Below are 56583 nucleotides of genomic sequence, written 5' to 3' on the forward strand. Positions count from 1 at the left end.
TCAAGCGATTCAGCCACTTCATCAACAGCGACAAGCGCGACCCGGACGTGCAGTTCGTCGCCGAACGCGACCAGCACAGACCCGCCACTCCGGCCGAGCGCATCCCCGTCTACCAGATCGAGGTGGAAACCAAATGATGAAACTTGCCTGCCAACTCAACGACATCCTGCCGGGCACCGGTGTCTGCGCCCTCATTGAAGGTCGCCAGATCGCCCTGTTCCGCCCGAGCGCGGCCGCCGAGGTGTTCGCCATCGACAACCGGGATCCCTTCTTCGCCGCCAACGTGCTGTCGCGGGGCCTGATCTGCGAACACGACGGCGAGCTCTGGGTGGCCAGCCCGCTCAAGAAGCAGCGCTTTCGCCTGAGCGATGGCCACTGCTTCGACTACCCTGCGATGTCGGTGCAGAGCTACCCCGTTGAAGTACGCGACCAGCAGGTCTGGGTCGCCGTCTAACACCAGACCCCACCCCGGCCCTCCCCTTCACAGGGGAGGGAGCAAAAAGCCCCTCCCCCTTGACAAGGGGGAGGCAGGGAGGGGGTTAAAAAACAGTCAGGGCTGCCCGCGGGCGGCCCTCTTGAAGGAAACAAAGATGTATACCGAAACCATCAACAAGTGCGCCGCCAACGCGGCCCGCATCAACCGCTTCGAGCGCAGCGACAAGCTCGGCTTCTGGCTCAGCTCTGCCATGGCGGGGGCCTATGTGGGCCTTGGCATCATCCTCATCTTCACCCTGGGCAACCTGGTGGACCCGAGCATCCGTCCGCTGGTGATGGGGGCCACCTTCGGCATCGCCCTGACCCTGGTCATCATCGCCGGCTCCGAGCTGTTTACCGGCCACACCATGTTCCTCACCTTCGGGGTGAAGACCGGCAAGATTTCCATGGGGGATCTGCTGCGCATCCTGCCGCAGACCTGGGCTGGCAACCTGCTCGGCTCCATCGCGGTGGCGCTCATCTACTCATACGGCGGCAGCCTGCTGCCGGATGCGGGCAGCCTGGCCCACAAGGTGGCGCTGGCCAAAACCCAGGCACCGGCACTGACCCTGTTTATGAAGGGGATCCTCTGCAACTGGCTGGTCTGCCTCGCCATCTGGATGGCGCTGCGCACCGAAGGGGCTGCCCGCTTCATCGCCATCTGGTGGTGTCTGCTGGCCTTCATCGCCTCCGGCTACGAGCACTCGGTCGCCAACATGACCCTGTTCGCCCTCTCCTGGTTTGGCGCCCACTCGGAGGCCTACACCCTGAGCGGCATCGCCCACAACCTGCTGTGGGTGACCCTGGGCAACACCGTCTCCGGCGCCCTCTTCATGGGCCTCGGCTACTGGTATGCCACCCCCAAGGCTGAGCGCCCGGTCGCTGTGAGCGAGACCGCCACCACTGCCAGCCAGACCCAAACCGCCTGATCAGGAGGCCCCATGGACTACTTGCCCATCTTTTGCCGACTCGACAACAAACCCGTGCTGCTGGTCGGCGGCGGCGAGGTAGCGGAGCGCAAGGCGCGCCTGCTGCTGGATGCCGGTGCCCAGCTCACAGTAGTAGCGCCCGAGCTCGACCCCGAGCTGGCAGAGCTGGCTGCCAACGGCAGCATCGAGTGGCTGGCCGGTGAATTCGCGCCGGCACAACTGACGGGCAAGTGGCTGGTGGTGGCCGCCACCGATCGGCGCGAGGTGAACGCCCTGGTCTACCAGAGCGCCAATCAGACGCGGATCTTTGCCAACGTGGTGGATGACCCGAAACGCTCCAGCTTCATCATGCCGTCGATCATCGACCGCTCGCCGCTGATGGTGGCCATCTCCTCCGGCGGCAAGGCACCGGTGCTGGCCCGGCTGCTGCGGGAAAAACTCGAAGCCCTGCTGCCGCAACATCTGGGCGCCGTCGCGGCCTTCGCCGGCAGCCTGCGGGAGCGGGTCAAGGCCCGCTTCGCCAGCATGGGCGAGCGGCGCCGCTTCTGGGAACGGCTGCTCGGGGCGGACCGGCTCGGGCAGGCACTGGCACGGGGCGATAGCGCCTCTGCCAATCAGCTGGCCGACAATCTGTTTGCCGACGAAAGCCACACCGCTGGCGAAGTAGTGCTGGTGGGAGCCGGCCCCGGCGATCCGGGTCTGCTCACCCTGCACGCCCTGCGCCAGATGCAGCAGGCGGACGTGGTGGTCTATGACCGGCTGGTCTCCGACGAGGTGATGGCACTGGTGCGCCGCGACGCCAAGCGCATCTTCGTCGGCAAGCAGGCGGGCAACCACTGCGTACCGCAGGAGGGGATCAACCAGCTGTTGCTGGAGGAGGCGAAGAAGGGGCAGCGGGTGGTGCGGCTGAAGGGGGGTGACCCCTTTATCTTCGGCCGTGGTGGCGAGGAGCTGGAGACGCTGGTCGGCACAGGCATCGGTTTTCAGGTGGTGCCGGGGATCACCGCTGCCAGCGGCTGCGCGGCCTACGCCGGTATTCCGCTGACCCACCGCGATCACGCCCAGAGCGTGCGTTTCGTCACCGCCCACGGCAAGGGGGGCACCCAGGATCTCGACTGGCCATTGCTGGCCAAGGACAAGCAGACACTGGTGTTCTATATGGGGCTCTCATCCTGCGCCACCATCCGCGAGCAATTGCTGGCCCACGGCAAGGCGAGCAACACCCCGGTGGCGCTCATCGAGCGCGGCACCCAGCCAAGCCAGCGGGTCATTCGCGGCACCCTGGATCGGCTCCCCGAGCTGGCGCTGGGGGTCGAGAGCCCGGCCCTCATCATGGTGGGTTCGGTGGTGACCCTGGCCGACCAGCTTGCCTGGTTCGGGCAAGGATGCACCGCCAACGCGGCCCTGGCCTCGGCCTGATCGCGGCATCCATTCCAACGCCACCCTCGGGTGGCGTTTCTTTTTCTGCATTTACTGTCATAACCTGTTGTTTTAAGTCTGGTATCCTATGGGGACTGTCCGCCGGATCACCGAATTCAGGAATTCTGCTTCATGTCCCTCCCCCCCAAGAACAGCGCCAAACAGCGTGAACACGACAGAGCCCGCATCCTCACGCTGCTGCTGGCCGATGACGCCCTCACCGAGAGCCTGCTCGACCCGCAAGGGGAGCAGGACGCAGCGCTTCGGGACCAGACCAGCGAGCTGACCCGGCTGGTCAACAGCCTGCCCGCCGCCGATATCGCCGATGCGCTGGAGTCCCTGCCGCCGGACGAGCGCCACGTGCTGTGGCAGCAGGTGGATGCAGACAAGCACGGCCAGATCCTGGTGGAAGCGTCGGAGACGGTGTGGGACAGCCTCATCAGCGGCATGAGCGACAAGGAGCTGCTGCACGCCCTGAGCACCCTCGACATCGACGACCAGATCTACCTGGGCCAGCACCTGCCCCGCAACCTGATGGGGCGGCTGCTCACCTCCATGGCGCCGGTGGACAGGGACAAGGTGCGGGAGGTGATCCGCTACGGCAAGCACACGGTCGGCGCCATGATGGACTTCGAGCTCATCACGGTGCGGCCCGACGTGACCCTGGCCACCGTCCAGCGCTATCTGCGCCTGCGCGGCAAGATCCCCGCCAACACCGACAAGCTGTTTGTCACCGATCGGCGCAACCGGCTGCAGGGGGAGCTGCCCCTCACCGCCGTGCTGCTGCACAAGCCCGAAACCCTGGTGAGCGACGCGATGGAGAAGGATCCGGTCACCTTCGATCCGGAAGACAACGACGAAGCCGCCGCCCGCACCTTCGAGCGGGACGACCTGGTCTCCGCCGCCGTGGTGGATGCCAGGGGCAAGCTGATGGGCCGGCTCACCGTCGCCGAGGTGGTGGATCTGGTCTATGAAGAGAGCGACACCGATCTGCGCCGGATGGGGGGGATCAGCGAGGAAGAAGACGTGTTCGCCCCCGTCTCCAAGGCGGTCAAGACCCGCTGGGCCTGGCTCGCCATCAACCTCTGCACCGCCTTCGTGGCGTCGCGGGTGATCGGCCTGTTCGAGCACACCATCTCCCAGCTGGTGGCGCTGGCGGCCCTGATGCCCATCGTCGCCGGGATCGGCGGCAACACCGGCAACCAGACCATCACCATGATAGTGCGGGCGCTGGCGCTGCAGCACATCCAGACAGGCAACGTCTCCTTCCTGCTGTGGCGCGAGCTGGGGGTGGCCCTGATCAACGGCCTGGTGTGGGGCGGCATCATGGGCATCGCCACCTTCCTGCTCTATCAGGATGCGGCGCTGGGGGGCGTGATGACGCTCGCCATGATCCTCAACCTGCTGGTGGCGGCCCTGATGGGGGTCATCATCCCCATGACCATGAGCCGGCTGGGGCGCGACCCGGCGGTGGGGGCCAGCGTGATGATCACCGCCATCACCGACACCGGCGGCTTCTTCATCTTCCTGGGGCTGGCGACCCTGTTCCTGCTCTAGGGCCCGAGGCTGACCGTCTGCGGCGCCTGCCATGACGCGGGGCCGCTTTCGCGCAAAAACGGCATTTCCCGCCACTGGGCAAGGAATAGTCGTTGAAATGCCAACCCCACTCCTTATACTGGATCCACCTGTTTCCAGCGGTGGATCTGACACAATGGAATACAACACTTCAGAACTGTGCGACATCTATCAGGACATGGTGGATGTGCTCGAACCCATGCTCTGCTCCTTCGGCGGCCGCGCCTCCTTCGGCGGCGTCATCACCACAGTCAAATGCTTCGAATCGAATGGCCTGATCCGTGAACTCGTCAAAGAGAACGGCGTTGGTCGGGTACTGCTGATCGATGGCGGCGGCTCCATGCGCCGTGCCCTGATCGACAGCGAGATCGCCACCACGGCGGCGGAGAACGAGTGGGAAGGGATCGTCTGTTACGGCTGCGTGCGCGAGGTCGACATTCTGGAAGATCTGGATATCGGCATTCAGGCGCTGGCGGCCATTCCGGTGGGTGCCGACAGCAAGGACGTAGGCGAGACCGATCTGCCGGTCAACTTCGGCGGTGTCACCTTCCTGCCGGACGACCATCTCTACGCCGATACCACAGGGGTGATCCTCTCCCCCGATGCGCTCGACATCGAGTAAGCAGAGCAGAGTGAAAATGGGAGCCAAGGCTCCCATTTTTTATGCCCGCGTGCTGCCGGACGCGGACAAAAAAAGAGGGCCAGTAAAAACTGGCCCCTTAACTGGAAGCAATGTGAGCAATGTCGTGCCTTCACAAGAAGTCCATCACGTTGGAACGAATGAAGTCTTTCCCGGAAAACAAGGTAACAATAATCATTCTCATTTAACTAAGCAACCCTTATTTGCCATAAATGCAAAAAAATTGACCACCCCGAGGGGTGGTCAATGTCGTCAGGCTTGCCGTGTGGCCGTTTGCAGGCCGCTCAAACCGGCCTCGCCCACCAGCTTGCGGCTGAGATAACGCAGCAGCACGCCGTAGAGCGGCACAAACAATCCCAGGCTTATCAGCAGCTTGAACACGTAGTCCACGGTTGCGATCTCGACCCAGTGCTCGGACATGAAGGGATCCGTGCTGCGCCAGAAGGCGATGGTGAAGAAGGTGATGGTATCCACCAGATTGCCGAACAGGGTGGAGGCCGCCGGTGCCACCCACCAGGCTTTCAGCAGCCGCAGCCGGTTGAATACCACCACATCCATGAACTGGCCCACCAGATAGGCCATAAAGCTGGCCAGGGCGATACGTGCCACGAACAGGTTGAACTCGGCCAGATTGCCAACGCCCTGGAAGCTGCCCTCAAAGAACAGTACCGACAGCGCATAGGAGATGGCCAGCGCCGGCAACATCACGGTCTGGATGATCTTGCGCGCCAGACCGGCACCGAAGATCCGCACCGTCAGATCGGTGGCCAGAAAGATGAACGGGAAGCTGAAGGCGCCCCAGGTGGTATGGAAGCCGAAAATGGTGATCGGCAGCTGCACTAGGTAGTTGCTGCTGGCAATGATCAGGATGTGGAACAACGAGAGGCGCACCAGCGCCGTCTGGTGCTGAGCAGGGGTCAGATTCATATTGTGACCTTTTTGGTTAATGGGGTTAGGGAACCCATACCGCCACCATTGGCGATAATTGAGGGGCGAGATTATACGCCCCCAAATTGATAGTTCAATCTTTATACGGTGGGTTGAGGCTGCGGCGCCTGCTCAGCCCTGATGCTGGCGGGCCAGCCAGAGCAACACCTCGGCATCGGCAAGCTGCTCCGCCGCCAGCCAGCAGCCGCTGTAGTGTTCGTACTCGAGCCGAAAGCGGCTCCCCTCGAATTCCAGCAGCCAGCTGTGACGATCGGCGCCACACTCACGCTCGAGCGCCACCAGCTCCCACCCCTGCAACAGGGCATCGGCCAGGGTTGGAAAACTGTCCCAGTCGAGCGCGGGGTGCTCCAGCGTCACCACCCCGGCCTCCCTGTTTATCTGCGTGATACGCCAGTTCATCGGCTGCTCCTCAACTGCTGCAAGAGAGCTCGCCACCGCAATACCATGCGGGGGACGGAGTGGCGAGATCCTCGTACTCGGGTTGTTCATCATAGGGATGCTGCAGGGCCGCAAACAACCGCTCGAACGGCGCCATGTCTCCTCGCTCGGCAGCCTCGATCACCCGCTGGGCCAGCGCGTTGCGCAGCACATACTTGGGATTGACCGCATCCATCTGCCCCTTGCGTACAGCATCCTCGCTCCCCTCTCGGGCGAGGCGCGCCCGATAGGCCTCAAGCCACCCTTGCCAGGCGGCAGGCTCCGGCAGCAGAGCCAGCAGGCTGGCGGGCCAGTCGCCCTGAGCGGTCAGCGCCCCCAGCCGACGCAGGAACAGGTGGTAATCCACCCCGTGTGCCGCCAGCAGCCTGAACAGCTCGCGAAACAGCGCCGGATCGTCGTCTTCCCACACCGCCAGCCCCAGCTTGGCGCGCATCAGCTCGGAGTAGTGCAGCATCAGCTGGTGCTCGTACTGAGCCAGGGCCGCAGCCAGCGCGTCGCCGTCGACGTAGCCGGCCAGCGCCTGGGCCAACTTCTGCAGGTTCCAGTAGCCGACTGCCGGCTGCTGATCCAGCGCATAACGACCGCCCGGATCCGAGTGATTGCAGACAAAGTCCGGCACATAGGCATCGATGAAGCCGTAGGGGCCGTAATCCAGGGTCAGCCCGAGCAGCGACATGTTGTCGGTGTTCATCACCCCGTGGCAGAAACCTGCCGCCTGCCACTTGGCGATGAGCCGCGCGGTGCGGCGCACCACCTCGGCAAACAGCTCGGCCCCGTTCGCAAGCTCCTGGAAATGATGACGCAGCGCATAGTCGATAAGGGCCGGGATCTTCTCCCCCTGCCCACTCCAGGCGAAATACTCGACATGGCCGAAGCGCAGATGACTCGGGGCAGTGCGCAGCACGGTCGCGCCTGTCTCCACCTGTTCGCGGTAAACCGGCTCCTGACTGCCCACCAGCACCAGTGCCCGGGTGGTGGGGATGCCGAGGGCATGCAGCGCCTCGGAGGCGAGATACTCGCGAATGCTGGAACGCAGCACGGCACGGCCATCGCCGAAGCGGGAGAAGGGGGTCTTGCCCGCCCCTTTCAGGTGCAGGTCCCAGCGGCTGTCATCCGGCGCCAGCAGCTCCCCCAGCAACAGGGCACGGCCATCACCGAGACGCGGGCTGTAGCCGCCGAACTGATGGCCCGCATAGACCTGAGCCACCGGCTGCATGCCGGGCAAAGGCTGGCCATAACCACAGCAGGCCAGCCAGTCGGCCTCGCTCACCGCCCCCAGCCCCAGCTCGCCGAGCAGCGCACGGTTGAGGTGCAGCAGGCTGGGGGCATGCAGTGGTTGGGGGGCGACGGGCTCACAGGCCCAGGGCAGTTCGGTGGCAAAAGTGTTGATCAGCTTCATGGTGGTGCGGTTCGTCCCTGCGTATGCTCGTGTCACTCTTTATACCGCCGTCGGCCAGCAGTGGCTAACGGGCGATGCGCTATTTCATTTCAAGGAGAAGAAGATGCAAAGATGGTTGGGCGCCCTGCCCCCGTTGCTGTTGTTGTGGGGGCCGGCCCAGGCGGCCGATGTCGAGGCTGGCAAGGCCAAGGCCGCCGTATGCGCCGCCTGTCATGGGGCCGAAGGCAGGGCCCTTGTCCCCAACTATCCCCATCTGGCGGGACAAAACACCGCCTATCTGGTGAAACAGCTGAAGGCTTTCAAGGATGGCAGCCGCAAGGAACCTTTGATGGTGCCCTTCATGGCGCCGCTCACCGATGCGGACATGGAGAACCTGGCAGCCTATTACGCCAGCTTGAAATAATTCATGGCGTCCGACCAACGGGCGCCACTCCCCTGATGTGCCGCACGGGCCTGAGTGCCGCGGCCGATGACGCTTCGCGAATCTCCCCTACCGGCGGCAGTAGTCGATGATCAAGTCCATAAAGGCTTCCCCGAAACGCTCCAGCTTGCGGTGACCGACACCGTTGATCGCCAGCATCTCGTCTTCCGTCATCGGCATGAATCGCCGCTGACCCCATCTCCACCAGGGTCGATCCTACCGACGGCAGTAGTCGATGATCAGGTCCATAAAGGCTTCGCCGAAGCGCTCCAGCTTGCGGTGACCGACACCGTTGATCGCCAGCATCTCGTCTTCCGTCATCGGCATGAGCTGCGCCATCTCCACCAGAGTGGCGTCGTTGAACACCACGTAGGGTGGCACCTCTTCATCCTCGGCGATCTGCTTGCGCAGTGCCCGTAGCTCCTTGAACAGCCGCTTGTCGTAGTTGGCGTTGTCGAGCAGGCCGTTGCGCTTCTCCTTGCGACTGGAGATGGGCTGCAGGCGGGGTACCGCCAATTCCAGCTTCACCTCGCCGCGCAGCACGGGGCGGGCCGCCTCGGTCAGCTGCAACACCAGGTTGCGGGTGATGTTCTGGGTCAGCAGGCCTTTGTGGATCAGCTGGCGGATGACGCTCATCCAGTACTCGTGGCTCTGATCCTTGCCGATGCCGTAAGTCGAGAGCTTATCGTGGCCGTGATCCTTGATGCGCTGATTGAGCGAACCTCGCAGCACCTCCACCACATAGCCCACCCCGAAATTCTGCCCCACCCGCCAGACGCAGGAGAGTGCCTTCTGGGCGTCTTCGGTGCCGTCATAGCTCTGGGGCGGATCGAGGCAGATGTCGCAGTTGCCGCACGGCTTGTCGTTGTATTCGCCGAAGTAGTTGAGCAGCACCTGACGGCGACAGGTCTGCGCCTCGGCGAAGGCCGCCATCACGTTGAGCTTGTACTGCTCCACCTGCAACTGCTGGGGGTTTTCGATGTTGTCGAGCAGCCGGCGCACCCGCCCGATGTCGGCGGGATCGTAGAGCAACAGCGCCTCGGCGGGGGTGCCGTCGCGGCCGGCACGGCCGGTCTCCTGATAGTAGGACTCGATGTTCTTCGGGATGTCGTAGTGCACCACGAAGCGCACGTTGGGCTTGTCGATGCCCATGCCGAACGCCACCGTCGCCACCACTATCTCGATATCATCCTTGAGGAAGGCCTCCTGGGTCTGCTGGCGCAGCTCGAGGGGCAGACCGGCGTGATAGGGGGCCGCCTTGCAGCCGTGACGGGAGAGCCGCTCGGCCACCTCCTCCACCCGGTTGCGGCTGGAGCAGTAGACGATGCCGCAGTTGCCCTTCTGGCTCTGCACGTAGCGCAGCAGCTGCTCCGCCGCCTTGAACTTCTCCACCAGGCTGTAGCGGATATTGGGTCGGTCGAAGCTGGCAGTGTGGATAAAGGGATCGTTCAATTCCAGCCGGTGCAGCATGTCGCTGCGGGTCGCCTCGTCGGCGGTGGCGGTCAGTGCCACCACGGGCACCTGGGGGAACCACTGCTTGAGCCGGCCCAGCGCCGCATACTCCGGCCGAAAATCGTGCCCCCACTGGGAGACGCAGTGCGCCTCGTCGATGGCAAACAGGCCGAGGGGCAGCTCCGCCAGCCGGTCCATGAATTCGTGTTGCAGCAGGCGTTCGGGGGAGACGTAGACGATTTTTATCTCGCCGCGCCGCATGGCGGCAAAGTTCTGGATCATCTCCTCCCGGCTCAGGGCCGAGTTGATGTAGACCGCCGCCACCCCGTTGGCACGCAGGCTGTCCACCTGATCCTTCATCAACGAAATGAGGGGAGAGACCACCACCCCGAGCCCGGGTCGCAGCAGCGCCGGGATCTGGTAGCAGAGCGACTTGCCGCCGCCGGTGGGTTTGAGCACCAGCGCATCGCGCCCCGCCACGATCTGCTCGATGATCTCGAGCTGACCCGGCCGAAACTGCTGATAGCCAAACACCGCCTGCAACAGGGCAAGGGGGTTCTCTGGCTGAGGGTCAGGCAGGGTTTCGGCAATGACGGTCATGGGCTCTCCTTTGGGGTCGCCATTCTAAAGCAGCCGCCGCCCACAATAAACCTGCCATTGCGACTGTTAAGGAAGTGTTGCAGACTGGCTGGAGTTTTTACTCGGCTATGCCGACAGGGATTGGACTCAAGGAATGAAACAGATGCTCAAGAAGATGGCGCTCAGTGGCATTGCCAACCTGTTCGCCGAGAGGATGCCCTTCAACAAGCTGATCGGCATGCAGGTGACCCACTACGACTTCGACAAGGTGGAGCTTCGCATCAAGATGGAGGAGAAGCTGATCGGCAACCCCTTCCACAACATCCTGCACGGCGGCGTCACCGCCAGCCTGCTCGATGTGGCCGGCGGCATGATAGTCGCAGCCTCCTGTATCGACGAGCTGGAGGACTTCTCCCCCAGCTATCTCAAGGAGCGCTTCTCGCGGCTTGGCACCATCGATCTGCGGGTGGACTATCTTCGTCCCGGTCGCGGCAACGAGTTCATCGCCACCGCCCACATCATCCGGGCAGGCAGCAAGGTCGCAGTCGCCCGCATGGAGCTGCACAACGAAGAGGGCACTCACATCGCCTTCGGCACGGGGACCTACCTCGTCGGCTAATGGTTTTTATTGCATAAAAAGTGCGCTTCTAAGCTGATTTTAATCATTAGAATTCTCACCCCCTCTTCCGCTCAGGGTCCATACTGAAAGTCGGGATTCTGTGCAGAGGGAGGATTGCAGACGATGAGCGCGATACTGGCTACCCAACCATCCAGAGCCTTGCTGACACGACTTGAGGCCATGCGCGAAGAAGTGCAGACCCCAGAGTGCCGTCACTGGTTGGAACAGGAGCTGGAGGGGTATTCTCTCTGTTCACCCCTGCCTTGGTATCGCATCATTACCTGTCGGCAACGCGGTCACTTCCTGAATCTGAAGACGGGAAAATATCTGACTTGCCATATCGGCAGCCAAACGCTAAGCCAACGCGACCTGGCCCAAGTTCAGTTCATCTATGCCCGTGAACCCGCCGCCCACTATTTACTGCGTCACGATTCCCATATCGAGCCCTGGCCGGAATCGCTGCTGGAAGCGTATCGAGAGCAGCTGATCCCTGGTCATCTCTGCCTGCAAGCCTGGCATGAGCCCGTGTCTTCGCTGCGTTCACAACTGATGGAGGGAATAGCACATTTCATTAGTGAGTACCCCAAGCATGCGGCCCTGCAAACCCAACACGGTTTCAAGGCATTGCGGCATCAACACTGGCATATCTGAATGAGCGCCTGGGGCGCAAGGAGGGCACCATCGACAAGACCCATAACGAGATTGTCACAATCTAGAGTGCCGGAGTCAGGATCAGACTCCACCAGTGGGGCCACCGAGCGGTGGCCCTTTTAGTTGGGCAAATGAGGGAAATCGGAGCAGGAGAAGCAATCGACAATGGAAATGTCAGCTTTGCTTCAACAGACCAAATGCGAAAAGGCCGCTCATTGAGCGGCCTTTTCAAATGTGGTCGGTGTGAGAGGATTCGAACCTCCGACCCCTTCGTCCCGAACGAAGTGCGCTACCAAGCTGCGCTACACACCGATGTCTGCGGGGCGAGAATTTACCGAAAGCCCCGACCCGACACAAGCCTTTTTTTGCATTCACTCTAAAAAAATGGCTTTACGCTCAATAATTCAGCGAGTCGCAGAAAAAATCGCCCACAAGGTATCTTTCCGCCTGCCTTCAGCCCTGTCGAGGCAACCTGAACTCGGTCGGCCCCAGCAAACGCCGGCTCCAATCCGCCACCACTCCATGTTCCAGCCAATGAGCCGCATGCTGGCGCCAGTTGGGAGAGAGCGCCGGGTTCTCCAGCAGCAGTTGCAGGTCTTCCTCGTTGCGGACCTGGTTGAACAGGATGTCGGCGGTGCGCTTCACCGTCAGCTCAGGGTAGGGTCTGTCCACCAGTGTCAGCTCCCCCTGCGGATCCACCCTTCCCTCTTCCAGCACCCGCAGCAGCCAGCCACAGCGGCCACTCAGCTGCATCACCTGGGAGAGCTGGCCATAGCCAAAGCGCTGGTTGAGCTTGAAACAGGGGGATCTGGGCTGGCTTATCTGGATCAGCGCCTCCCTAAGTCGATAGACATCGCCGATGCAGGCCTGCGCCTCCGTCAGCCCCGAACCAGAGAGATTCTCGCCAAAGGCGGCAGGCTGCCAGGGTGTGCGTGGTACAGGCAGTCCCAGCGCGGTTTGCCAGGTTTTCCACCAGGCGTAGTGCTCCGCAGGGTAATGGTGCAGGGCTCGATCCGGGCCGCCATGATGGCGTCTGTCGCTCTGCTCATCCCCGCGAAGGCCGAGGAAATCGCACCACAGAGGGGCGTCGGCAGGCTGCTTGTGGATGGCACTGATGAGGCCGGGGGCCTGCTCTGAGTTCAGTTCGGCGCTCTGGCCGATGAAGAGGGAGATCCGCATTCCATTCTCCTGACGGATGGGGGAATGCGGATCTTATCACGGGGCAGGTCAGGCAACTGCCTGCATCTGGGTGGTCATGGCGATCTCGGCGCGACGGCGTTTCTCCGCCCGGGCCATCAGATACCAGCTACCGAAGGTGAACAGGGATACCGACAGCAGGATCAGACTCGCGATGGCGTTGATCTCGGGCTTCACGCCGAGGCGCACCGCCGAGAACACTTCCATCGGCAGGGTGGTCGAACCCGGGCCGGAGACGAAGCTCGCCAGCACCAGGTCATCCAGCGACAGGGCAAACGACATCATGCCACCCGCCGCCAGCGACGGGGCGATCATCGGGATGGTGATCAGGAAGAACACCTTCCACGGCTTGGCACCCAGGTCCATGGCCGCCTCCTCAATGGAGAGATCCAGCTCCCGCAGCCGCGCCGACACCACGATCGCCACATAGGCGGTACAGAAGGTGGTATGTGCTATCCAGATGGTCAGCATGCCCCGCTCCGCGGGCCAACCCACCAGCTGGGCCATGGCCACGAACAGCAGCAGCAGGGAGAGACCGGTGATCACCTCGGGCATCACCAGCGGCGCCGTCACCATGCCGCCGAACAGGGTCCGGCCACGGAAGTGAGGGATCCGGGTCAGCACGAAGGCCGCCACCGTCCCCAGCGCCACCGCCGCGATGGCAGTGTAGAAGGCGATCTCCAGGGAGCGGAACACGGACCCGATCAACTGTTTGTTGTCGAGCAGGCCGAAGTACCACTTGAGCGACCAGCCTCCCCACACCGTCACCAGCTTGGAGGCGTTGAAGGAGTAGATGACCATGATGATCATGGGCAGGTAGATGAACAGCAGCCCCAGCCACAGCATCAGCTTGGCAAAACCGAAACGTCTCATGCCTTGCCCTCCAGCTCTTTGGCCTGGTTGCGGTTGAACAGGATGATGGGAATGATCAGCACCGCCAGCATCACCACCGCCAGGGCGGAGGCCACCGGCCAGTCACGGTTGTTGAAGAACTCCTGCCACAACACCTTGCCGATCATCAGGGTCTCCGGACCACCCAGCATCTCGGGGATGACGAACTCGCCCACCACCGGGATGAAGACCAGCATGCAACCGGCGATGATGCCGTTCTTGGAGAGTGGCACCGTGATCTGCCAGAACCGGGTCAGGTTGCGGGCACCCAGATCGGAGGCCGCCTCCAGCAGGCTCTGGTCGTGCTTGACCAGGTTGGCGTAGAGCGGCAGCACCATGAACGGCAGGTAGGAGTAAACGATGCCGATATAGACCGCCAGGTTGGTATTGAGGATCTGCAGCGGTTCGTCGATCACCCCGATGCCCAGCAGGACGCTGTTGAGCAGGCCGTTGTTGCTGAGGATCCCCATCCAGGCGTAGACCCGGATCAGGATCGCCGTCCAGGTCGGCATCATGATGAGCAGCAGCAGAACGGTCTGGGTCTCCTTGTTGGCCCGCGAAATGGCGTAAGCCATGGGATAACCGATCGACAGGCAGAGCAGGGTGCTGACCAGGGCTATCTTGAGGGACCCCAGATAAGCCGCGATGTAGAGCTCATCCTCCTGCAGCAGCAGGTAGTTGCCCAGGTTGAGCAGTATGGTGAGCTGATTGTCTGCCCAGCTCACCACGTCCGTGTAGGGCGGGATGGCCACGTCCGCTTCGGCGAAGCTGATCTTCACGACGATGATGAAGGGCAGCAGGAAGAAGAGGAACAGCCAGAAGAAGGGGATGCCGATGACCAGCTGCCGCCCTCCCACCTGTTTGAGTCGTCTCAATGCCTTCATGATTGCAGCACCACGCCGCTGTCATCTTCCCAGTAGAGGAACACCTGGTCATCCCAGGTCGGCCGTTTGCCGTGGCGTTCGGCATTGGCGATGAAAGCCTGAACGATTTTGCCCGAGGGCAACTGGATGTGATACACGGAATGGCCGCCCAGATAGGCGATGTCATAAACCTCGCCCTTGGTCCAGTTGAAGTCCGGATGCTCGATCTCTTCCGGCTTTTGCAGGCTCATTAGCAGTTTTTCCGGACGCAGGGCATAGGTGACCTTCTTGTTCTCCGCCCGAGAGCTGATGCCGTGACCCACATAGATGGGCTGCTCCAGATCCGCACAGGCGATGATGGCGTGGTCCTGCTCATCCTCCACCAGCAGACCGTCAAACAGGTTGACGTTGCCGATGAACTCGCACACCAGCCGGCTGGCCGGGGTTTCGTAGATGTCCATCGGGCTGCCGATCTGCTCGATGCAACCGAGGTGCATGATGGCGATCCGCTCGGCCATGGTCATGGCTTCTTCCTGATCGTGGGTCACCATGACGCAGGTCACGCCGACCCGCTCGATAATCTCGACCAGCTCGAGCTGCATGGTGGAGCGCAGCTTCTTGTCCAGCGCCCCCATGGGCTCGTCCAGCAGCAGCAGCTTGGGACGCTTGGCCAGGGAACGGGCCAGGGCCACCCGCTGACGCTGACCACCGGAGAGCTGGTGCGGTTTGCGGCGGGCGTACTGGGTCATCTGCACCAGCTTGAGCATCTCTTCCACCCGGGCATCGATCTCCGCCTTGGGCAGGCCATCCTGCTTGAGGCCGAAGGCGATGTTCTGGGCCACCGTCATGTGGGGGAACAGGGCGTAGGACTGGAACATCATGTTGATGGGGCGTTCATAGGGCGGCATGTCGGTAATGTCGACGCCGTCGAGGAACAGCCGTCCTTCCGTGGGTCGCTCGAACCCGGCCAGCATCCGCAGCAAGGTGGACTTGCCGGAGCCGGACCCACCCAGCAGGGCGAAGATCTCGCCCTTGTGGATGTTGAGAGACACGTTGTCGACCGCCAGCGTTTCGTCGAACTGCTTGCTTACCCTGTCTATTTTGACCAGCACTTCTTTACGCTGCTGGCTGCCCTCGAGGGCTTTCTTGTAGGCACTGGAGGCTATCGCCATTACCAAACTCCCAAAGGTGATTCCGGCCTGGGCCGATCCATCAATACAATCTGGCGCCCCGGGATGGGCGCCAAGGTTAGGTTCCGGATTTGATCTTGGTCCAACTCCGGGTGATCAGGCGCTGCACCGAACGGGGATGTGCTTCCTGCACATACAGACGCTCAAGCACCGCCTGGGGGGGATAGACAGACTCATCCTCGCGAACGGCCTTGTCCATGAACTCTCCCGCCTTGATGTTCGGGTTCGCGTAACCCACATAGTCGCTCACCTTGGCGATGACCTGCGGTTCGAGAATGTAGTTGATCAGGGCGTGAGCCTCTTTCACGTTGGTGGCATCGGCCGGGATCGCCATCATGTCGAACCAAAGATTGCCACCCTCCTTGGGGATGCTGTAGGCAATCTTGATCCCCTTGCCCGCCTCCTCGGCCCGGGACGCCGCCTGCAGGATGTCGCCGGAGAAACCCGCCGCCACGCAGATGTTGCCGTTGGCGAGGTCACCGATGTATTTGGAGGAGTGGAAGTAGGCCACATAGGGGCGCACCTTGAGCAGCTGCTCTTCGGCCCGCTTGATGTCCGCCGGCTCATGGCTGTTGGGGTTAAGCCCCAGGTAGTTGAGGGCAGCCGGGATCATCTCGTCCGCCGAATCGAGGAAGGCTACGCCGCACTGGGAGAGCTTCTTCATGTTTTCCGGCTCGAAAATGGTCGCCCAGGAGTCAATCTTGTCGACACCCAGCACTTCCTTGATTTTCTCGACGTTGTAACCGATGCCGTTGGTGCCCCAGAGGTAGGGCACGGCGTACTGATGGCCCGGATCCACCTTCTCGAGCTGCTTGAGCAGCAAGGGGTCCAGGTTGCTCAGGTTTGGCAGCAGGGTGAGGTCCAGCTTCTGGAAGGCCCCCGCCTTGATCTGCTTGGCCAGGAAATTGTTGGAGGGCACGACCAGATCGTAGCCGGTGCGTCCGGTCAGCAGCTTGCCTTCCAGCGTCTCGTTGGAGTCAAACACGTCGTAGACGGTCTTGATCCCGGTCTTCTGCTGAAAGTCACTGAGGGTGGTCTCGCCGATATAATCGGACCAGTTGTAAAAATGAACCACAGGGGCTGCCTGGGTCAGATTTGCAAACCCCAGGGTCAGGGCCAGCGTTGCCATCTTGGTCATGTGCACTTATCAGTCCTCATTTGTGTGATTTTGCCAGTCGCGCATCCATACGCGCCGTCCAACCTGTCGGGTGGTCACCACCCTCCCGGCCGAACTGCGGACCGGGAGGGGTACTCGTCACTCTTACTTGCCTGACTTGATCTTGGTCCAGCTGCGGGTCATCAGACGCTGCACCTTGGCCGGCAGATCCGGGAAGGTGTAGATCTTCTTGAGGGTATCCGGCGTCGGGTAGATACCCGGGTCGGTACGGATCGCCTCGTCCACCAGCGGCGTGGCAGCCTTGTTGCCGTTCGGGAACTGCACCACGTTGGTGATGTTCGCGATCACGTCCGGCTTCATCAGGTAATTGATGAAGGTGTGGGCCGCCTCGACGTTCTTGGCATCCGCCGGGATGGCGATCATGTCGAAGAAGCTGCCTGCCCCCTCTTTCGGAATGGTGTAAGTCAGGCTGACACCGTTCTTGGCCTCGGCGGCACGCGCCTTGGACTGCTGCAGGTCACCGGAGTAACCGACCGCCACGCACAGGTTGCCGTTGGCCAGATCCGAAATGTACTTGGAGGAGTGGAAATAGGCGGTATAGGGACGGATGGAGAGGAACAGCTCCTCTGCCTTCTTCAGCTCATCCGGCTTCTGGCTGTCCGGCTTGAAGCCCAGGTATTGCAGGGCGGCCGGCAGCATTTCGGTCGGCGAGTCGAGGAAGGAGACACCGCACTCCTTCAGCTTGGCCATGTTCTCCGGCTTGAACACCAGATCCCAGGAGTCCACCGGGGCATCGGCCCCCAGCACGGCCTTCACCTTCTCGGCGTTGTAGGCATAGCCGATGGTGCCCCACAGGTAAGGGATGGAGTACTGGTTGCCCGGATCGCTCGGTTCGAGCGCCTTGAGCAGGTCGACGTCCAGGTTCTGCCAGTTGGAGAGTTTGGACTTGTCCAGCTTCTGGAAGACACCTGCCTTGATCTGCTTGGCCAGGAAGGGGTTGGACGGTACGACGATGTCATAGCCCGACTTGCCTGCCAGCAACTTGGCTTCCAGCACTTCGTTGCTGTCGAACACGTCGTAGACCACCTTGATGCCCGTCTCCTTCTGGAAGTTTTCCAGCGTATCCGGCGCGATATAGTCGCTCCAGTTGTAGACGTGCAGCACCTTCTCGTCGGCCATCGCCCCGGTACTCATCATGACCAGCGCCACGGAAGCAGCCATCATTCCCTTTTTAAAAGACATAGTCCTTGTCTCCTAAGCAAATTGTATGCGTAAGCCAACCTGCCCGGTTCCCGCCTATTCCCGCAGCTTTGCAGCCGTCAGGTCCAGACTGAGCCTGGCCAGTTTGACCAATTCATCCACCTGTTCCTCGGTGATCACCAAGGGGGGCGATATGATCATGGTATCGCCGACAGCCCTCATCACCAAGCCATTGTTAAAACAGAACTCCCGACAGGTCATCCCGGCATGGAGCTCGGCCGGGAAGCGACGTTTCGTCTGCTTGTCCTGCACTATTTCCAGCGCGGCGACCAGGCCTTTTCCACGGGTTTCCCCCACCAGCGGATGGTCCGCCAGCTCAGCCCAGCGGCGCTGCAAATAGGGGCCGATACTATCATGAACTCGCTTAACTATGCTCTCCCTTTGCATAAGCTGGATGTTGGCAATGGCCACGGCGCAGGCGACAGGATGGCCGGAATAGGTGAAGCCATGGTTGAACTCCCCCCCCTCTTCCACCAGCACCCTGGCTACCCTGTCCCCCACCATCACGGCGCCCATCGGCAGATAGCCGGAGGTAATGCCCTTGGCCAGGCACATGAGATCGGGTTTGATGCCAAAACCTTCACTGGCAAACCAGTGGCCGGTGCGGCCAAAGCCGCAGATCACCTCGTCGGCGATGAGCAGGATGCCGTACTGGTCGCAGATGCGCTGGATCTCGGGCCAGTAGCTCTCGGGCGGAATGATGACCCCCCCCGCACCCTGGATAGGCTCGCCGATGAAGGCGGCTACCTTGTCCACCCCCAGTGCCAGGATCTTCTCTTCCAGCTGGCGGGCCCGGGCCAGACCGAACTCGTGGGCGCTCATGCCCTCTCCCTCACCGAAGTGATAGGGCTGGTCGATGTGTACTATGCCGGGAATGGGCAAGCCGCCCTGGGCGTGCATCCCCTTCATGCCCCCCAGACTGGCCCCCGCCACGGTGGAGCCGTGATAGGCATTGTGGCGGCTGATGATCACCTGCTTGTCAGGTTGTCCCTTGCTGGCCCAGTAGTGGCGCACCATGCGCAGCACGGTGTCGTTGCACTCGGAACCCGAGCCGGTGAAGAAGACGTGGTTGAGGTGGGAAGGGGTGATCTCGGCCAGCAGGGTAGCCAGCTCGGCAGCAGGGGGGTGGCTGGTCTGGAAGAAGAGGTTGTAGTAGGGCAGTTGCTGCATCTGGCGAGTGGCGGCATCCACCAGCTCCTGACGGCCGTAGCCCATGTTGACGCACCACAGACCCGCCATCCCGTCCAGAATGCGCTTGCCTTCGGAGTCTTCCAGATAGACGCCTTCGGCCTTGGTGATGATGCGACTGCCCTTCTTGTTCAGGGCCTGAAAATCGGTAAACGGATGCAGATGATGGCTGGCTTCCAGTTGCTGCCACTCACGGGTGGTGTGCTGCATTGCTTGCTCCTCGGTTCCTTCGATTCGGCGAATCTTGTCGCCATTCATGAGGGCTCGGGTGGCCTGCCCGGTCACTGCCATTCACGGGGCTGGCACTCTCTTGCCTGCTCGATGCCTTTCCATGGGGCGAACATCGTCGCCAGTTGATTGCAGGTGACCCCCTCTCCATTGCGGGAGCGGGCCTCACCTTTACTCGGTGCCTTCCGGGTCGCGGGCACCGCCGCGAGACGGGCCTTCGGCCCCTTGCTTGCGATATGACGGGGAGAGGCCTCGCCTCCCCCGGGGACAGATCAGACGTTCAGCAGCAGGAATTCCCGTTCCCAGCGGCTGATCACGCCGAAATAGGTCTCGTACTCCTTGCGTTTGACGGCCACAAAGGCGCGGATGAAGCGCTCCCCCAGCATGTCCTTGATGGGTTCACACTGCTCCAGGTGGCTCAGCGATTCCTCCAGCGAGCGGGGCAGGCTGTAGGGCAGGTCATAGGCACTCGCCTTCATCTCCTGCATGGGTTCGAGCTTCTCCAGCATGCCGAGGTAGCCGCAGGCCAGGGTGGCGGCCAGGGCCAGATACGGGTTGGCATCGGCCCCGGCGAAGCGGTTCTCGACCCGACGTGCGCTCGGTTCGGAGAAGGGTACCCGCAGGCCGCAGGTGCGGTTTTCCACACCCCACTGCACGTTGCGCGGCGCACTCTCGCCAAAGGTGAGGCGGCGGTAGGAGTTGACGTTCGGCGCCAGCAGGGCGGTCACTGCCGGGGTGTATTTCTGCAGGCCGGCGATGAAATGCATGAACAGATCGGAGTTGCCCCCTTCGCTGGTACCAAACAGGTTGTTGCCATCCATGTCTTCCAGGCTCTGGTGGATGTGCATGGCGGAACCCGGTTCGTTGCTCATGGGCTTGGCCATGAAGGTGGCATAGATGCCGTGGCGATGGGCGGCCTCGCGCATGGTGCGCTTGAACAGAAACACTTGGTCGGCGAGATCGATGGCATCCCCGTGCAGGAAGTTGATCTCCATCTGGGCGGCACCGGATTCGTGGATCAGGGTGTCCACCTCCAGCTCCTGGGCCTCGCAGTAGTCGTACATGTCCTCGAAGATGGGGTCGAATTCGTTCACCGCATCGATGCTGAACGACTGGCGGGCCGTTTCCGGGCGGCCGTTGCGGCCCACCGGCGGTACCAGCGGATAGTCGGGATCTTCGTTGCGGGTCACCAGGTAGAACTCCAGCTCCGGCGCCACCACCGGCTTCCAGCCCTGCTTCTCGTAGAATGACAGAACCCGGCGCAGCACGGAGCGGGGAGCGATGTCGATGAGCTTGCCGTTGACGTCAAAGCAGTCGTGGATCACCTGGGCGGTGGGCTCCAGCGCCCAGGGTACGAAACGAATGGTGTTGGGATCGGGATAGAGCTGCATGTCCCGCTCCAGCGGGTCTATCATGCTGTCGTCATCCGGGTACTCGCCGGTCACCGTCTGGGTGAAGATGACCTCGGGCAGCCGCATGCCCCCCTCGCGCAGAAACTTGTTGGCTGGAATGATCTTGCCTCGGGCATTGCCGGTGAAATCCGGAAACAGGCACTCCACTTCCGTGATGCGATTGCTCTCCATCCAGCCCTTGATACTGTCCATGTTAAACCCCGACTTTACGGTTGCCATTGTCAAGGGTGTCTAATATAAGGAACACCCTTGTTAAGAAAATGTAATCGACCACACCATAAAAGCCCGTGATAAAGGCCTTTGTCAAGCAGCGGTGTTTAAAAAACTATAAACAACGGCCTGTATAATGACCAGCGCGGCACCAAATACTAAACACTTTGTGTCACGATCAGCCCACTGCAAGCTCGATGCCAACGGCGGCGGGATCTCGTTCGATACTCAGTCAGACCCTGTCGGAGAAGGCCCATTTCTTTGCAAGGGCGCACACTCCTTATCCAATTTCCTTTGCATGTCTGCGTTTTTTTGGTACAAGGCCCGCCCTGATTTGCACTCTCCTGCATGGATTTGGTGCAAAACGGGATACAAGGGCTTGGTCTGACGACAGACAGCCCCCATCAATGGGTAACATTGGGAAACTGACTGGTAGCAAACCGTATGTGTGATTTCATGACAGAAGACCAACTGACCTTCTACAAAGGCCAGATCGAGCGACAAATCCTTGAGCTCGAAGAACGTCTCAACTCCCAGGCCAGCCAGGCTATCGCCACCGATACCAACGAGATGGCGGATGAAATTGACCGTGCCAGTGTCGAGGAGGCCCGTCGCCTGGAGCTGAACCGCATCGAGCACGACAAGTTGCACCTGCGCAAGCTGAAAGGGGCGTTGAAGCGCATCAATGAAGGGGATTTCGGCTATTGCGAATCCTGTGGCGACGAGATCTCTCTCAAGCGGCTGCAGGCCCGTCCCGAGTCCCGCTTCTGTGTTGAATGCCAGAGCACCAAGGAATTCAACGACACTCACGTGTTCCGTCGCGTCGCCTGATGCGGCGATGCCCGGCCTCGGTACGAGCCGGGCACAGGGCAGGCCATGCCCGAAGATGACGCGGCCGGGTGATCCCCGGCCCCTTTCACAGCAAGAGCGTGACAACTTCTGTTAGACTCCGGGCAAGTCCCGGATCCTACAGGAGATCAAAGCGTGAAATGGCTCATCAGGCTGTGCTTGTGCCTGCCATTGCTGGCACAAGCACAGACGCTCACCGTCAAGGTCCCCAGCCGACCGATCAACGATCTCGACAACGAATACCAGCTCAAGCTGCTGGAACTGGCGCTCAACCACGCCGGGCAGCCCTACAAGCTGGAGCGGGTCGACCTCAATCTCAACCAGTACAGCCTCCAGCAGGCGCTTGCCAAGGGCAAGGTCATCAATGTGTTCTGGATGGGTACCTCCAGCGCGCTGGAATCCTCCCTCACCGCAGTACCAATCCCGCTGTTTCGTGGCCTGGAAGGGCTGCGCCTCTCCTTCATCCACGCTGATGCCCAGGAGCGGTTCAACCAGATCAACACCCTGGCAGACCTCAAGAAACTGAAAGCCGCACAGGGGGTGGGCTGGGCCGACAACAAGATCCTGGAACTGGCAGGCATTCCCACCTATGCCGGGCGCTACAGCAACCTGTTTCGCCTGATGAATGACGGCGACAAGCTGGATTTCTTCCCCCGAGGTCTGGTGGAAATCTTCGCCGAACGCAGCGAGCTGGCGGCACAATATCCCAACCTGGTGATCGATCAGCACCTGCTGATCCGCTACCCCTTCGCCGAGTTCTTCTTCGTCAGCCCGGAGTCGCCGAAGCTGGCCAAGGCGATCCAGACCGGCCTCGAGCGTGCCTATGCCGACGGCAGCTTCATGGCGTTCTTTCGGGAGAACCCCAAGATCCGCGAGGCCCTGGCCAGCGCGAATCTGGAGCAGAGAGTCACCATCGCCCTGCCCAATCCCGACATGACCCCCTTGCTCAAAAGCATTCCGGCCCAATATTGGGAGTATCCCCCGTCGCAGGAGTAAACGGACACGATATCCGGCGTTGAGAATATCCACCGCTGCGAGCGTGAACGGACACGGTATCCCGGCATTGGGAATATCCGCCGCCGGGAGCGTGATCAGCCGCGGGTCATCCCATCCGGTGGGCGCAGCCCGCCGCAGACGCACAGGAACGCGAGGTCGCCCGGCCTCAATACGCGCACCAGGGAGGTGCCATGAAACGACTGGATGACTGGTTTCGCGACTACGGCCAGAGCCATCAACACCCCGTCAATGTGGCCATCCACAAGGTGGCGGTGCCAGGCATCTACCTCTGCATCCTGGCACTGCTCTGGTGCCTGCCCGCCGGTCCCCTGCCAGCGCCCTTCAACTGGGCGGGGCTGGTGGCCATCCCGGTGCTGGTCTTCTACCTGCGGCTGTCGTTGACGATCTTTACGGGGATGACGGCCCTGACCGCCCTGGGACTGGCCTTCTGCCACGTCTGGCAGGGGCCGCTGCTGTGGCCTGCCCTCATCGGGTTCGTGCTGTTCTGGATAGCCCAGTTCGTCGGTCACCATATCGAGGGGAAACGCCCCTCCTTTCTCACCGACCTGCAATTTCTGCTGGTAGGCCCCGCCTGGGTGCTGGCCAGCCTCTATCGTCGTTTGGGCATCCCTTTCTGAGGGAGGCCAACAGGAGAGACCATGAGACATCTTCAGACCCTTGCTCGCACCCTGCCCCTGCTGCTGGGGGCACTGATGGCCGGCCCGGTGCTGGCCGACAAGGCCGATCCCGTCGGCGAGGTGAGCACCGCTTTCAAGCTGCTCGGCCCCAACCACAAGATCCTGGTGGAGGCGTTCGACGACCCTAAAATCACCGGTGTCGCCTGCTATCTGGCCCGCCCCAAGACCGGCGGCGTCAAGGGCGGACTCGGGCTGGCGGAAGATCCCTCCCACGCCTCCCTCTCCTGCCACCAGATCGGCCCCATCACCCTGCCCGCCAAGCTGAAGGCGGGGGAAGAGGTGTTCGATGTCAGCACCTCGCTGGTGTTCAAGGAGCAGAAGGTGGTGCGTTTTTACGACGAGAAGCGCAATGCCCTTGTCTATCTGACTTACAGCACCAAGTTGGTGGATGGTTCGTACAAGAGTGCAGTGAGTGCCGTCCCCATCATGCCCTGGGGTTGAAACAGCACCACTTATCCCGTGATGACGGTCACTATTTGTTGTAATTTAACCACATCATTATCTACGGAGAGCGCACCATGAGAGTCGCCGTTTTCAGTACCAAGAGCTACGACAAGGAACATTTCCACCAGGCCAACGCCCAGTACGGTTTCGATCTGGAGTTCTTCGACGTGCGGCTGGAGGCCAAGACGGCCCGTCTCGCCCACGGCTTCCCCGTGGTCTGCCTGTTCGTCAACGATGATGCCGACCGCGAAGTGCTGACCGAGCTGGCGCAGTACGGCACCAGGGTCATCGCCCTGCGCTGCGCCGGTTACAACAACGTGGATCTGGCCGCCGCCAAGGAGCTGGGACTCAAGGTGGTGCGGGTGCCTGCCTACTCCCCCGAGGCCGTTGCCGAACATGCGGTGGGCCTGATGATGACCCTCAACCGCCGCATCCATAAGGCGTATCAGCGCACCCGGGACGCCAACTTCTCCCTGGAAGGGCTGGTGGGCTTCAACATGCATGGCCGCACCGCCGGCATCATAGGCACCGGCAAGATCGGCATCGCCACCTTGCGCATCCTCAAGGGGTTCGGCATGCGCCTGCTGGTGAGCGATCCCTATCCGAACCAGGCGGCCATCGATCTGGGCGCCGAGTACGTGGATCTCGATACTCTGTTCCGCCAGTCCGATGTCATCAGCCTGCACTGCCCCCTGTTCAAGGAGAACTATCACCTGCTGAACAAGGAGGCCTTCGCCAAGATGAAGGACGGGGTGATGATCATCAACACCAGCCGGGGCGGCCTGCTCGACTCCAACGCCGCCATCGAGGCCCTCAAGACTGCCCGCATCGGCGCCCTGGGGCTGGACGTCTACGAGGAGGAGGAAGACCTCTTCTTCGAGGACAAGTCCAACGAGGTGATCACCGACGACGTCTTCCGCCGCCTGTCTGCCTGCCACAACGTGCTGTTCACCGGTCACCAGGCCTTCCTGACCCGGGAGGCGCTGCACGCCATCGCCGACACCACCCTCAGCAACATCCAGGCCATCGAGAGCCAGGGCCGCTCTGACAACGAAGTGGAGTGATCCCTGAGGCGTTGTCGCCACGCCATTGATCCCGCCGCCGGGTTGTGAGACCCGGCGGCATCGGGTAGGCTACCAGCCCTTTTTTGTACAGGAGTCTGGCCAGCATGTTCATCGGATTTGATTACGGTACCTCCAACTGTGCCGTCGCCGTGATGGAACAGGGCAGCCCCAGGCTGCTGACCCTCTCCGGTTCCCATTACCTTCCCTCCACCCTGCATGCCCCCCACCGGGACGCCATCGCCGGCCTCCTGGCCGAAGGGCTGGCCCCCGTCCAGCAGAGCGAATACCTCAAGCTGCGCGGTCCCGTGGTGACCCGGGCCCAGACGGTGCGCCGCCAGATGCGCGAAGAGGGACTCATCGACGAGCTGAGCTTCGGCGGTGCGGCGCTGGCGCGCTATCTGGAAGAGCCGGACGAGGGCTACTACATCAAGTCCCCCAAATCCTTTCTCGGGGCCTATGGCCTCAAGGCTCCCCAGATCGCCCTGTTCGAGGACATCGTCTGCGCCATGATGCTGCACGTGCGCCGGGAGGCGGAGCAGCAGACGGGCAGCACCATCCGCCAGGCGGTGATCGGCCGACCGGTCAACTTCCAGGGACTGGCGGGGGAAGAGAGCAACCGCCAGGCCATCGCCATCCTGAGCGAGGCGGCCCGCCTCGCCGGGTTCGAGCGGGTGGAGTTCCTCTATGAGCCGGTGGCCGCCGGCTTCGAGTTCGAAGCGCGCCTCACCGAGGATGCGGTGGTGCTGGTGGTGGACATCGGGGGCGGGACCACCGACTGCTCCGTACTGCGCATGGGCCCGAGCCACCGTGACCAGCTGGATCGCAGCGGCGATCTGCTCGGTCACAGCGGCCAGCGCATCGGGGGCAACGACTTCGACATCCGCCTGACCGTTGAGGGCATGATGCCGCTGCTCGGCATGCACGAGACCCTCAAGACCGGCAAGCCACTGCCCCATCCCCTGTTCTGGGACGCCGCCGCCATCAATGACGTCAGTGCCCAGAGCCGTTTCTACAGCCTGGATACCGCCCGCCAGTTGCAGGATCTCCAGCTCGACAGCCAGCCAGGCAGCAAGCTCCTGCGCCTCGCCAGCCTGCGGGCCCACAAGCTGAGCCATCAACTGGTGTGGCGCGCCGAGCAGGGCAAGATCGCCCTCTCCGACCACGAGCACAATCACCAGACCCTGAACGAGCTGGAAAAAGGGCTGGAGGCGGCACTCACCCGCCCCCAGCTGGCCAGTGCTTCCGCCCCCTTGCTGGAGAAGATTGGCGAGCTGATGGACGAGGCGATCCAGGCGGCAGGCGTGCAGCCTGACCGGGTCTTCGTCACCGGCGGCAGTGCCCGCTCCCCCCTCATCAAGGCCTTCATCCAGCAGAAACTGCCCAAGGTACCGCTGGAGGGGGGTGATGACTTCGGTTCGGTGGCCTCGGGCCTCGCCCGCTATGCCGAGCGCCTGTTTGCGGACTGAGACGGCCAGGGGAGCCATGGGCAACCGGTAGACAGGTTCGCTCGGGGCGGGTGTTGCCATTTGCCGACACCCCCTCTTCCCCCGGGGCGACAGAAGCGGTCGGGCTCCTCCCCCCTCGCCCTGCCGCCCGGGCCCGGGGACGGGTATGCTTGTCATACCCACCACCGGAGCCCCTTCAATGCCCAGATACCTGCTACTGCTGCTCGCCCTGCTTCTGCTCAGCGCCTGCAGCAGTGCTCCCCGCTTTGCCTCGCAAGATCTGCAACACCATCACTGGGTGCTCGATCGGCTGGATGGCCAGGCCATCGCCAGCCGCCGCAGCAATCCCCCCGACATCGAGATCGGTGAACACTTCACCGTCAACGGCATCGCCGGTTGCAACCGCTACTTCGGCCAGGGTCACCTCAAGGGGAACAAGCTCTGGGTCACCAGCCTCGGCAGCACCGCCATGGCCTGCCCCCCCGAACTCGATCTGATAGAGCAGGCCGTGCTCGCCACCCTGACGGAGGGGGCCACACTGAGCGGTTCCACCCAGACCCTGATCCTCCAGGGAAAACGGCACCGTTTGGAATACAGGCTGCAAGACTGGGTGTACTAGGGCTCACAAAACCGCTCGCCAGCAGGAACAACTGGCCAGGCTGTGGCACAATATGAGGCATTGTTAGCAATGGAGGCTGCCTCAGCCATGTCGATGGATCGCCTGTTTGGCAAGATCAAGCAACTGCCCACAATTCCGAAACTGCTGCACGAGCTGATGCAGAGTTTCAACGACGAGAATGCCCGCATCGACGAGATCGCGGCCAAGATCGCCATGGACCAGGTGATCAGCGTCAAGGTACTGCGGATGGCCAACTCCGCTGCCCTGCGCCGTGGCAATGAAATCACCTCCATCGAACAGGCGGTGATCCGCCTCGGTTTCAACCGCCTGCGCTCCGTGGTAGTCGCCTCCGGCATCATCAGCAGCTTCAAGGCCCCCCCCGGCTTTGACAAGCTCCACTTCTGGACCCAGACCTTCCAGGTCGCCACCATTGCCCGCACCCTGGCACAGCAGACCACCTCGGTGGATCCCGAGACCGCCTTCACCTGCGCCCTCATTCACAACATCGGCGAGCTGCTGATCCAGAGCACCCTGCCGGAAGAGGCGGGGCTCATCAATCTGGCCATCGAGAAAGGCAGCAGCCGGGTCGATGCCCAGCGGGAGATGCTGGGTTACGACTATGCCCAGCTCGGCGCAGAGCTGGCGCGGCGCTGGAACCTGTCGCCCGCCTTCGTGGATGCCATCGCCCAGCAGCTCGACCCCCTCTCCCACGATCCGGTCAGCAAGGAGGCCGTGCTCATCCGGCTCGCCGTCTTCGTCTCCTTCGCCTGGCAGGCCGGCGTACCGGCACAGGCCATCATCGCCCGTTTCCCCAGAACCCTGGCTGACCAGCTGGGGCTGGATCCCGCCAGCCTGGCGGATCAGCTGGAGCAGCTCCACGAGCAGGGCAACGCCCTGGCCGATTTGCTGACCCAGTAGATGTACAACGGCCGATCAGCAGGAGCCGGATCCCCGTCTCATTCTGGCGGATCAGCTGGAGCAGCTGCACGAGCAGGGCAACGCCCTGGCCGATTTGCTGACCCAATAGCGTCACGGCAGACCACCCAGCCAAGCCGGAAGCACCGTCTCATTCTGGCCGGTCGTCACATACACACGCCCATGGACGGGATAAGATGGCCTGCGCCCATCCCCCACTCCTAAGCCTCTCTGACACAGTAGATACCATGACCCATCCCTTCCTGTTTCACCCCCAGGCGGCACCCTGGTTCAAAGAGAGTGCCGACACCCTGCAGCTCACCCTGTTCAGCGAGCTGGACGCCCCCATCCGCGAGGTGTGGCTGCGCCACGAGCCGGACAACGAGGAGTATCTGGTCGCCATGACGCCGGTCGCCACCCGGGACAGGCTTCAGGTCTGGCAGGTCGAACTGCCGCTGGCCAGAGGGCAGGAGATCCACCTCTACTGCTTCAAGTGCCTCACCGACGAGGAGCAGTGGTGGCTGCACGGGGCAGGCGTCAGCGCCGCCATGCCGCCGCGGGAGCAGCATTTTCGCTTCAACAGCCATCACCAGCCCCCGGCCTGGGTGCAGGATCAGGTGTTCTACCAGATCTTCCCCGACCGCTTCTGCAACGGCGATCCGTCCCTCAGCGTCAAGCATCACGAGTACGAGTACAGGGGCAAGGCGGTCATCAGCAAGGCCTGGGGCGAGCCGGTCAGCCGCCACGAAGAGGGGCACGGCGCCTGTGAATTCTACGGCGGGGATCTGGCGGGCATCGACGCCAAGCTGCACTACCTGCAATCCCTGGGGGTGACGGCGCTCTACCTCAACCCCATCTTCGATTCGCCGAGCAACCACAAGTACGACACCCAGGACTACTTCAAGGTGGATGCGCACCTCGGTACCAATGCCCAGTTTGCCGAGCTGACCCGCAACCTGCACCAGCGCGGCATGAGGATCATCCTGGATGCGGTGGTCAACCACACCTCCACCGAGCACCCCTGGTTCTGCCCGCCGCTGGGCGCCCAGAGCAACCCGGACTCCCCCTGGCGCAGCTTCTACACCTTCGATCAGGAAGGGGATTATGTTAGCTGGAAAGGGATCCGCAGCCTGCCCAAGCTGGATTTCTCAAGTGAACAGGTGCAGGACGCCGTTTATCGGGCAGACAACGCCATTCTGCGCTACTGGATGCGCGCCCCCTACCAGATCGATGGCTGGCGCTTCGACGTCATCCACATGCTGGGGGAGCGGGGTACTGCCGAGGGCAATCGCGGCCATGTGCGCGCCATTCGCGGCGCGGTGAAGCAGGAGAATCCGGACGCCTACGTGCTGGGCGAGCACTTCTTCGAGGCGAGCCAGTGGCTGCAGGGGGATCAGGAGGATGGCGCCATGAACTACTACGGCTTCGCCCACCCCATCCGCGCCTTCCTGGCGGGGCAGGACATCGCCTATCACCCCATCAAGATCAGCGCCACCGAGCTGGATCACTGGCTCAAGCTGGCGCGGGCCCATATTCCGTTCAAGAACCAGCTGGCCCAGTTCAACCTGCTGGACAGCCACGACACCGCCCGCTTCCTGCACCTGCTGGGGGAAGACAAGCAGCGGATGCGACTCGCCGCCACCCTGCTCATCACCTACATCGGTGTGCCCTCCATCTACTACGGCGACGAGGTGGGGCTCTCCGGCGGCAACGACCCGGACTGCCGCCGCTGCTTCCCCTGGGATACCACCGACTGGGATCACGTGCTGCACGACCACTATCGCCGCCTGATCCAGCTGCGCCGCCAGCGCCCGGCCCTGCGTCGGGGAGACATCCAGACCCTCTACGCCGGCCCCCACAGCTATGTGTTCGCCCGTACCCTGCAAAGCGATCAGGTGGTGGTCGCCTGCAACCGCCACCCCACGGAGCCGCGCACCATCAGCCTGCCCCTGTGGCAGACCGCCAGCCCCGCCAGCCGCTTCACCGACGCCTTCAACGGCGACAAGTTCGAGGTGGTGCAGGGGGAGGTGCAGCTCACCATCCCGGCCAACTCCGCCAGGGTACTGCTGTCGAGCTGACCTGAGAGAGGATCAAGTAGATGGCGGGCTCTGTCCCGCCATTACTCCCGGTCGTTATCAATTTCCGACCAGTAAAATTATTTACTACACGTCATTCTGACGTTCCTTCTCCTTATGCCTTTAATCAGGCATCACTAAATACCTCGACATGTTCATAGGTGACACCATGAATTTTCATTGTTTCAAATATTTCCTTATAGAAACTTGAAGCAATTACCAGATTGCTGACATGCTGATTACGGATCTTCTCAAAATAACTCACTTTGAGATTCACACCAGGCAATATGCGATCGGCTTTATTCTTGTCACCATCAACGACAATGATATTCGTACTGTCCAAAATCTCTTTCTCAACTCCATTCAGAAGAATCACTGATGCAGAACCGGCCCCCCACCAGACGACGCTATCTGCCTTTCTAAGAAAATCATTTACTCTGTCGCGAGATGCATCGCACCGCTGCTTGAACATTGAGAGATTATCGATATAGAAGGCTTTATCAAAGGCCACTTCAATTTCGTTGTAACGTGTATTTTCAGCCTTGACAAAAACAACCCTTAAACTGTCATTCTCAACACGGTGATATATTATTTTAAGTTTGTTATCACGGGCCAAAACTTGCATGAAGTAGATATTATAATAGAAGAGGTGCTGTACATGAAAACCACCAAAATCAGGAACTTCAATGACAATTCTTCCGGCATCATTCAACGTTTCTGTCATCAATTTAAAGATAGAGAAGGGGTCTTCAAAATGCTCAAACACATGCATAAGATAGTAACCATCTACCTTGTCCGGAACATGACTAGCATTAAAATAACCCTTTATAACGTTAAGCCCCAAGCCCTTCGCAATATCGGCTTGGGGGCCAGGCTCAATTCCTGTTACATTGGAGAATCCGCTCTCGTTCAGTTTTTTCAGCAAATATCCTTCTGAACAGCCAATCTCCAGTATATTTTCATCTTTGCCAAAATGACTTGTTATGGTATCAATCATACCGTCATATTTAGAGGCGCCGATATTATTCAGCGGAGAAATATATAGATAGTTGTCATATATTTCCGTTAGTTCTTCCGATGATAATTTCTTGGATGCAAACCCCACCAGACAATCTTTGCAGGCACTGACCTGCAATTCCGACACCTTTACCGGAAAATCACCTGAGTATGCAGATAAAACGGCTGGCATCTTGCGTTCAAGGAAAACCAATGTGTTATCACTGTGACAATATGGACATCTCATGATCCTCTCCTAACGATGTGATCAGGATTGATGAAACAAAGTTGAACGATCGCAATATCTATGGATTCTCATCCATCACATCATGCAACGAAATACCTATTCTCAAAGACGACTACGCCTGCGCAGAACCCCTGCATCCATAAGCTTTCTAGCCAAGGGCTCGACTCGCCAAAACGGTACTTCGATGATCTCGGCAATCTCAAAAAGGCTCAGATGACCATCGCTGTAAGCCAGCAGGTTCATCATGTCCTTTACCTGTGCACCGGACTCACGTGTTGATAGATTCGGATAGAGGCCACGACGCCCCAATTGGGGCTCACCCAATACGGTAGCCTCACAGTATTCATCCAACTCCAGACACTCGATCGCCCGCCGCAACGCTAGGAAACTATCCGCCAGCCCCCGCGGCGTGACCAGAGTAAGATCGTCCAAAGAGGTGTGGTATTCGGAATAACAACCGTACTTGCTGCGCATCATGGTGGTGACTGGCAAGTCTATGCCAGGAGCACATAGCTGACGTTCGTTGGAACCCCTATCAAGATAGCTATACGCCATATAATCAGGTGCGATATGGCCCAACACATGGCGTCCTATGCGATCAGCTATAGAATTCCCCTGTCTGGATGGTAAGAATGAGTAACACCTTTCATCCCCCATACATGTCAGATTAAAACCAGCCAACGTATGAGACTTGAGGTGCTCCAGATGGCGAGAGAGATAAACGATAGCCCCGATTGTCTCAGGAACAAGCATCAATCGATAGCTGTAGCGTCGCTTAGGCAAGGAGGCCAGCCAGGCCATCAAAAACACTCCGACACCTGGGCCGGACAACTCGTTGTTGGCCATGGAGGGGTGGCAAACATAGCTGGATAACAAGATTTCCTGCTCACTCTCCCCCGGTAGCACCCACTCGGCATAAGTCAGTGAGCCCGGTTGCAAGCTGGTATCGATCACAACCTCATAATTTCCTTCGGGTAACGCTTCCCGCACATTGTGGGGTAAACAAAAGCCCCAACGGCGCTGATAATAAGACGTGACATAGGGGATGGCATCCGGTAACTCAGGCAAGGAGTGCAAGTGAGGTTGTAATTCTGCTAAAGGGAGAGTACAGCGTACCGGTTCTGAGTAACCCACCAAATGCAAGTTACTATCATTGAAATCAACCACCTTGTGCCCATCAGGTCCCAAGATGTAAGCCTCTCTGACATTCCACTCATCCGGCACTGTCCAATCAAAAAATGTGCTTCCGCTGGCAACTTCATGGATCTGCAATTCAGGTAAACAATGTTCGCGAAACAGGGCCAATGTTTTTCTTACACCATCGCCTGTCAAGCTGCGATTGAGCGGAAACAGCAAGGAAAGCAAACGATGCAGCAGTTCGCCAAGCTGATCCTGGTCAGCCCAGTCTGTAGGCAAATAACAACTGTCATGATTCGGCATCATTCAACCCCCTCAATTAGCTCAACAATATGTCCCAAGGGACTGAGAAAAAACTGGACATGAGAGCCCCCAAAAGCGATCGCTGGCAGGCTGGGCCCAAGGGGCAGGTGACGCTGTTCGCGCAGCCGTTCGGCGCTCTCCTGCAGGCAGCTCACCCGATAGGCAAGGTGGTTGATGACGTTGCGCCGGGTCTTGAGCACCTGGGCAACCGGGCTCTCCTCGCCGGCCGGGGCGACCAGCTCGTAACAGAGGCCATGGTCGTCGTGCACGAACTGCACCCAGACCCGTTGCAGCGGATCTTCCACCGCCGCCGAGCAGCGGCTCAGCCCCAGCACATCGCGGCAATAGGCCACACCGCTCGCCAGGTCCGGCACCACCAGTCCGATGTGATCAAACTGCATGGGACTCTCCTCCCGCCCGGATCAGGGCGTATGGGGCCGCCGCCAGCAACTCGCTGGCGGCCAGGATGAAGTCGCGGCACGACACCGCCCAGACCGGCACCCGCTGGCACAGCGTCTGGCGCCAGGCGCCCCGCTCCTGCAATAGGGTCACCAACCGGGAGAGGTCGATTTCGCTGGCCAGCGACAGGTCGCGCACATAGTAATCCGCCTGCCACTCCCGCACGCGGCCATCGACGCGCACCTGACCCGCAAACATCTTGTGATAGCGGTAGGGGACGGCCAGCCGCTGCTCCACGTAGTGGGTGAAGGTGATGCGGTCGGGGTGGCAACCCAGCCCCAGCAGCCAGCCGTTCTGCTCCGCCAGCCAGCCGAACGGGCTCTCCTGGCCGAAACAGTCGTGACACTCCCGCGCCACCAGCGCAGGCCCCTGTGGGCCGCTGATCGCCATGCTGAAGACGGGATCCAGTGTGCGCACCACCCCTTCCCGCTGGCGGAACAGCTCCGTCATCAAGCCCACCTTGCTCGGGGTCTGCGCAGGGTCGAAGCATTCGTCCGCCATCGGGCTGTAACTGAAGGTCGGCACCAGCAGGTGTCCATCCAGCCACTGCTCCAGGCATGTCCAGAAGGCCGCGATGCCCTCGGCGTTGCCCATGCCGGCAAACTGTGCCACCACCATGGCATCCGAGTGCACCATCAGGGCGCCGCCTCTGGGGATCCCCAGCTCGGTCAGCGCCTGCTCGAGTGCCTGTTTCACACGGCAACCCCTTTGCGCAGCAGGGCTTGCTGGATGTCGGTCAGACTCTTCAACTCGGCCAGCTCCTGCGGCTCGAACCGCACGGCATAGTGCTGTTCGACCAGCAACAGCAGGTTGAAGTGACCCAGAGAATCCCACTCGGGAAAACTGCCGAGGGCAGACTGTGCATTGACGCTGGCCTGAGGGAACTGCTGGTGTGCCAGCGCGATAAGGTCATTCATTGGCATAGAACTCCAAAAACGGGAGAGAAAGAGAGCAGAGATCCAGACTGAGGAACAGCTCGTCCGCCAGCGGCAGCAACCCCGCTGGAGTGGTTATCGGCCGGGTTGGCAGGCTCGCCAGAAAATCCCGTGCCGGCTGGTTGCGGGTGGTGGCAACCAGGCTGATGACCAGCTCGGTCACGCCTTGCGCCCGCAGATGGTTTGCCAGTTGCGCCAGCAGCCAGTATTCAAAGCCGCGCCCCAGTACCCGGCAGCTGATGGCCAGGGTATCCAGCAGCGCCCTGCCCTCGTCGAGCGGGTGCACCACCAGCAGCGCCGTCATGCCATGATCGGCGAATCGGTCTCGCAGGCCGGCCAGCCAGACGTCGCCTCCCTCGGCGGCCAGCCGGGCCAGCTCCGCCGCCTGATAACGGCGGCCAGAGAGGTTGAACTGATTGGTCTTCTGGCTGAGCTGTTCGGCTCGCAACTGGTTGCCCGGGGAGAGCGGCTGCCAGTCGGCCTGCAGCGCCAATTGCCGCAGGAAGGCGTGCTCGTCGCCCAGTTGCCGGCGCACCGCCTCGGCCTCGGCCTGGGCCTGATAGGAGTGCTGCCGCAGGCCGTCATCCCGGCTCTGGTGGCGACTGCACAGGGCCGGCAGCGTCAGCAGGGCATCCGGCCAGCTCCAGAGATCGGCCGGCGGGGTCATCACCATCACCTCGGGGCAGTTGGCCCGCACCTCGGCCCGCTCCAGCTCGCTGTCATCCCAGAAGACCAGGCTGTCCAGCCCGACATGGAGGCGGGCGGCCAGCCGCCGCAGCCCCTGGGATTTGGGCTCCCAGCCGATTTCGGCGGCGGCGATCTGCGCCCGTGTCAGCACCATGCCCGGATGCTCGTCAAACAGCCGCCACACATCGTCAGGCAGATTCTTGGAGCAGAGCGCCAGCACTATACCCTGCCCGTGCCAGTGGCTGGCTGCCTGCTGGAAAGCCTGGTAGAGCCGGCCCATCCCGTCCTGCCCCAGCAGGACGCCGCCGACACCGTCTTCGCCGACCACGCCGCCCCACAGGGTATTGTCGCAGTCGAGCACCAGCACCTTGTGGGCGGGTTGCTGCAACCGCTGCAGCAAGGGGAGAATCCACTGCGCCAGGCTGGCCAGACCGGCCATGGAGAAGGGGCAGGACATCAGATAGAGGTTGCGCCGATCGAAGCAGTGCTGGCGGCCATGCTGTTGCAGCCAGAGTGGCAGGTGCAGGTCGTCCAGGCCGGGTTGCTGCAGGCGTAGGCGGGCCATCTGCTGCTCGAACGCACTGGCCAGCACGGCGAGCACGGCAGGGGCCGTGCCATAGACACAGAGCGGCGCATGGCTGCAGGCCCCCACCAGCAGATGATCCTGCGGGCGGCGCTGCAGATGCTGCAACAGAGGCTGGCAGAGCGCGTCGACGAAGGCGGCAACCGCCAGCAGCTGCTCATCCTGCGCCAGACGGCCCCACTCCTGCAGGGTTCGAGCGGGCACCAGATCTTCCCACAGCCAGATGATGATGTGGGTCCCGGCCGCGGCATCGGCGCTCTGGTGCATCAGGGTCTGCAACCACTGGCCATGGGGGGCCACCTGCACTTCGCCGTATTCAGCCAGGGGGCGCCAGGCGAGGTTGCCCGGCATCAAGAACGAACTGCCACTGAGATGAATCGATGTCATGGCTTCTCCCACTCCGCTGTCGGCACCATCCAAGTTTTAATAACTTTGCTTGATCGTCTTTGATCTTCTAGAAAAATAAAAGCCTTTTCAGTCATTTATATCAGTAGTTGATGCTGACATAGGGGACTTCGGTCACATCCCACGCCTGCTTGAGGTAGACGGTGAGCACGAAGAAGAAGTTGGCCAGCAGATTGGCGAAGCGATAGAGGATAGGATCGAAGCGCACGCCGCTCTCTTCCAGGCGTACCAGCAGACGCACCACCTTCTTGCTGCCACAGCGGCACAGGTGCAGGGTGGGAATGGGCTGGGGCCCCTGGGGCAGCACGAAGCCGGTCACCCGGCCGCGACTCGCCTCGTTGTAGTGATCGTACCGCCCCTTCAGCCAGTCCAGATCCTCCTCGAAGATCCCGAGCCGTCCCCGCACCGAGCCGTTGAGGTTGTAGATGAGCCGCTGCAGGATCGCCAGATCCGCCATCACGGGCCGAGTATCCTCATCCGGCATCAGATGAGAGAGCACGGCCCCCACCTGGCAGCAGAGCTCGTCGGTGGCGATCTCGTAGTCGCACTGGAACTGGGTTTCGAAGATGAAGGGGTAGCAGAGCTCGCGCTTGTCTCTTGGCTTCTTGGGGTTCATGGCATCGCCGGGCTGGGGAAAAGGGCAGTGTGCCAGCCCGGGGACGGGCTGGCAAACACCCCGCCCCCGCCAGCATCACGGGGGCGTCGCCAGACTAGCCGGTCGCCATCTGCTGGCCGAGCAGCCTCATGGCTTCCAGCATCCGCTGGTTGAAGCCCATGAAGCCTGCCCCCTGGGTCGCCCCGTCCTGACCCCGCGCCGCCAGCACGGTGGGCGTCAGCGCCTCCTGCTGGGAAGGGGGCAACAGGGCGTCGGCCTGCTGCTGCAACCGGCTGAGCCTCGGCAGGTAGTCCGCCAGGGGCTTGAGGCTCTCCTGCAGGGAACTGGCCCCCTGGTAGGTCTGACTCAACTTGGCCGATTGCTTGAGCTTGAGGGAGTAGGAGACCAGCTGGCTGTCATCCAGTTGCAGCCCGTTCAGCCCGTCCGCCAGGGTCTTGCCGTCGCCCCCCTTGAAGAACTGCCCGGCCAGCTCGTCCAGCCCCTTGACCAGGGTGCCGATGGCATCCATCTCGGCACTGTCGAGATCCCCCTCCAGGGAGAAGTCGAAGCTCTGGCTCGACTTGAGGCTGAACTGGCTGCCACCCCCATCGCTCTGGGACTTGAACTGCCAGCTGTCGCTGAAGCGCAGCATCACCTTGTCCCCGTCCCGGGTCTCGATCTCGAGGAGGGCCTGCTGGCGGCTGGCCATCCTGGCATCCCCCAGATCCGTGGTCGACACCTTGCCGAAGAACTCCTTCTCGAACTCGTCGAGCCCCTTCTGGATCAGCTTGTAGCTCTGATCCATGCCGGTCTTGATGTCCTCGTTGTCCGCCCAGTCACCGAGCTGCTTCCTGGCGTCACCGAAGCCCTTGTCCACCCCCTTGCGGGCCTGCTCCATCATCTTGGTCAGGTCGTCGTCGGACTTGCCGTCGGCACGGGCCGCGCCTATCCGCCCGGTGACGAACTGCAACACGTTGTCCGCCACCGACTGGAAATCGAACAGGGTCTCCGGAGTAACCTCCTGGGGCTCCTGCACCTTGGGTGCCTTGTAGCCCTGGCCGTTGATCTCCAGCGCAAATTGCAGCGCCTGCTGGATCAGCACCTGGGCCCATTTCGGGGGCTTGTTCAGGGAGACCTCATCCCCCTTGTCCGCCGTCTTCGACTCCGTCTGTTGAGGCGATTTGGGAGCAATGCCCACTCCCTTGGGTTGGGCTGCGCCCATGCCATCAATTTGCATCATTACTCTCCCGCCTATAGTGGTGGATCGGTTATCGGCCCGACTGGCCACTTCTTGACCACAAAAAACTTGGACAATCCGCAACGGCCTTTTAAAATCCCCACCCTTTGGTTGGCTGCGGCCTTCCCCCGGTCTTTCCCCGGCTCAGCCCGGTGCATGCGAGGTATCCATGACTCAATCCCAGCCCTCTTCCGCCGACGCCCAGGGCAGACGGACTCCTGCCGACTACCAGGCCCAGCTCGACGAGAAGCGCGATCGCCTCACCCAGCTATTCGCCCCCTTCAATCCGCCCGCGCTGGAGTTGCACGCCTCCCCCGCCGAGCACTACCGGATGCGCGCCGAGTTCCGCATCTGGCACGAGGGGGATGACCTCTTCCACTGCATGTATGCGCCGGCCACCAAGGAGATCATCCGGGTCGACCAGTTCCCCACCGCCAGCCGCCTCATCAACCAGCTGATGCCGGTGCTGCTGGAGGGGCTGCGCCCGCACCCCGTACTGCGCCGCAAGCTGTTCCAGATCGATTACCTCTCCACCCAGTCCGGCCAGATCTGCGTCAGCCTGCTCTACCACCGCAAGCTGGAGAGCGAGTGGCAGCAGGCCGCCGAGGCGCTGCAGGCCGACCTGCGGGCCAAGGGGTTCGAGCTGCAGTTGATTGGCCGCGCCCACAAGCAGAAGATCTGCCTGGGGGAGGAGTTCGTCATCGAACGGTTGAATGTGCAAGGCCGCGAGCTGATCTACAAGCAGGTGGAAAACAGCTTCACCCAACCCAACGCCGCCATCAACGAACAGATGCTGGGCTGGGCGCTGGACGTGACCAGGGGGAGCGAGGGCGACCTGCTGGAGCTCTACTGCGGCAACGGCAACTTCTCCATCGCCCTGGCGCAGAACTTTAGCAAGGTGCTGGCCACCGAGATCGCCAAGCCGAGCGTGGATTCCGCCCAGTTCAACATCGCCGCCAACGGCGTCGACAACCTGATCATCCTGCGCATGTCGGCCGAGGAGTTCACCATGGCGATGCGCGGTGAGCGGGAGTTCAACCGCCTCAAGGGGGTCGACCTCTCCGCCTACCAGTGCAACACCATCTTCGTCGACCCGCCCCGGGCCGGCCTCGACGACGCCACCGTCAAGCTGGTGCAGGATTACGACAACATCCTCTACATCTCCTGCAACCCCGAGACCCTGCAGGCCAACATGGCGGTGCTGGGCGAAACCCACGAGATCGCCCGCGTAGCCCTGTTCGATCAGTTCCCCTGGACTCACCACATGGAAGCCGGGGTCTATCTCAAGCGCAAGGCGGGTTGATACCGCCGGGGCACAGCCCCCCGCTGACCAGCAAGACAAGACAGGGCCCGCGGGCCCTGTTTGATTATTTATCCCAGTGCATGGGGCGGCCGGAGCCGCTATGCTGGCGGCACGCGCATCCGCGCCACAGTTTGGGTGTCATGCCACCATGCAACGCATTCTTTTTGTTGAAGATGATCCCGAGATAGGCCAACTCATCAGCAGCTGGCTGGCCCGCCACGACATGGAAGTGCTACTGGAGCCGAGGGGCGATCGGGCGCTGGCCAGGGTCGAGGCCGAGCAGCCGGACCTGGTGCTGCTCGACATCATGCTGCCGGGTCAGGATGGTCTCTCCCTGTGCCGGGATCTGCGCCCGCGCTTTGCCGGTCCCATCGTCATGCTCACTTCGCTCGACAGCGACATGAACCAGATCCTGAGCCTGGAGCTGGGGGCCAACGACTACATCCTCAAGACCACGCCGCCCCCCGTGCTGCTGGCCCGGCTACGGGTCCAGTTCCGCCAGCAGGGGCAACAGGCCCCGCAGCCCGTGGTCGCCGGCACGCCACCCCAGCGCCTGCAGTTCGGCCGGCTGCAGATCGACGGGCCGGGCCGGGACGTGCGCCTCGATGGCGACAGCATTCCGCTCTCCACCGCCGATTTCGATCTCTTGTGGGAGCTGGCCTGCCACGCCGGCCAGATCCTGGGGCGCGAGGCGCTGTTTCGCAGCCTGCGTGGGCGCGACTACGACGGCCAGGATCGCAGCATGGACGTGGCCATCTCCCGCCTGCGCCGCAAGTTGGGGGACGACACCAGCAACCCGACCCGCATCAAGACGGTGCGCCAGAAGGGTTATCTACTAGTACCCCAGGCCTGGGAATAAGCCCCGCCGAATGACCTTGATGCTCTCTGCTCCCTTCTCCCCTTGCGGGAGAAGGGTTGGGGATGAGGGGGCAACAAGGCAATGCCCAGACGCAATCCAGGCAAGAGGAGAGCCCGATGCGACGCCTGTTTATCCAGTTCTATCTGCTGCTGATCGGCTGTTTCACCCTGGCCATCCTGCTGGTCGGCATGGTCTATCAGGTCACCGCCGAGCGGGCGGGAGATCGCTATCTGGAGCGGATGATGCAGGGCTCTCTCGGCCTGCTCACCGGCGAGCTGGCCCGCTTGCCGGCCGAACACTGGCCCGCCCGCATGGCGGAGCAGAGCCGCCAGCTCACCCTGCCGCTGCAGATCGGCGCCCTCGCCAACCAGCCGCTGGCCAACGAGGATCAGGCCTTCCTGGAGGCCGGCAACATCGTCATCGTCGAGGAGGATGACACCTTCCTGCAGCGCATTCCGGGCACAGATCAGGTGCTGATCGTCGGCCCCGTCCCCTATCTCTCCTACCTGCACGAGCTGCACTGGGTCGACGTGGGGCTGCTGCTGGCCATCGGTCTCTCGCTGGGGCTGCCGATCCTGCTCTGGCTGCGCCCGCACTGGCGCGGCCTGCAGCAGCTCGAACAGACCGCCCGCCGGGTCGGTGACGGCGATCTCTCCTGCCGCACCCGTTTGCCACCCGGCAGCAGCCTGGGCCGGGTCGGCCGTACCTTCGACCAGATGACCGAGCAACTGCAGGCCATGCTGGCCAGCCGCAAGCAGCTGACCGACGCCATCGCCCACGAGCTGCGCACCCCGCTGGTGCGGCTGCGCTATCGCCTCGCCATGCTGGCCGAGCCTCCCTCACCCGAGGAGCAGCAGGGACTGGAGCGGGACCTCGGCGCCCTCGATGCCCTCATCGAGGAGATGCTCACCTATGCCAGGCTCGATCGCCCCGAACTACCGCTGCAATGCAGCGATCTGGAGCTCGGCAGCTGGGCCGGCAGCCGCCTTGCCGACTGGCAGGCCCTGCGGCCGGACAAGCGGCTCGACTTCGTGCGCCCGGCCATGGCTCTGCCCTGGCGCGGCGACACCCGATTGCTCGATCGGGCGCTGGAGAACCTCATCGGCAACGCCCTTCGCCATGCCACCAGCCAGGCAAGCCTCTGCATAGCGCGACAGGGGGACGACTATCTGCTGGAGGTGGCCGACGATGGCCCCGGCATCGATCCCGCGCTGGCCCCGCAAATCTTCGAGCCCTTCGTGCGCCTGGATCAGAGCCGGGACAGACGCACCGGCGGCGCCGGGCTGGGGTTGGCCATCGTGCGCAGCATCGCCCACCACCACGGCGGCGAGGTGCAACTGCTGCCAAGCAGCAGCGGTGCCCGTTTCTGCCTGACCCTGCCCGTACATTTGGATACAAACCGTCACCAGTCGCTCACTGAACCGCAGGTCGAACAACCCTAGGATGAAGTCATGGAGAAACGCTCCATGTCATCAAACCGAACGAGGAACTGGAATATGAACAAGCTGATCCCCCTGACTCTGGCCGCTGTCTTCGCCCTGACCTCCGGCTTCACCATGGCCGCCACCCCGACCAAGGCCGCCGCTCCCCACGCCACCCAGACCAAGGTCGTGAAAAAGCATCACAAGGCTGCCCACGCCAAGGCGCCGGCCGTCAAGGTTGCCCCCAAGACCAAGTAAGCTGCCTGCTTCCGCCATGCAAAAGGGGCCCCCGACAGGGGGCCCCTTCTGTTTTTGCGCGCTTGCCGTGACTCAACCCAGCATGTAATCCCCTGGCAGTTCGATGCGGGCCACCCCGGAAGCAACCGCCGCCAGCGCCACGGCACGGGCAACCCGCGGCAGCAGGCGGGCATCCATGGGCTTGGGAATGACGTAGTCCTTGCCGAAGGCGAGTTCACTCACGCCAGCGGCGGTCAGCACCTCGGCGGGCACCGGCTCCTTGGCCAGAGCCCGGATAGCCTCCACTGCCGCAATCTTCATGGCATCGTTGATGCGGCTGGCACGGGCGTCGAGGGCGCCGCGGAAGATGAAGGGGAAGCAGAGCACGTTGTTGATCTGGTTCGGGTAGTCCGAGCGGCCGGTACCCATGATGAGATCCCCGCGCACTCCGTGAGCCAGGGCAGGCTTGATCTCGGGGTCCGGATTGGAGCAGGCGAAGATCACCGGGTTGGGGGCCATCAGGGCCACCGCCTCGGCGGGCAGTACGTCCGGGCCGGAGACGCCGACGAAGACGTCAGCCCCCTCGATCACCTCCATCAGGGTGCGCAGGGGGGTGTCGTTGGCGAAACGCTGCTTGTACTGGTTGAGATCGGTGCGGCCGCTGTGGATCACACCCTGGCGGTCCAGCATGAAGATGTTGTGCGGCGCAGCCCCGCACTTGATCAGCAGATCCATGCAGGCGGTGGCGGCGGCACCGGCGCCCATGCAGACGATGCGGCTGGTGCCAATCTCCTTGCCCTGTACTTCCAGCGCGTTGAGCAGCCCGGCGGCGGTGACGATGGCGGTACCGTGCTGGTCATCGTGGAACACCGGGATGTCGCAGCGGGCGATCAGCGCCTCTTCAATCTCGAAGCACTCGGGGGCCTTGATGTCTTCCAGGTTGATGCCGCCAAAGGTGTCGGCGATGGCGGCCACCGTATCGATGAACTGGGCGCTGGTCTCGTGCTTCACCTCGATGTCGATGGCGTCGATGCCGGCAAAGCGCTTGAACAGCAGGGCCTTGCCCTCCATCACCGGCTTGGAGGCCAGCGGGCCCAGATTGCCCAGCCCCAGGATGGCGGTGCCGTTGGAGATGACGGCCACCAGGTTGCCCTTGCCGGTGTAGCGGTAGGCATCGGCCGGATTGGCGGCGATCTCGCGTACCGGTTCGGCAACGCCCGGGCTGTAGGCCAGCGCCAGATCGCGAGCGGTCTCGGCGGGCTTGGTGAGGGCGATGGCGATTTTACCCGGAACGGGTTGGGCGTGGTAGTCGAGTGCCTGTTGGCGGAGATCGTGCTGCTGATCGGACATGGGGGACCCCGATACGGAAATGAATGAGTGATGCGTTGGCTCGCCAGCGGGCGAGGGCTGAGGATCATAAAGAAATCCCCGCCCTTTCACAGCATAAAATATCGCTGGATAGCAATGACAGGCTAATAAGTAGCATGTCATGCCACCTAAAACTACCTAATTAGTTATAGATTCGATTTCAATCCATGACTGGAATGCCGGCTTTTTCCTCTGCCTGCCGGGCGATGGCCTCCGTCATCCCCTGAAAGATGAAGAGGTGGAAGGGCAGCATGGCAAGCCAGTAGGCCAGCCCCCAGGCCCCCTGCGGATGCCAGTGGGCAGTCACCCGCAGCCGGGTCAGGCCGGACTCCAGGGGCTGGATGTTGAACTCCAGCCGCCCGACGCCGGGGGCCTTCATGTTGAACAGCAGATCCAGCCTGCGTCCTTCATCCACCCCGAGGATCTGCCAGGAGTCCAGCATGTCCCCCTTCACGAAGCGATCCGGGTTGGTGCGTCCCCGGGTCCGGGCCGGGCCGCCGATCAGGTGATCCATCCATTCGCGCACCACCCACAGCTCGTTCATGTAGAAGTAGCGCTGCTCACCCCCCAGTTGCTGCAGCACCTGCCACACTACCTCGGGGGCGGCGAGGCAATCCGCCTCCCCGCTGGCGGTGCGGTCGTAGAAGCCATATTCAGGATGGCGCCAGCGCAGACCCAGGGGCGTCTCCTCCCCGTGCTGCTCGGCACCGAGCCTCTGCTCCAGCGCCAGGCTCTCCGCCAGCGCCTCGTCGAAGCTGAGCAGATGCTGGGGCAGCAGGGCGCGCAAGGGGCCGTCATCTGCCGGGATGTCGTGCTTGAGCCCCCCCACCAGCGCCTTGGCGATGGGTTGGGGAACCGAGGTGGCGAACTGCAGCCACCAGGCGGAGAGCCGGGGGCTCAAAAAAGGTATCGGAATGATGGGGCAGCGTTTGCCGATATGGGTGGCGAACTTCTGGAGCTGCTGCTGGTAGCTGAGCAGCTCGGGGCCGGCCGCATTGAAGATCTGGCCATCCACCCCGTCGGCTTCCACCAGCCCGCCCAGATAGTGCAAGAGGTTGGAGAGGGCGATGGGGGGCGTGCGGGAGCGCACCCACTTGGGCGTCACCATCATGGGCAGGTTGTACACCAGATCCCGCATCACCTCGAACGCCGCCGAGCCGGGGCCTATGATGATGCCGGCACGCAGCTCTACCGTGGGCACCCCTGCGCTGCGAAACAGCTCGCCACAGTAGCGCCGGGAGTTGAGGTGGCGACTGTTGCAGGGCTCGGGCTGGATGGCGCCGAGATAGACGATACGGCGCACCCCGGCGGCACGGGCGGCGGCGGCGAAGTTCTTCACTCCCTGCTGCTCCAGCCGGTGAAAACCGGCCCCCGCCCCCATGGCGTGTACCAGATAGAAGACGGTGTCGACCCCCGCCAGCGCAGGGGGCAGGGTGGCAGGCTTGAGGCTGTCGGCGAGGCGAAACGCCACCCCCTCCGGCAGACGGCAGGGACGACGGGCCCCGGCGATGACCCTGTACCCCAGACCCTGCAGATGAGGCACCAGGTAGGATCCTATGTACCCGGCAGCTCCCATCACCAGACATGTGCGCATCGGCTCTTCTCCCTTGGTTGAGCCAACACCATAGGGCAAAGCGGGGAATTACAGAATGGCGGCCAATAAAAAAGGCACCCGATGGGCGCCTTTTTCAGAATTCTTCAGAAGCAAGATTACTTCTTGGAGGTCAAGCCACCGAAACGCTTGTTGAACTTGTCTACGCGGCCGCCGCTAGAAACTTCTTTCTGCTTGCCGGTGTAGAACGGGTGGCACTCGGAGCACACGTCCAGGTTCAGATCTTTACCGATGGTAGAGAAGGTGTTGATGACGTTACCGCAAGAGCACTTGGCGGTGATGGCTACGTAGTCAGGATGGATACCAGCTTTCATGGACAACCTCAATTATCAGGCCGTGTCGCCATCCGATCTCTTGTCGGACACCACACGATTGTTGAACACAGTTTCAAAGGCTGCGAATAATATAGGAAACGCCTGAGATCAGGCAAGTGGCTTCGCAGAAAAAATAGGCAACCCCTGGTGAATTCTTCCCAAACGCTGGATCTGGTTCGTGTGGCTGTGCCGGTGCCGTTACGCCGTCATTTCGACTATCTCTCTCCCCTGCCCTTGCCTGCCCCCGGTTGCCGGGTCGAGATCCCGTTCGGCCCGCAGACCCTGGTCGGTCTGGTGGTGGATCACCCGACCGAGAGCCAGGTCCCCCGCAACAAATTAAAACCCTTGAAGAGGGTGCTCGACAGCGCCCCCGTGCTGGGGCCCGACATTCTGGCGCTGATGGCCTGGAGCGCCGGTTACTACCAGCATCCGCTGGGGGAAGTGCTGCCCCATGCCCTGCCGGTGCTGGTGCGCAAGGGTGAGCCCGCCGCCTATCGGGAGCTGGAGTTCTGGTTTGCTACCGATGCGGGCATGGCGATCGACCTCAACGGGCTCAAGCGGGCGGCCAAGCAGCAGCAGGCCCTCGCCCTGCTGCGCAAGGGGCCGCAGACCCCCTCCGCCCTCAAACAGGAGGAGATCCAGAGCGCAGCCCTCACCGCGCTGGAGAAGAAGGGACTGCTGGAGAAGCGCTCGCTGGAGCCGAGCCATGATGGCGACTGGGCCACCCGCTTCGAGCCGGGTGAGGGGCTGCGCCTCAACGGCGAGCAGGCGCTGGCGGTGGCCGCCGTCACCAGCCAGAGCAACAAGTTCGGTGCCTTCCTGCTGGACGGCATCACGGGCTCCGGCAAGACCGAGGTTTACCTCAGCATCCTCGAGCCCCTGCTCAAGGCGGGCAAGCAGGCGCTGGTGATGGTGCCGGAAATCGGCCTCACCCCCCAGACCATCAACCGCTTCCGGCGCCGCTTCAACGTGCCCGTGGTGGCGATGAACTCCGCCATGAACGACAGGGAGCGGCTCGATGCCTGGCTCGCCTGCCGCGACGGCGGTGCCGCCATTCTGATCGGCACCCGATCCGCGGTGTTCACGCCGTTCAAGGACCTCGGCATCATCATCATCGACGAGGAGCACGACGGCTCCTTCAAGCAACAGGACGGCTTTCGCTACCACGCCCGGGATCTGGCGGTGATGCGGGCCCATCGCGCCGGCATTCCCATCCTGCTTGGATCTGCCACCCCGTCGCTGGAGACATTGCACAACGCCCGCAGCGGCAAGTATCACCACCTCAGCCTGACCCGGCGCGCCGGCAACGCCCAGACCGCTCGCCAGGTGATCCTCGACATCAAGAACGTGCGGCTGCAGGCCGGGCTCTCCCCCCAGCTGGAGCAGCTGATGGCCGAGCACCTGGCGGCGGGCAACCAGGTGATGCTGTTTCTCAACCGCCGGGGCTATGCGCCGGCACTCATCTGCCACCAGTGCGGCTGGAGTGCAGCCTGCGAGCGCTGTGACGCCTGGTACACCTGGCACCAGGCCGGGCGACGGTTGCACTGCCACCACTGCGACAGCGTGCGCCCGCTGCCCCACCACTGTCCCGAGTGTGGCAGCAGCGAGCTCATCGGCTCCGGGGTCGGCACCGAACAGCTGGAGCAACTGCTCGGCACCGTGTTCCCCCAATATCCGGTGGTGCGCATCGACCGGGACAACACCCGCCGCAAAGGGGAGCTCGAAACCCACCTCGGCGACATCAAGGCGGGCAAGTACAAGATCCTGATCGGCACCCAGATGCTGGCCAAGGGCCACCACTTCCCGGACGTGACGCTAGTGGGCCTGCTGGATGTGGATGGCGCCCTGTTCAGCGCCGATTTTCGCGCCGCCGAGAAGCTGGCCCAGCTCTACACCCAGGTGGCGGGCCGTGCCGGTCGAGCCAGCAAGCCCGGGTTGGTGGTGCTGCAGAGCCACCATCCCGAGCACGCCCTGCTGCAGGATCTGACCCAGAACGGCTATGGCCACTTCGCCGACACGGCGCTGAAAGAGCGCCGCCTGCTGGGGCTGCCGCCCTTCAGCTATCAGGGACTGTTTCGGGCCGAGGCCAACGGCCGCGACGAGGTACAGCTGTTCCTCAGTCGCCTCGCCGATACCCTGCGCAGCGCCCGCTATCCCCAGGTGCAGGTGCTGGGGCCCATCAGCGGCTTCATGGAGCGCAAGGCGGGCAAGTTTCGCATGCAGCTGCTGGTGCAGGGGCCCAGCCGGGCACCTCTGGCCCAGTTGCTCGACTGGGCGGTGACGGAGCTGGAGGGGTGGCCCGAGACCAAGCGGGTGCGCTGGAGTCTGGATATCGACCCCACGGAACTGAACTAGCGCGGCTCTGCCAGCACGGCCTCCGCCAACACCCTGGCCTGTTCCAGAGCCAGGGGCTGCTGATAGCTGTGGGCCATCACCACGGCCCCTTCCAACAGCAGGCATAATCCGGTGGCCTGCACCTCGGTGCATTCGAGGGCCTCCCTGACCCAGTTCAGCAACGCCCGCTTGTGGGCCACCACCAGCTTGCGCACCGGGTGGCGAGGATCGGAGAACTCGGCGCTCGCGTTGATGAAGTTGCAGCCGTAGAAGTCGCTGCGGCCAAACCAGTCCGCAAAGCCATCGAACAGCGCCAGCAACCTGGCCTCCCGTCCCGACACCCCATCCATCCTGGCATCGAGCAGGGCAAAGAACTCCGCATCCCGCGCCATCAGCACGGCTTCGATCAAGGCATCCTTGGTGGGGAAGTGGCGATAGAGGGTACGTTTGGTACTGCCCGCCTCGGCCCAGATGCGATCGATGCCGGTGGCGTGAAAGCCGTGACGATTGAACAACCGATAGGCTGTCGTCATCAGCTGTTGCCGTTTGTCGCTCATGGTGACTTTCCTCTTGAAGTACACCGATCTGTCTACCTAATGTCGCAGGCTGGATCAAGTGATCCGGCACAGACAAGGAGACAGGAGATGGAAACAAGACGATGGCGAAGTGCCTGGCTGGCAGGGCTCGGTGCCTGCCTGGCCATAATGTTGCTCGGCTGGCTGGACATGAGCTGGCAGTCGACCCTGTTGATGGCACCGTTCGGGGCAAGCTGTGTGCTGCTCTTCTCACTGCCGGACAGTCCGCTGGCCCGCCCGCAGAACGTGCTGGGAGGCCACCTGTTATCGGCCACCGTGGGGTTGGTGGTGCAATTGCTCCCGCTACCGATGGAACTCAAGCTGGCGCTGGGTGTGGGCCTGTCCATTGCACTCATGCATGGACTGGGGCTGATCCACCCACCCGCCGGAGCCAATCCACTGTTGATCCTGCTCACCTCCCAGTCCTGGCCTTTCCTCTGGCAAACCGTGCTGCCCGGCGCCTTGCTGCTGATCATGGTGAGTCATTGCGCCAGGCGGCTGCAAACGTCACGACTCACACCCACATAAACAACGAGGGGGCCAAGGCCCCCTCGTTGTTTAATAGCAAGGCAAAGATGGCTTATTCGGCGATCTGGGAGACCCCGGTCAGGCGCACCTCGACCCGGCGATCCGGGGCCAGGCAGGCGATCATCTGAGCCTTGGCACCATCCGGGCAGCTGCCCCCGGTCACGGGCGAAGACTCTCCCCGCCCTTCGGCACGCACCTTGTCGGCAAACAATCCCTTGGCGATGAGATAATCCGCCACCGTGCGGGCACGCTGTTCGGAAAGGGACTGGTTGTAGGCCTCCGAGCCGATGCGGTCGGTATGACCGATCACCGTCGCCACCCCGTCTTTCGGATTGGCCGCCAGGATCTGGGCAAACAGGTTGTCGAGGGCCTGGCTGGCGGCTGGCTTCAGGGTCGCCTTGTTGAACTCGAACAGCACATCGGAATCCAGGCTGAACTGTTTCTCCACCAGCACGGGGGCCGGGGCGGACGCAGGTTCGGGCGCAGGCGTTGGTGCCACCGGCTCGTCGCCGATCTGGCCGAAGCGATAGAGCATGCCGACCGACAGCAGGCCATTGTCCATCTCGATGCCTGACTCGTCGAGGGAAGTCTTCCCAAGGGGGGTGGTGTACTGGTATTCGAGGCGGGCGGCCCAATCCTTGTCGATTGCGTATTCGACCCCCAGCGCCCCGACAAAGGCGGCACCATGATATTTGTTGCCCTCATGGGATTCGGAGAGGCTGCTGGTGCCATCGCTGGCCCGGACGTTGAGTGAGCTCTCGGTCCAGGCATAAGCCCCCCCGAGACGGCCGTAGATATCCAGTGCCGAGGTTGCAGGCAGGATGATCTTCATGGTGGCCTGCACCATCTGGGCCTTGGCCTCGCCATCGAGTGCGAAATCAACCCCGTTGCCCGAGTAGTGCTTGTCCACCTGATACTTGCCGAGCCAGTCATAGCCGAGCTCAACCGCCACGTTTCTGTTCACCTGATAACCGGCAAACAGCCCCAGACCGAGATCATCGCTGTTCTCGTTCACCTTGGTCGCATCAAACAGCTCTTCGACCTGAGCGTTGTAATCCACCCCGTAATAATTTGACCAGCCGGCCTTGCCGCCGACATACCAGGTGTTGTCCTGGGCGGCAGCCTGCACCGTCCCTGTTGCCATCAAAGCGCCGATCAGGACGGCGAGCATAGATCTGTTCATGGATGAGCCCCTGCAATGAATTGTTATGACGCGGCTGCGTCTCTCTTCCCTGACGGGGCCCTGAACCCAAGCCCCGCATTCAGATTATCCCATCTGCAACCAGCCTCAAACGACCAGGGACTCAGGAGTGTGATATTGGCGACATTATCGGCCACCGTGCCCCCAATCATGGGGGCCGGCGCGCTGCCCATAAAAAAACGAAGAGCCGGGCTCTTCGTTTTTCATCTGGCAAGGGGATGGCCCCCGCTCACTGACTGCCCTGGCTCGCCAGGAAGAGGCGGTAGGCGGGATCCTCGCTCACCTCTTTCCAGCCGTAGCCAATCTCGTGCAGGTAGTCGTGGAAAGCCGCCACGTCCTCGTCCGGCAGCTCGAAGGCGCAGAGCACCCGTCCATAGTCGGCGCCGTGGTTGCGGTAGTGGAACAGGCTGATGTTCCAGCGACAGCCCAGGGTCTCCAGGAAGCGCATCAGGGCCCCCGGCTGCTCCGGGAACTTGAAGCTGTAAAGACGCTCACCGAGGGGCCGGGCCGGGCGGCCGCCAATCATGTAGCGCACGTGGTTCTTGGCCAGTTCGCTCTCGGTCATGTTGACCACCGGATAACCGTTGCCGCCGAGTTGATCGATGATCTGGCCCAGCTCCTCGTCACCGCCGGTGAGGCGCACCGAAACGAACAGCGACGCCTGCTCGGCATCGGCGTAGCGGTAGTTGAACTCAGTCACCATGCGGGGCCCCAGCTGACGGCAGAAGTCGAGGAAGGCCCCCTTGCGCTCGGGGATGGTCACCGCCAGCATGCCCTCGCGCTTCTCACCGATCTCGCAGCGCTCGGAGACGTAGCGCAGGCTGTGGAAGTTCACGTTGGCGCCGGACAAAATGGCCGCCATCCGCCCCCCTTTCACCTGCTCTCGCTCGCTGTACGCTTTCAGGCCCGCCAGGGACAAGGCCCCCGACGGCTCGGCGATGGCGCGGCAGTCATCGAAGATGTCTTTCAGTGCAGCGCAAATCTGGTCGTTGGAGACGGTCACCACCTCGTCCAGATACTGGTTGCACAGGCGGAAGGTCTCCTCGCCGATGCGCTTGACCGCCACCCCGTCCGCAAACAGGGAGACCCGGTCCAGATTGACCGGCTCGCCGGCCGCCAGCGCCGCCTTGAGGCAGGCAGAGCCTTCAGCCTCCACCCCGATCACCTTCACATCCGGCAGCAGCTGCTTGATGTAGACCGCCACCCCGGCGGCCAGGCCGCCGCCGCCCACCGGCACGAAGACGTGGGTGAGGTGGGTATCCTGCTCCAGCAGCTCCTTGCCGATGGTGCCCTGACCGGCGATCACCTCGACGTCGTCGAACGGCGGGATCAGGGTGTAGCCCTCCAACTCGGCGAGGCGGCGGCTCTCGCCATAGGCCTCGTCGAAGCTGTTGCCAAACAGCAGCACGTTGCCGCCCTGACGGCGCACTGCGTCGATCTTGATGTCCGGCGTGGTCTTGGGCATCACGATAATCGCCTTGATGCCGAGCTTGGCGGCCGACAGGGCGACCCCCTGGGCGTGGTTGCCGGCGGAGGCGGCGATGACGCCGCGCTCCTTCTGCTCCTCGGTCAGAGTGGCGATCTTGTGGTAGGCGCCGCGCAGCTTGAAGGAGTGAACAGGTTGCAGATCCTCCCGCTTCAGGCTGACGTGATTGCCGAGCCGCTCGGAGAGTTTCTTCAGGGTTTGCAAAGGGGTGACCCTCGCCGCCTCGTAGACGGGGGAGAGCAGTACCTTGCGTAGATAATCCGCCGCAGAGACCATGGTTTATACCCCCGTCTCGTGGCGAAGGGCGCGCAATGCGCCCATATCATGACAGTTCATCCTCTCACTCCCCCAGCAGAGTGCGATCGCGCACCGCGCCCTTGTCGGCGCTGGTGGCGAACATGGCGTAGGCACGCAGGGCAAAGGAGACCTCGCGCTGACGATCGACCGGCTTCCAGCCACGGGCAGAGACGGCGGCGCGGCGAGTGGCCAGCACGCTGTCGGCCACCTCCAGCACCATGCTGCGGGCCGGGATGTCGATGTTGATGATGTCGCCATCCTCCACCAGACCGATAGTGCCACCAGAGGCCGCCTCCGGGGAGACATGGCCGATGGAGAGACCCGAGGTACCGCCGGAGAAGCGACCGTCGGTGATGAGGGCACACGCCTTCCCCAATCCCATGGATTTCAGATAGGTGGTGGGATAGAGCATCTCCTGCATGCCGGGGCCCCCTTTCGGGCCCTCGTAGCGGATCACCACCACTTCACCGGCTTTCACCGTGCCGTCCAGAATGCCGCTCACCGCGCTCTCCTGGCTCTCGAATACCCGGGCCGGGCCGCGGAAGGTGAGGTTCTCCTCGTCCACCCCGGCGGTCTTGACGATGGCCCCGTTGAGGGCGAGGTTGCCAGCGAGGACCGCCAGGCCACCTTCTTGGCTGTATGCGTGATCGAAGGAGCGGATGCACCCCTCGGCGCGGTCCAGATCCAGCTCGGGCCAGCGGCAATCCTGACTGAACGCTTTGGTGGTACGGATGCCGGCAGGGCCTGCACGGTAGAAGTCGTGAACCCCCTTGTCATGGCTGCGGCTGACGTCATATTCGGCCAGCAGCTCCACCAGGGAAGTGCCCAGCACGTTGCGGGTATCCCCGTGCACCAGGCCCGCTTTTTCCAGCTGACCCAGGATGGCGACCACGCCGCCGGCGCGGTGCACGTCTTCCATGTGGTACTTCTGGGTGGAAGGCGCCACCTTGCACAGCTGGGGCACCTTGCGGGACATGCGGTCGATGTCGGCCATGGTGAAGTCGACACCCGCCTCCTGGGCTGCCGCCAGCAGGTGCAGCACGGTGTTGGTGGAGCCGCCCATGGCGATGTCGAGCGCCATGGCGTTCTCGAACGCCGCCTTGGTGGCGATGTTGCGCGGCAGTGCCGAGGCATCGTCCTGCTCATACCAGCGCTTGGCCAGAGTGACGATGCGCTGGCCCGCCAGCTTGAACAGCTGCTCGCGATCGGCGTGGGTTGCCAACAGGGAGCCGTTGCCCGGCTGGGAGAGACCCAGTGCCTCGGTCAAGCAGTTCATGGAGTTGGCGGTGAACATGCCGGAGCAGGAGCCGCAGGTGGGGCAGGCGCTGCGCTCGATCTGATCGCTCTGTGCATCGGAGACCTTGGGGTCAGCGCCCTGGATCATGGCGTCCACCAGATCCAGCTTGATGATCTGGTCGGAGAGCTTGGTCTTGCCCGCTTCCATGGGACCGCCGGAGACAAAAATGACCGGGATATTGATGCGCAGGGCAGCCATCAGCATCCCCGGGGTGATCTTGTCGCAGTTGGAGATGCAGACCATGGCGTCGGCGCAGTGGGCGTTGACCATGTACTCCACCGAGTCGGCGATGAGTTCGCGGGACGGCAGGGAATAGAGCATGCCACCGTGGCCCATGGCGATGCCGTCATCCACGGCGATGGTGTTGAACTCCTTCGCGACCCCGCCAGCCGCCTCGATTTCGCGGGCGACCAGCTGGCCCAGATCCTTGAGGTGGACGTGGCCCGGCACGAACTGGGTGAAAGAGTTGACCACGGCGATGATGGGCTTGCCGAAATCCTGATCGGTCATGCCGGTGGCACGCCAGAGGGCGCGGGCCCCGGCCATGTTACGTCCGTGGGTGGTGGTGGCGGATCTCAACTTCGGCATTGTCTCTACTCCCTGAATGCCCCTGGGGCGCATTGTCTTTCAACATGAATGTGTGATTCGCGGATCGGGAATCGATCCTGGTGAAGGCACCTCGGGGAGCCTTCACCGGAAGCGACTCGGGGAGGCGTGACGCCTCCCCGCTCTCATCAGTCGTTGACCGGCGTCAGCCAGCCCCACTTGTCTTCGGTCTTGCCGTTGAACAGGCCGAAGAAGGCGTTCTGCAACTGCTCGGTCACCGGGCCACGGCAACCGGCGCCCACTTTCATCCGATCCACCGAGCGCACCGGGGTCACCTCGGCCGCCGTGCCGGTCATGAAGATTTCGTCTGCGACGTACAGCGCCTCACGGGGCAGCGCCTGCTCGCGCACCTCGTAACCCAAGTCGCGCGCCAGCGTCATGATGGTGTCGCGGGTGATGCCGGGCAGGATGGCGGCGGTGGCGGGCGGGGTGAACAGCACGCTGTTCTTCACCAGAAACAGGTTCTCCCCCGCCCCTTCGCTCAGATAGCCGTTCACATCCAGCGCCAGCCCCTCGGCGAAGCCGTTGCGCTTGGCCTCGCGGCTGATGAGCTGGGAAGAGAGATAGTTGCCCCCCGCCTTGGCACCGGTCGGGATGGTGTTGGGAGCGAGCCGGTTCCAGGAGGTGACGCACACATCCACTCCGTTTTTCAACCCCTCTTCACCGAGGTAGGCGCCCCAGGGCAGGGCCGCGACCATGAGGTCGGCCTTGGCATCCAGCGGCGGATGCAGCCCCAGCCCCACGTTGCCGACAAAGGCCAGCGGGCGCAAGTAGCCGCTCTTCAGGCCGTTCTCGCGCACCACGGTGCGGCAGGCTTCATTCACTTCGGACTCGCTGTAGGGGACGTCCATCCAGTAGATCTTGGCGGAGTCGAACAGGCGGCGGGTGTGCTCCTGCAGGCGGAAGATGCAGGTCCCCTTGGGAGTGTCATAGGCCCGCACCCCCTCGAACACCGAGGATCCGTAGTGCAGGGCATGGCTCATGACATGCACCTGGGCATCCTGCCAGGGGACCAGCTTGCCGTTGAACCAGATGTATTGGGGGTGGGCGGCGGATTGGGAAGGCTGTGACATTGGCTTGGCTCCTTAAGCTCTGATCCGGGGTTGCTGTTCCAGTGCATCGACCCGGGAGACATCCACCAGCTTCACCAGCTGGCTCCACAACTGCTGGATGGGACGTACCGATTCGACAGTAACCGTGATCCGCAGCTGTTGGCAATCCTGCTCCATGTTGAGGGCGCAGAGATTGAAACCGCGGTGACGGACCACCCGCAGCACCCGTTCCATCACTTCGGGTCTGGGTTGGGCATGGATTTCCAGGGTACTGGTATTGAGCTGGTTCATGGGCGTTGCTCCATCATCTTGTGGTTGGCGACTCCTGGCGGAACCAGGGGCCAGACATTTTCTTCCTCTGAAATAGCCACATGCAGCAGATAGGCACTCTCGCTCGCCAGCAGGCGATCCAGTGCCGGACCTATCTCTTCCTTGCATGTGATGGTCTCGCCGGGAATGCCGAAGGCGGCAGCCAGGGCGACGAAATCGGGGTTGTCGGACAGATTGGTCTCGCTGTAGCGACCGTCGAAGAACAGCTCCTGCCATTGGCGCACCATGCCGAGGCGCTGGTTGTCCAGCAGCACCATCTTCACCTTGAGCCGGGCGCGGCGGATGGTGCCGAGCTCCTGCACGTTCATCATGAAGGAGCCGTCGCCACTCACCAGCACCACCTCGTCATCGGGGCGCGACATCTTGGCGCCGATGGCGGCGGGCAGGCCGAAGCCCATGGTGCCGAGGCCGGCACTGGACAGGTGGTTGCGCGGGCTGGTGAAACGCATGTGCTGGGCCACCCACATCTGGTGCTGACCCACGTCACAAGCCACCACGCTGGTGTCAGGCAGCTGGCTTGAAAGCTCTTTGAGCAGGGACGGGGCGTAGATGGCCTGACCCGGATGGTCGTAGCGGAAGGCGTATTCCCGCGCCATGGTGGCGCAGTGCTCGCGCCAGGGGTCGAGGGTCAGCGTCATCGCCAGGGCGGGCAGCACACGCTTGAGATCCGTGGTGATGCCCACATCGGCGGCGCGGCGCTTGCCGAACTCGGCGGCGTCCACATCCAGGTGGATCACCTTCGCCTCGGGGGCAAACTCTTCCAGCTTGCCGGTCACCCGATCATCGAAACGGGCGCCTACCACCACCAGCAGATCGCACTGCTGCACCGCCAGGTTGGCGGCCTTGGTACCGTGCATGCCGAGCATGCCCAGATAAACGGGGCTGTCGGGGTCGAGGGCACCTATCCCCTTGAGGGTGGTGACCGCCGGCATCCCCGTGGTGGCGGCAAAGTCGCGCAGCTGCTGCTCGGCATTGGCCATGCCCACCCCGCCGCCGACGTAGAGTACCGGACGCTCGGCACCGGCCAGCAGGGTACGGGCGACCGTCAGTTCGGCCGGATTCAGGGGGTCGGGTTCCTCCACGGCAAACAGCGGGCTTTGAGAGGGAACGGCGGCCAGTTGCACATCCTTGGGCAGGTCGATGAGCACGGGGCCCGGACGCCCTTCGGTGGCGATGGCAAAGGCTTCGGCAATGACCCGTCCCAGATCCGCCGGGTCCGTCACCATGAAGGAGTGCTTGGTGCAGGAAAGGGACATGCCGAGCACGTCCACTTCCTGAAAGGCATCGGTACCGACGGCGGCGCAGGGCACCTGGCCACTGATGGCCACCAGCGGTACAGAGTCGAGCAGTGCCTCCGCGAGGCCGGTGACCAGGTTGGTGGCGCCGGGGCCAGAGGTAGCGATGCAGACCCCCACCTGACCGGAAGCGCGGGCATAACCCACTGCAGCCATGGCGGCACCCTGCTCGTGGCGGCAGAGCTGATGGGCCAGGCCACCGTCATACAGGGCGTCGTAGACCGGCATGATGGCTCCGCCCGGGTAACCAAACACCTGGGTCACACCCTGTTTCTTGAGAGCCTGTACCAAAAACTGCGCGCCGTTCATGTGGAAAATCCTGTCCTTTGGTCGAAAAAAAACCCCCGGGCCGTGAGGCTCGGGGGTCGCTTGTTTCGTTCTGTCCGGTGGTGGGTCTATCCCTTGTTCCGTGCAGCCAAACGAGCCCCGAGCGGTGAGATAATAATCACCACTAGGACCACAATAATGCTGACGAAACGGGAGGCCATGTTCATAGTTACAACCGGAAATCCTGTGAAATGGGAGCGGAGCTTGCCGCGAATGGCTATTAGAACTAGCACGGTGATTTTTATTGGGCAAGCACTTTTTACCTGACAAGACTCTGATTTTAACTGCTCTGAAACCTGACAACTGGAACAAAAAACTAATAAAAAACGGTTAACCAGCATATACATCAAAC

At 62.3% G+C, this 56583-nt stretch carries 55 protein-coding genes and 1 tRNA gene (1 of these 56 only partly in view); 24 read left to right on the forward strand and 32 right to left on the reverse strand.

What is annotated here, in order from left to right:
- The 6 genes from nirB to rraA all read left to right on the forward strand — a co-directional run.
- A protein-coding gene (gene nirB / locus I6L48_RS02855; RefSeq protein WP_216987762.1) for a nitrite reductase large subunit NirB crosses the window boundary here: on the forward strand, positions 1-137 show its final stretch. 2410 nt of this gene lie to the left of the window's left edge; only the last 137 of its 2547 coding nucleotides appear in the window; the start codon falls outside the window, past its left edge; it ends in the stop codon at positions 135-137.
- Positions 137-454 carry a nitrite reductase small subunit NirD gene (gene nirD, locus I6L48_RS02860; RefSeq protein WP_216988057.1) on the forward strand — a complete coding sequence of 106 codons (318 nt, stop codon included), beginning with the start codon at positions 137-139 and terminating at the stop codon, positions 452-454. The genes nirB and nirD overlap by 1 nt, the downstream gene beginning before the upstream one ends.
- Positions 455-590: 136 nt before the next feature.
- Positions 591-1403, forward strand: a complete 813-nt coding sequence (gene nirC, locus I6L48_RS02865) for a nitrite transporter NirC (RefSeq protein ID WP_216987763.1) — start codon at positions 591-593, stop codon at positions 1401-1403.
- A gap of 12 nt (positions 1404-1415) precedes the next feature.
- Positions 1416-2822, forward strand: coding sequence for a siroheme synthase CysG (gene cysG / locus I6L48_RS02870; RefSeq protein ID WP_216987764.1), 1407 nt, complete (start codon positions 1416-1418; stop codon positions 2820-2822).
- Positions 2823-2954: 132 nt separating this feature from the next.
- Positions 2955-4379 (forward strand): magnesium transporter, encoded by a 1425-nt coding sequence (mgtE, locus tag I6L48_RS02875; protein ID WP_113069189.1) that lies wholly within the window; start codon positions 2955-2957, stop codon positions 4377-4379.
- 154 nt (positions 4380-4533) lie between these two features.
- Positions 4534-5019 (forward strand): ribonuclease E activity regulator RraA, encoded by a 486-nt coding sequence (gene rraA, locus I6L48_RS02880; protein ID WP_005306574.1) that lies wholly within the window; start codon positions 4534-4536, stop codon positions 5017-5019.
- Positions 5020-5289: 270 nt separating this feature from the next.
- Here the strand turns inward: rraA and I6L48_RS02885 are convergent, their stop codons facing one another.
- The 3 genes from I6L48_RS02885 to I6L48_RS02895 all read right to left on the reverse strand — a co-directional run bounded on the left by I6L48_RS02885 (position 5290) and on the right by I6L48_RS02895 (position 7822).
- Positions 5290-5964, reverse strand: a complete 675-nt coding sequence (locus I6L48_RS02885) for a 7-cyano-7-deazaguanine/7-aminomethyl-7-deazaguanine transporter (RefSeq protein ID WP_113069191.1) — start codon at positions 5962-5964, stop codon at positions 5290-5292.
- A 132-nt stretch (positions 5965-6096) separates the two neighbouring features.
- Complete coding sequence (locus tag I6L48_RS02890; RefSeq protein ID WP_162726125.1) at positions 6097-6384, reverse strand: DUF3630 family protein; 288 nt, start codon at positions 6382-6384, stop codon at positions 6097-6099.
- Between the two features lie 10 nt (positions 6385-6394).
- Positions 6395-7822, reverse strand: a complete 1428-nt coding sequence (locus I6L48_RS02895) for a YdiU family protein (RefSeq protein WP_113069195.1) — start codon at positions 7820-7822, stop codon at positions 6395-6397.
- Between the two features lie 103 nt (positions 7823-7925).
- On the opposite strand from I6L48_RS02895, the gene I6L48_RS02900 reads away from it, so the two are divergent.
- A complete protein-coding gene (locus I6L48_RS02900) occupies positions 7926-8225 on the forward strand; it encodes a c-type cytochrome (RefSeq protein ID WP_113069197.1) in 300 nt (99 codons plus the stop codon).
- A gap of 87 nt (positions 8226-8312) precedes the next feature.
- Here I6L48_RS02900 and I6L48_RS02905 read toward each other — a convergent pair whose 3' ends face one another.
- Together I6L48_RS02905 and recQ are read right to left on the reverse strand one after the other, a co-directional pair.
- Entirely contained in the window at positions 8313-8423 is a 111-nt protein-coding gene (locus I6L48_RS02905; RefSeq protein ID WP_080631854.1) for an HRDC domain-containing protein, read from the reverse strand.
- A 36-nt stretch (positions 8424-8459) separates the two neighbouring features.
- Complete coding sequence (gene recQ / locus I6L48_RS02910; RefSeq protein WP_095591632.1) at positions 8460-10295, reverse strand: ATP-dependent DNA helicase RecQ; 1836 nt, start codon at positions 10293-10295, stop codon at positions 8460-8462.
- A gap of 133 nt (positions 10296-10428) precedes the next feature.
- On the opposite strand from recQ, the gene I6L48_RS02915 reads away from it, so the two are divergent.
- On the forward strand, positions 10429-10893 hold the full coding sequence (locus tag I6L48_RS02915) for a thioesterase family protein (protein WP_029306122.1): 465 nt from the start codon (positions 10429-10431) through the stop codon (positions 10891-10893).
- Between the two features lie 123 nt (positions 10894-11016).
- Entirely contained in the window at positions 11017-11544 is a 528-nt protein-coding gene (locus I6L48_RS02920; RefSeq protein ID WP_113069199.1) for a hypothetical protein, read from the forward strand.
- A gap of 235 nt (positions 11545-11779) precedes the next feature.
- On the opposite strand, the gene I6L48_RS02925 is transcribed toward I6L48_RS02920, so the two are convergent.
- From I6L48_RS02925 to I6L48_RS02965, 9 genes are all read right to left on the reverse strand, one after another.
- Positions 11780-11856, reverse strand: a tRNA-Pro gene (locus I6L48_RS02925).
- A gap of 141 nt (positions 11857-11997) precedes the next feature.
- On the reverse strand, positions 11998-12723 hold the full coding sequence (locus I6L48_RS02930) for an MOSC domain-containing protein (protein WP_113069201.1): 726 nt from the start codon (positions 12721-12723) through the stop codon (positions 11998-12000).
- 48 nt (positions 12724-12771) lie between these two features.
- Positions 12772-13614, reverse strand: a complete 843-nt coding sequence (locus I6L48_RS02935) for an ABC transporter permease subunit (protein ID WP_010676054.1) — start codon at positions 13612-13614, stop codon at positions 12772-12774.
- Positions 13611-14516 (reverse strand): ABC transporter permease subunit, encoded by a 906-nt coding sequence (locus I6L48_RS02940; RefSeq protein ID WP_113069203.1) that lies wholly within the window; start codon positions 14514-14516, stop codon positions 13611-13613. The genes I6L48_RS02935 and I6L48_RS02940 overlap by 4 nt, the downstream gene beginning before the upstream one ends.
- Complete coding sequence (potA, locus tag I6L48_RS02945; RefSeq protein WP_010676056.1) at positions 14513-15667, reverse strand: polyamine ABC transporter ATP-binding protein; 1155 nt, start codon at positions 15665-15667, stop codon at positions 14513-14515. The genes I6L48_RS02940 and potA overlap by 4 nt, the downstream gene beginning before the upstream one ends.
- 76 nt (positions 15668-15743) lie before the next feature.
- A complete protein-coding gene (locus I6L48_RS02950) occupies positions 15744-16829 on the reverse strand; it encodes a polyamine ABC transporter substrate-binding protein (RefSeq protein WP_128272664.1) in 1086 nt (361 codons plus the stop codon).
- A gap of 117 nt (positions 16830-16946) precedes the next feature.
- Positions 16947-18044, reverse strand: a complete 1098-nt coding sequence (locus tag I6L48_RS02955) for a polyamine ABC transporter substrate-binding protein (protein WP_039039663.1) — start codon at positions 18042-18044, stop codon at positions 16947-16949.
- Positions 18045-18098: 54 nt separating this feature from the next.
- Positions 18099-19460, reverse strand: a complete 1362-nt coding sequence (locus I6L48_RS02960) for an aspartate aminotransferase family protein (RefSeq protein ID WP_010676059.1) — start codon at positions 19458-19460, stop codon at positions 18099-18101.
- Positions 19461-19750: 290 nt separating this feature from the next.
- Positions 19751-21082 (reverse strand): glutamine synthetase family protein, encoded by a 1332-nt coding sequence (locus I6L48_RS02965; protein WP_010676060.1) that lies wholly within the window; start codon positions 21080-21082, stop codon positions 19751-19753.
- Positions 21083-21544: 462 nt separating this feature from the next.
- Here I6L48_RS02965 and I6L48_RS02970 point away from each other — a divergent pair, with 462 nt between their 5' ends.
- The 9 genes from I6L48_RS02970 (at position 21545) to malZ (ending at position 30208) form a co-directional block, all read left to right on the forward strand.
- A complete protein-coding gene (locus I6L48_RS02970) occupies positions 21545-21931 on the forward strand; it encodes a TraR/DksA C4-type zinc finger protein (RefSeq protein ID WP_010676061.1) in 387 nt (128 codons plus the stop codon).
- 153 nt (positions 21932-22084) lie between these two features.
- Positions 22085-22945 carry a hypothetical protein gene (locus tag I6L48_RS02975; protein ID WP_010676062.1) on the forward strand — a complete coding sequence of 287 codons (861 nt, stop codon included), beginning with the start codon at positions 22085-22087 and terminating at the stop codon, positions 22943-22945.
- A 191-nt stretch (positions 22946-23136) separates the two neighbouring features.
- Positions 23137-23583, forward strand: coding sequence for a DUF962 domain-containing protein (locus I6L48_RS02980; RefSeq protein WP_113069206.1), 447 nt, complete (start codon positions 23137-23139; stop codon positions 23581-23583).
- A gap of 21 nt (positions 23584-23604) precedes the next feature.
- Positions 23605-24084, forward strand: a complete 480-nt coding sequence (locus I6L48_RS02985) for a CreA family protein (protein ID WP_113069208.1) — start codon at positions 23605-23607, stop codon at positions 24082-24084.
- A 77-nt stretch (positions 24085-24161) separates the two neighbouring features.
- A complete protein-coding gene (locus I6L48_RS02990; protein ID WP_042864752.1) occupies positions 24162-25151 on the forward strand; it encodes a 2-hydroxyacid dehydrogenase in 990 nt (329 codons plus the stop codon).
- A 104-nt stretch (positions 25152-25255) separates the two neighbouring features.
- A complete protein-coding gene (gene yegD, locus I6L48_RS02995) occupies positions 25256-26617 on the forward strand; it encodes a molecular chaperone (protein ID WP_216987765.1) in 1362 nt (453 codons plus the stop codon).
- A 178-nt stretch (positions 26618-26795) separates the two neighbouring features.
- The gene (locus I6L48_RS03000) at positions 26796-27215 is read left to right on the forward strand and encodes an META domain-containing protein (protein WP_010676067.1); all 420 of its coding nucleotides are present in this window, start codon (positions 26796-26798) and stop codon (positions 27213-27215) included.
- Between the two features lie 69 nt (positions 27216-27284).
- On the forward strand, positions 27285-28133 hold the full coding sequence (locus I6L48_RS03005; protein ID WP_039039670.1) for an HDOD domain-containing protein: 849 nt from the start codon (positions 27285-27287) through the stop codon (positions 28131-28133).
- A 245-nt stretch (positions 28134-28378) separates the two neighbouring features.
- Positions 28379-30208 (forward strand): maltodextrin glucosidase, encoded by a 1830-nt coding sequence (gene malZ / locus I6L48_RS03010; RefSeq protein WP_029314873.1) that lies wholly within the window; start codon positions 28379-28381, stop codon positions 30206-30208.
- Positions 30209-30332: 124 nt separating this feature from the next.
- On the opposite strand, the gene I6L48_RS03015 is transcribed toward malZ, so the two are convergent.
- The 8 genes from I6L48_RS03015 to I6L48_RS03050 form a co-directional block, all read right to left on the reverse strand.
- Complete coding sequence (locus I6L48_RS03015) at positions 30333-31448, reverse strand: bifunctional 2-polyprenyl-6-hydroxyphenol methylase/3-demethylubiquinol 3-O-methyltransferase UbiG (protein WP_113069212.1); 1116 nt, start codon at positions 31446-31448, stop codon at positions 30333-30335.
- Between the two features lie 102 nt (positions 31449-31550).
- Positions 31551-32891 (reverse strand): DUF4910 domain-containing protein, encoded by a 1341-nt coding sequence (locus I6L48_RS03020; protein WP_216987766.1) that lies wholly within the window; start codon positions 32889-32891, stop codon positions 31551-31553.
- Positions 32888-33289 carry a VOC family protein gene (locus I6L48_RS03025; RefSeq protein WP_041211976.1) on the reverse strand — a complete coding sequence of 134 codons (402 nt, stop codon included), beginning with the start codon at positions 33287-33289 and terminating at the stop codon, positions 32888-32890. The genes I6L48_RS03020 and I6L48_RS03025 overlap by 4 nt, the downstream gene beginning before the upstream one ends.
- Positions 33279-34043 (reverse strand): AAC(3) family N-acetyltransferase, encoded by a 765-nt coding sequence (locus tag I6L48_RS03030; RefSeq protein ID WP_041211977.1) that lies wholly within the window; start codon positions 34041-34043, stop codon positions 33279-33281. The genes I6L48_RS03025 and I6L48_RS03030 overlap by 11 nt, the downstream gene beginning before the upstream one ends.
- The gene (locus I6L48_RS03035) at positions 34040-34264 is read right to left on the reverse strand and encodes an acyl carrier protein (RefSeq protein ID WP_041211978.1); all 225 of its coding nucleotides are present in this window, start codon (positions 34262-34264) and stop codon (positions 34040-34042) included. The genes I6L48_RS03030 and I6L48_RS03035 overlap by 4 nt, the downstream gene beginning before the upstream one ends.
- Complete coding sequence (locus I6L48_RS03040; protein WP_113069214.1) at positions 34257-35939, reverse strand: HAD family hydrolase; 1683 nt, start codon at positions 35937-35939, stop codon at positions 34257-34259. The genes I6L48_RS03035 and I6L48_RS03040 overlap by 8 nt, the downstream gene beginning before the upstream one ends.
- Before the next feature lie 100 nt (positions 35940-36039).
- The gene (locus I6L48_RS03045) at positions 36040-36573 is read right to left on the reverse strand and encodes an ATP--cob(I)alamin adenosyltransferase (RefSeq protein ID WP_113069216.1); all 534 of its coding nucleotides are present in this window, start codon (positions 36571-36573) and stop codon (positions 36040-36042) included.
- Between the two features lie 94 nt (positions 36574-36667).
- On the reverse strand, positions 36668-37789 hold the full coding sequence (locus tag I6L48_RS03050; RefSeq protein WP_042016467.1) for a DUF5610 domain-containing protein: 1122 nt from the start codon (positions 37787-37789) through the stop codon (positions 36668-36670).
- Positions 37790-37958: 169 nt separating this feature from the next.
- On the opposite strand from I6L48_RS03050, the gene trmA reads away from it, so the two are divergent.
- The 4 genes from trmA to I6L48_RS03070 all read left to right on the forward strand — a co-directional run bounded on the left by trmA (position 37959) and on the right by I6L48_RS03070 (position 41630).
- Positions 37959-39092 (forward strand): tRNA (uridine(54)-C5)-methyltransferase TrmA, encoded by a 1134-nt coding sequence (gene trmA, locus I6L48_RS03055; RefSeq protein ID WP_113069218.1) that lies wholly within the window; start codon positions 37959-37961, stop codon positions 39090-39092.
- Positions 39093-39240: 148 nt separating this feature from the next.
- On the forward strand, positions 39241-39951 hold the full coding sequence (rstA, locus tag I6L48_RS03060; RefSeq protein ID WP_019840333.1) for a two-component system response regulator RstA: 711 nt from the start codon (positions 39241-39243) through the stop codon (positions 39949-39951).
- Positions 39952-40067: 116 nt separating this feature from the next.
- Entirely contained in the window at positions 40068-41393 is a 1326-nt protein-coding gene (gene rstB / locus I6L48_RS03065) for a two-component system sensor histidine kinase RstB (RefSeq protein ID WP_113069221.1), read from the forward strand.
- Between the two features lie 54 nt (positions 41394-41447).
- Positions 41448-41630 (forward strand): hypothetical protein, encoded by a 183-nt coding sequence (locus I6L48_RS03070; protein WP_010676075.1) that lies wholly within the window; start codon positions 41448-41450, stop codon positions 41628-41630.
- Between the two features lie 72 nt (positions 41631-41702).
- Here the strand turns inward: I6L48_RS03070 and I6L48_RS03075 are convergent, their stop codons facing one another.
- The 3 genes from I6L48_RS03075 to rpmE form a co-directional block, all read right to left on the reverse strand.
- Complete coding sequence (locus I6L48_RS03075; protein WP_010676076.1) at positions 41703-42959, reverse strand: malic enzyme-like NAD(P)-binding protein; 1257 nt, start codon at positions 42957-42959, stop codon at positions 41703-41705.
- Positions 42960-43137: 178 nt separating this feature from the next.
- Complete coding sequence (locus I6L48_RS03080; RefSeq protein ID WP_113069223.1) at positions 43138-44571, reverse strand: DUF2867 domain-containing protein; 1434 nt, start codon at positions 44569-44571, stop codon at positions 43138-43140.
- Between the two features lie 116 nt (positions 44572-44687).
- Positions 44688-44903 carry a 50S ribosomal protein L31 gene (gene rpmE, locus I6L48_RS03085; RefSeq protein WP_010676078.1) on the reverse strand — a complete coding sequence of 72 codons (216 nt, stop codon included), beginning with the start codon at positions 44901-44903 and terminating at the stop codon, positions 44688-44690.
- A 147-nt stretch (positions 44904-45050) separates the two neighbouring features.
- Between rpmE and priA the strand changes: the two genes are divergently transcribed.
- Entirely contained in the window at positions 45051-47258 is a 2208-nt protein-coding gene (gene priA / locus I6L48_RS03090) for a primosomal protein N' (protein WP_113069225.1), read from the forward strand.
- On the opposite strand, the gene I6L48_RS03095 is transcribed toward priA, so the two are convergent.
- On the reverse strand, positions 47255-47794 hold the full coding sequence (locus I6L48_RS03095; protein ID WP_041211985.1) for a TetR/AcrR family transcriptional regulator: 540 nt from the start codon (positions 47792-47794) through the stop codon (positions 47255-47257). The genes priA and I6L48_RS03095 overlap by 4 nt on opposite strands.
- Positions 47795-47944: 150 nt before the next feature.
- Here I6L48_RS03095 and I6L48_RS03100 point away from each other — a divergent pair, with 150 nt between their 5' ends.
- The gene (locus tag I6L48_RS03100; protein WP_180321018.1) at positions 47945-48340 is read left to right on the forward strand and encodes an HPP family protein; all 396 of its coding nucleotides are present in this window, start codon (positions 47945-47947) and stop codon (positions 48338-48340) included.
- A 52-nt stretch (positions 48341-48392) separates the two neighbouring features.
- Here the strand turns inward: I6L48_RS03100 and ompA are convergent, their stop codons facing one another.
- The 6 genes from ompA to ilvG form a co-directional block, all read right to left on the reverse strand.
- Positions 48393-49523, reverse strand: coding sequence for a porin OmpA (ompA, locus tag I6L48_RS03105; protein ID WP_113069227.1), 1131 nt, complete (start codon positions 49521-49523; stop codon positions 48393-48395).
- 247 nt (positions 49524-49770) lie between these two features.
- Complete coding sequence (gene ilvA, locus I6L48_RS03110) at positions 49771-51303, reverse strand: threonine ammonia-lyase, biosynthetic (RefSeq protein WP_113069229.1); 1533 nt, start codon at positions 51301-51303, stop codon at positions 49771-49773.
- Between the two features lie 64 nt (positions 51304-51367).
- Positions 51368-53209 (reverse strand): dihydroxy-acid dehydratase, encoded by a 1842-nt coding sequence (ilvD, locus tag I6L48_RS03115; protein ID WP_113069232.1) that lies wholly within the window; start codon positions 53207-53209, stop codon positions 51368-51370.
- 146 nt (positions 53210-53355) lie between these two features.
- Positions 53356-54300: a branched-chain amino acid transaminase gene (locus I6L48_RS03120; protein ID WP_113069234.1), complete on the reverse strand. Its 945-nt coding sequence runs from the start codon at positions 54298-54300 to the stop codon at positions 53356-53358.
- A gap of 12 nt (positions 54301-54312) precedes the next feature.
- The gene (ilvM, locus tag I6L48_RS03125; RefSeq protein ID WP_010676086.1) at positions 54313-54570 is read right to left on the reverse strand and encodes an acetolactate synthase 2 small subunit; all 258 of its coding nucleotides are present in this window, start codon (positions 54568-54570) and stop codon (positions 54313-54315) included.
- Positions 54567-56213 carry an acetolactate synthase 2 catalytic subunit gene (gene ilvG / locus I6L48_RS03130; RefSeq protein ID WP_113069236.1) on the reverse strand — a complete coding sequence of 549 codons (1647 nt, stop codon included), beginning with the start codon at positions 56211-56213 and terminating at the stop codon, positions 54567-54569. Before ilvG ends, ilvM begins: the two co-directional genes overlap by 4 nt.
- Positions 56214-56583: the final 370 nt, after the last annotated feature.

The organism is Aeromonas sp. FDAARGOS 1418 (assembly GCF_019048585.1).
Taxonomy (GTDB): domain Bacteria; phylum Pseudomonadota; class Gammaproteobacteria; order Enterobacterales; family Aeromonadaceae; genus Aeromonas; species Aeromonas caviae.

Coding starts and splice junctions, on each gene's coding strand:
- recQ (WP_095591632.1), bottom strand. CDS start 10,295: ATGACCGTCATTGCCGAAACCCTGCCTGACCCTCAGCCAGAGAACCCC.
- ompA (WP_113069227.1), bottom strand. CDS start 49,523: ATGAACAGATCTATGCTCGCCGTCCTGATCGGCGCTTTGATGGCAACA.
- I6L48_RS02885 (WP_113069191.1), bottom strand. CDS start 5,964: ATGAATCTGACCCCTGCTCAGCACCAGACGGCGCTGGTGCGCCTCTCG.
- yegD (WP_216987765.1), top strand. CDS start 25,256: ATGTTCATCGGATTTGATTACGGTACCTCCAACTGTGCCGTCGCCGTG.
- I6L48_RS03005 (WP_039039670.1), top strand. CDS start 27,285: ATGGAGGCTGCCTCAGCCATGTCGATGGATCGCCTGTTTGGCAAGATC.
- I6L48_RS02990 (WP_042864752.1), top strand. CDS start 24,162: ATGAGAGTCGCCGTTTTCAGTACCAAGAGCTACGACAAGGAACATTTC.
- cysG (WP_216987764.1), top strand. CDS start 1,416: ATGGACTACTTGCCCATCTTTTGCCGACTCGACAACAAACCCGTGCTG.
- rpmE (WP_010676078.1), bottom strand. CDS start 44,903: ATGAAAGCTGGTATCCATCCTGACTACGTAGCCATCACCGCCAAGTGC.
- I6L48_RS03035 (WP_041211978.1), bottom strand. CDS start 34,264: ATGAATGACCTTATCGCGCTGGCACACCAGCAGTTCCCTCAGGCCAGC.
- nirC (WP_216987763.1), top strand. CDS start 591: ATGTATACCGAAACCATCAACAAGTGCGCCGCCAACGCGGCCCGCATC.
- trmA (WP_113069218.1), top strand. CDS start 37,959: ATGACTCAATCCCAGCCCTCTTCCGCCGACGCCCAGGGCAGACGGACT.
- I6L48_RS03015 (WP_113069212.1), bottom strand. CDS start 31,448: ATGAGATGTCCATATTGTCACAGTGATAACACATTGGTTTTCCTTGAA.
- I6L48_RS03120 (WP_113069234.1), bottom strand. CDS start 54,300: ATGTCACAGCCTTCCCAATCCGCCGCCCACCCCCAATACATCTGGTTC.
- I6L48_RS02895 (WP_113069195.1), bottom strand. CDS start 7,822: ATGAAGCTGATCAACACTTTTGCCACCGAACTGCCCTGGGCCTGTGAG.
- I6L48_RS03050 (WP_042016467.1), bottom strand. CDS start 37,789: ATGCAAATTGATGGCATGGGCGCAGCCCAACCCAAGGGAGTGGGCATT.
- I6L48_RS03045 (WP_113069216.1), bottom strand. CDS start 36,573: ATGAACCCCAAGAAGCCAAGAGACAAGCGCGAGCTCTGCTACCCCTTC.
- rraA (WP_005306574.1), top strand. CDS start 4,534: ATGGAATACAACACTTCAGAACTGTGCGACATCTATCAGGACATGGTG.
- I6L48_RS03040 (WP_113069214.1), bottom strand. CDS start 35,939: ATGACATCGATTCATCTCAGTGGCAGTTCGTTCTTGATGCCGGGCAAC.
- ilvD (WP_113069232.1), bottom strand. CDS start 53,209: ATGCCGAAGTTGAGATCCGCCACCACCACCCACGGACGTAACATGGCC.
- I6L48_RS02920 (WP_113069199.1), top strand. CDS start 11,017: ATGAGCGCGATACTGGCTACCCAACCATCCAGAGCCTTGCTGACACGA.
- I6L48_RS03095 (WP_041211985.1), bottom strand. CDS start 47,794: ATGAGCGACAAACGGCAACAGCTGATGACGACAGCCTATCGGTTGTTC.
- I6L48_RS02965 (WP_010676060.1), bottom strand. CDS start 21,082: ATGGACAGTATCAAGGGCTGGATGGAGAGCAATCGCATCACGGAAGTG.
- I6L48_RS02930 (WP_113069201.1), bottom strand. CDS start 12,723: ATGCGGATCTCCCTCTTCATCGGCCAGAGCGCCGAACTGAACTCAGAG.
- potA (WP_010676056.1), bottom strand. CDS start 15,667: ATGGCGATAGCCTCCAGTGCCTACAAGAAAGCCCTCGAGGGCAGCCAG.
- I6L48_RS03000 (WP_010676067.1), top strand. CDS start 26,796: ATGCCCAGATACCTGCTACTGCTGCTCGCCCTGCTTCTGCTCAGCGCC.
- I6L48_RS02955 (WP_039039663.1), bottom strand. CDS start 18,044: ATGTCTTTTAAAAAGGGAATGATGGCTGCTTCCGTGGCGCTGGTCATG.
- ilvA (WP_113069229.1), bottom strand. CDS start 51,303: ATGGTCTCTGCGGCGGATTATCTACGCAAGGTACTGCTCTCCCCCGTC.
- I6L48_RS02940 (WP_113069203.1), bottom strand. CDS start 14,516: ATGAAGGCATTGAGACGACTCAAACAGGTGGGAGGGCGGCAGCTGGTC.
- I6L48_RS02905 (WP_080631854.1), bottom strand. CDS start 8,423: ATGCCGATGACGGAAGACGAGATGCTGGCGATCAACGGTGTCGGTCAC.
- ilvG (WP_113069236.1), bottom strand. CDS start 56,213: ATGAACGGCGCGCAGTTTTTGGTACAGGCTCTCAAGAAACAGGGTGTG.
- nirD (WP_216988057.1), top strand. CDS start 137: ATGAAACTTGCCTGCCAACTCAACGACATCCTGCCGGGCACCGGTGTC.
- mgtE (WP_113069189.1), top strand. CDS start 2,955: ATGTCCCTCCCCCCCAAGAACAGCGCCAAACAGCGTGAACACGACAGA.
- I6L48_RS03075 (WP_010676076.1), bottom strand. CDS start 42,959: ATGTCCGATCAGCAGCACGATCTCCGCCAACAGGCACTCGACTACCAC.
- I6L48_RS02915 (WP_029306122.1), top strand. CDS start 10,429: ATGAAACAGATGCTCAAGAAGATGGCGCTCAGTGGCATTGCCAACCTG.
- malZ (WP_029314873.1), top strand. CDS start 28,379: ATGACCCATCCCTTCCTGTTTCACCCCCAGGCGGCACCCTGGTTCAAA.
- rstB (WP_113069221.1), top strand. CDS start 40,068: ATGCGACGCCTGTTTATCCAGTTCTATCTGCTGCTGATCGGCTGTTTC.
- I6L48_RS02985 (WP_113069208.1), top strand. CDS start 23,605: ATGAGACATCTTCAGACCCTTGCTCGCACCCTGCCCCTGCTGCTGGGG.
- I6L48_RS02900 (WP_113069197.1), top strand. CDS start 7,926: ATGCAAAGATGGTTGGGCGCCCTGCCCCCGTTGCTGTTGTTGTGGGGG.
- I6L48_RS02960 (WP_010676059.1), bottom strand. CDS start 19,460: ATGCAGCACACCACCCGTGAGTGGCAGCAACTGGAAGCCAGCCATCAT.
- ilvM (WP_010676086.1), bottom strand. CDS start 54,570: ATGAACCAGCTCAATACCAGTACCCTGGAAATCCATGCCCAACCCAGA.
- I6L48_RS03080 (WP_113069223.1), bottom strand. CDS start 44,571: ATGCGCACATGTCTGGTGATGGGAGCTGCCGGGTACATAGGATCCTAC.
- I6L48_RS02890 (WP_162726125.1), bottom strand. CDS start 6,384: ATGAACTGGCGTATCACGCAGATAAACAGGGAGGCCGGGGTGGTGACG.
- I6L48_RS02980 (WP_113069206.1), top strand. CDS start 23,137: ATGAAACGACTGGATGACTGGTTTCGCGACTACGGCCAGAGCCATCAA.
- rstA (WP_019840333.1), top strand. CDS start 39,241: ATGCAACGCATTCTTTTTGTTGAAGATGATCCCGAGATAGGCCAACTC.
- I6L48_RS03020 (WP_216987766.1), bottom strand. CDS start 32,891: ATGATGCCGAATCATGACAGTTGTTATTTGCCTACAGACTGGGCTGAC.
- I6L48_RS03025 (WP_041211976.1), bottom strand. CDS start 33,289: ATGCAGTTTGATCACATCGGACTGGTGGTGCCGGACCTGGCGAGCGGT.
- I6L48_RS02970 (WP_010676061.1), top strand. CDS start 21,545: ATGTGTGATTTCATGACAGAAGACCAACTGACCTTCTACAAAGGCCAG.
- I6L48_RS03070 (WP_010676075.1), top strand. CDS start 41,448: ATGAACAAGCTGATCCCCCTGACTCTGGCCGCTGTCTTCGCCCTGACC.
- I6L48_RS02935 (WP_010676054.1), bottom strand. CDS start 13,614: ATGAGACGTTTCGGTTTTGCCAAGCTGATGCTGTGGCTGGGGCTGCTG.